Below are 44,377 nucleotides of genomic sequence, written 5' to 3'. Positions count from 1 at the left end.
CGAGCCGGAAGTATTCCGCCCGCTCAGCACGGAGCTTCCTGGGCCCCTGCGCCGTCCGGACCTTACGGACCTCGAAGTCCATCGCACCCCTTGAGCTGGGGTGTTGCGACGACCACTAGAACCCAAGAACACGGGGGAGGGGCTCCGGCCTTTCAGTCGTCCGGCGTTTGAGGACCGGGGTCTGGGGCGGAGCCCCAGGACGGGTCCGGGCAGCGCCCGCGCAGCGGCAAGGGCGCCGCGGGGACTTCGCCCCGCGCAGCGGCAAGGGCGCCGCGGGGACCTCGCCCCGCGCAGCGGCAGCCGGGCCGACGGCCTAGTTCAGCAGGGCCCGGGCCGCCATCGCCTCCGCGCGGATCCGCACCGCCGACGGCGGATCGATCACGTCCACGACCACCGCGTAGGACTCCATCTCCGCCGCCCCCGCCGCGAACTCCCCCCGCTCCACCAGCAGCTTCGCCCGCTCGTACCGCAACGCCGCGGGATGCGAGGGCAGCAGCAGCGCCAGGTCCAGCGCCCACAGCGCCACCCCCGAGTGCTCGGGCCGCGACGAGGCCCACGCCCGGATGTTGTTCAGGATCCGCAGCACGATGTCCATCGTGCGCGCTGCGGTCCGCGGCCCCGCCGCCAGCTCCGCCGGACCCGCGCCCAGCGAGGCGCCCCCCGCGAAGGGGTCGACGACCACGCCCTCCTCCGGATCCCCGAAGCCCACCACGAAGTGCCCCGGCAGGGCCAGCCCGTACACCGGAGCCCCGGCCCGCCGGGCCACCTCCAGCCAGACCACGGACAGCAGGATCGGCAGCCCCCGGCGCCGCCGCAGCACCTCGTGCAGCAGCGAGGACGAGAGCCGGTCGTAGTCGGCCGGGGTGCCGTGGAAGCCCAGCCGCCCGCCCAGCAGCTCGGTCACCGCCGAAGCCCACGCGCGAGCGCCCCGCAGCCCGTACGGCAGCATCCCCGCCAGCCGGTCCAGCTCGATCTGCGCCCAGTCCATGGCCCGTTCGTCGAGCTCCGGGTCCCCCTCCGCGGCCAGCAGCAGGCACAGCACGGCCAGGTCGGGCCGCTCCGCCCGCGCCTCGGCGGCGAACCGCTCCCGCCAGGGCGAGGTCACGCCGCCGCCCGGCGGTAGTGGTGGTAGGAGTGGTGCGTCCCGAAGCCCATCCCCTCGTACAGCGCCCGCGCCGCGGTGTTGTCGCTCTCCACCTGGAGCCAGGCCGCCGAAGCTCCCTCCTCCAGCGCGCGCCGCGCCAGCGCCGCCATCACGGCCGAGGCGAGGCCGCGGCGCCGGTGCTCCGGGTCGACCTCGACGGCCGCGAACCCGGCCCACCGGCCGTCCACCACGAGCCGCCCGATCGCCCGGCCGGGTACCGCCGCGAACCACACCGAGGGCCCCGACGCCAGCACCCGGCGGGCGGTCTCGGGGTCCTTCACCCGCCCGTAGCGGGCGAGCCAGTCCTCGTCCGGAGCACGGGTCAGCCGTACGCCCGCGACCACGGACTCGTCCACGGCCAGGTCCCCGACCGCCGCCAGCCCGCCGACCCGCACCTCCGCCGACACCTCGCGGACCCAGCCCCGGTCCTCCAGCTCCGCGCACAGCAGCTCCTGCGTGCCCGCGGCCCCCGTGGCGGTCTGGACGTAGGCCGGAAGCCCCCTCTGGGCGTACCAGGAGGTCACTCGCGCGAGTGCATCGTCCAGCGGCTCCCCGGGATCCCCGAGCGGCAGTACGGAATTGGCCCGGCGGGTGAACCCGCCGGCCGCGCGCAGCGTCCACTCGCCCAGCGGCTCGCTCTCCAGCGGCACCCAGGACCGTGCGCAGACCCGCGCGAGCTCCTCGAAGGAGGCCGCGGGCCCCCTGCGGCGGGCCGGAGCGGCCGGTACGACCTTGCCCGCGACCAGCGACGATTCCGCGATGCGGACGGACTCGCCGGTCTTTCGTGTGATCGTCATCACACCCGCGTTCCAGGATGTGAGAACCCCTACGGTGTCCGTGAAGGAAGGGGCTCCGGTCGAGCCATGCTCCACCCGTCGCACAGAGACACGTTTACCCACGTCAGCGGGTGTAATCCGGATCTCCAGCCGTCCACCGGCAGTGATTTCCACAGCTCTGTCCGCCCCTCCTGTTCGGATCGTGCCCGGGAACGGAGATACTAGAGGCGGGCATCGACGACGCCGCGCTCCCGCGCGATATGGAAAGCCCTTATGAGGAGGAACGAGAGCGTGACCTACGTCATCGCGGAGCCTTGTGTCGACGTCAAGGACAAGGCATGCATCGAAGAGTGCCCCGTCGACTGCATCTACGAGGGCCAGCGGTCCTTGTACATCCACCCGGACGAGTGCGTCGACTGTGGTGCGTGTGAGCCGGTCTGCCCGGTCGAGGCCATCTTCTACGAGGACGACACCCCGGAGGAGTGGAAGGACTACTACAAGGCGAACGTCGAGTTCTTCGACGAGCTCGGTTCGCCCGGTGGTGCCTCCAAGCTCGGCCTGATCGAGCGCGACCACCCCTTCATCGCCGCGCTCCCGGCGGACATCAACCCGAGCCACTGACGGTCGGGTACCGCCCCACGCGCGTCCCTCGGTCCCGTACGGCTCACAGCCGCACGGGACCGAGGTGTTTTGACCGGCACGTGTTCTGACCGGCAGGCCTTTCGACCCGCACGGTCACCGGCCGGTACGACGAAAATCCTGGAAAGCGAAAAGAGCGCAACGTGGCCGCAGTCTCTTCCCGTCTTCCCGTCTTCCCCTGGGACAAGCTGGAGCCGTACAAGGCGACGGCCGCGGCCCACCCGGACGGGATCGTCGACCTCTCCGTCGGCACGCCCGTCGACCCGGTGCCGGAGCTGATCCGGCGCGCCTTGATCGAGGCCGCGGACTCCCCGGGCTACCCCACGGTGTGGGGCACCCCCGCCCTGCGCGACGCGATCACCGGCTGGGTGCGCGGCCGCCTCGGCGCGAGCGCCGCCGCGCACCGCAACGTCCTGCCGGTCGTCGGCTCCAAGGAACTGGTGGCCTGGCTGCCCACCCAGCTCGGCCTGGGCGCCGGCGACCAGGTCGCCTACCCCCGGCTGGCCTACCCGACGTACGAGGTCGGCGCGCGGCTGTGCGGCGCCGAGCCGGTGGTCTACGACGACCCCACCACCGATCTCGACCCGGCCCGCGTGAAGCTGCTGTGGCTCAACTCCCCGTCCAACCCCACCGGAGCGGTCCTCCCCAAGGAGGAGCTCGTACGGATCGTGGCCTGGGCGCGCGAGCACGGGATCCTGATCTTCAGCGACGAGTGCTACCTGGAACTGGGCTGGGAGGCCGAGCCCGTCTCCGTCCTGCACGACGAGGTCTGCGGAGGCTCGTACGAGGGCATCGTCGCCGTCCACTCGCTCTCCAAGCGCTCCAACCTGGCCGGCTACCGGGCGGCCTTCATCGCCGGTGACGCCGACGTCCTGGGCGAACTGCTCCAGATCCGCAAGCACGGCGGCATGATGACCCCGGCCCCCGTGCAGGCGGCCACGGTGGCGGCCCTGGGCGACGACGTACACGTCGAGGAGCAGCGGGTGCGCTACGCGGCCCGCCGCGAGGCGCTGCGCGCCGCCCTGGAGGCGCACGGCTTCCGCGTCGAGCACAGCGAGGCCAGCCTGTACCTGTGGGTGACCCGGGACGAGCCCTGCTGGGACACGGTCGCCCACCTGGCCGGGCTCGGCGTCCTGGTCGCGCCGGGCGACTTCTACGGCGAGGCGGGCGCGCACTTCGTCCGCGTGGCCTTCACGGCCACGGACGAGCGCGTCGCGGCGGCCGTCAAGCGTTTGGCCGAAGCCGGCCCCGCCGGGGTCTGAGGCGCGGGACAGCCCGAGGGGCCCGGGAGTTCGTGCTCCCGGGCCCCTCGGCGTTTCTGCGGGCGGCGCCTAGCCGAGGCCGGGCAGCCCGCCCGGCAGGCCGCCACCCGGAAGCCCGCCGCCGGCGAGCGGCAGCCCGGCCAGCAGGCTGCCGGCGGCGCCGGTCACCTCGTCGGCGGGCGCGGGCGCCGGCAGGGTGGAGGCGTCCGGCACGGCTTCGGTGGCGGTGTCGCCCGCGGCGGCGACCGTCGCGTCCGGCGCGGTGAGCGCGCCCAGCTGCGGCACGGACTCCAGGCCCGCGGCGCTGGCCGCGCCGGCCGCACCGACCACGGGCGCTGCCCCGGCTGCGAGGAGCAGCGCGGCACGGGCGATCCGACGGGTCAGGGGGAGGGACATGTTGCTCCTAAGCGGTAGCGGCTGAGTACGCCGTGACAACCGCTCGGAGGGGGGCGCGAGTTGCGGAGCCGGTGGGTAAAGGATCGGTAACGGATCGTTTAATCGGCTTCCGGGCCGACCGCTCGGAACCCGCGCCGACCTGCGGTTGTGTGCCCGCCGGGACCGCTGTGTCCGCCGTACGGGTCACCCCCGTACGGGGGACGGATCGCACGTCCGTCCACGGGGGGGGCTCGGCCGCGGAGAGCCCGTCCACGGGGAGCTCGGCCGCGGGGAGCTCAGCCGCGCACGAAGATCCGTACCTGTCCCGGACCCGCGGCGCCGGGATCCCCGGCACTGTTCCCGGCACCCGCGGCGCCCCGCTCCCGCCACCGGTCGCCGTCCTCGCCCGCGACCCAGGACTTGGAGGTGTACGAGACCCGCGTGATCCCCAGCTCGCGGGAGCTGGCCACCGCCCACTGAGCGAGCACCTGGCCGGCCCGCGCCGCCGGGTCCCCGCCGCCGGCCTTCGCCACCAGGGTCACCTCGGACTCCGCGGCCGCCCCGGCTGCCTGCCCGGCCGCCGCGCCGCCCGCATCCGCGGGCAGCGTGTACAGCGGGTTCTTGCCGAGCAGCCGGGTCAGCTCCGCCCGGACCTTCGCCGGATCGCCGGGCCGGACGGGCGCGGGCCCGGTGCAGGTCAAGTGGCCGCCACCGGTGAAGGCCGAGGTCAGCACGGTGGCGTCCGGCTCGTGCTTCGCGTAGGCCTGCGGGAAACCGCTCAGCTGTACCTTCTGCGCCGCCACCGTCAGCGGGAGCCGCGAGTACCCCTTGATCTCGGCCAGCCGGTCGTAGAAGATCCCGGCCGAGTACACGGGGTCCATGATCTGCTCCGGCGTGCCCCAGCCCTGCGAGGGCCGCTGCTGGAACAGCCCCAGCGAATCGCGGTCGCCGTGGTCGAGGTTGCGCAGGGCCGACTCCTGCATGGCGGTCGCCAGCGCGATGGTCACGGCCCGGTCGGGCATCCCCTTGGAGACCCCGACGGCGGCTATCGTCGCCGCGTTCGCGGCCTGCTCGGGGGACATCTCGTCGTACTGGCCGGAGCCCTTCGCTGCGCTCTTCCCGTCGGCCGAAGCCGTGCAGTAGGGCACGCCGCCACCGCCGTTCGACGCCCGCTGCACGACGAAGTACCCGGCGACCGCAACCAGGACCAGGAAGCCCGCGGCCCAGCGGAGCGGGCGACGGCGGCGGCGAGGGCGGGGGTGATCGGTCTGCGGCACGCCGCCCACCGTACTTGAGCCATATGACGCGTCCATCGGCCGGACGGACAAGGCTTCGCCGCAGCCCGGGGCGTTAGGGTCAGCTCCATGTCCGAATCCGAGCTGGACCTCACCCTGGACGCCGCCGAGCTGACCGCCCGGCTCGTCGACATCCCCTCCGTGAGCGGCGACGAGAAGGTACTCGCCGACCTCGTGGAACACGCCTTGCGCGGCCTGCCGCACCTGACCGTGGACCGCTTCGGCAACAACGTGGTCGCGCGCACCCACCTGGGCCGCGCCGAACGCGTCGTACTCGCCGGTCACCTCGACACCGTGCCGATCGCCGACAACGTGCCCTCCCGCCTCGACGAGAACGACGTCCTGTGGGGATGCGGCACCACCGACATGAAGTCGGGCGTCGCGGTACAGCTGCGCATCGCGGCCACGGTCCCCGAGCCCAACCGGGACCTCACCTTCGTCTTCTACGACCAGGAAGAGGTCGCCGCCGACCTCAACGGCCTCGGCAAGGTCGCCGAAGCCCACCCCGACTGGCTGACCGGCGACTTCGCCGTTCTCCTCGAACCCTCCAACGCCGAGGTCGAGGGCGGCTGCCAGGGCACCCTGCGCGTCCTGCTCCGCACGACCGGCGAGCGCGCCCACTCCGCGCGCAGCTGGATGGGCTCCAACGCCATCCACGCGGCGAGCCCGATCCTGGCCAAGCTGGCGGCGTACGAACCCCGCAAGCCCGTGATCGACGGCCTGGAGTACCACGAGGGCCTCAACGCGGTCCGCATCGACGGCGGCGTCGCCAACAACGTCATCCCGCACGCCTGCACGGTCACGGTCAACTTCCGCTTCGCCCCCGACCGCACCACGGACGAGGCGATCGCCCACGTCCGCGAGGTCTTCGCGGACTGCGACATCGACGAGTTCGTGATCGACGACCTCTCTCCCGGCGCCCTCCCCGGCCTCTCCCACCCGGCCGCCGCGGCCTTCATGGAGGCTGTCGGAGGACATGCCATGCCGAAGTTCGGCTGGACGGACGTCTCCCGCTTCAGCGCACTGGGCGTCCCGGCGGTCAACTACGGCCCGGGCGACGCCCTGCTGGCCCACAAGGCCGACGAGCGGGTGGAAACGAAGGCGATCCTCCACTGCGAGGAACGACTCCGCGCCTGGCTCAGCACCCCGCCGCCTGGACGGTAGGGCTTGCGTTACGGTGCATCACTGGTTGTGATGTGACCGTCCGCGTCCGGCCGTCTCGCTGGTGCGGGACGGCTGGGGCCGTTGAGTCGGCCCCGCTTCGCCACAGCATCTGCGCGCGTGCGCGGATGTTGCGGGAGCCGTTGCGGTCTGCGTGATCAACGAATCCGCAGGACCGGCAGGCGAAGCGGGCCTGCGAGACCCGGTTCGCCTTGTCGACGTGGCCGCACTCGGAGCAGGTGCGGGAGGTGTACGCCGGGTCGACGTACACCACCGGCACACCGGCCCGGCGGGCCTTGTAGGTTCTCCAGACCGATTCCGCACCCGGTGCGTTCAGCCTCGGCCACGATGCGTTTGGCGATCTTGTGGTTGACGTCCCGTGTCCTCCGGGACTCCTTGCGGCGCCTGCGCTGGACGCGCCGCTTGGCGGATTTGGTTCCCTTGCGTTGAAGCTTGGCGCGCACGTCCCGATCACGCTTCCGTAGCCGGTTGAGTCGCCGTCCAGCCATGATCTCGCCATCGCTCGTCGTGGCGACGTTGACGATGCCGAGGTCCACACCGAGAAAGACCGTGGGTTGCCCGTTCGGAATGGCTTCCGGTACGTCGCAGGTGGCGGAGAGGTGCCACGAGCCGTCGCGGTGGATCAGGTCCGATTCACCGCGACGATGCGCGGCGACCATCTCCAGCTGGGTGGGACTGCCTGTGTACGCCATCCCCTTCAGGCGTCCGGCCGTGGTCCAGATCGAAACAGTGCACGAGTCGGTCTGCCACGAGAGCATGCGGTCGTCGTAGGGTTGGGCGGCTGTCGAACGGAAGGCGAGCGGTTTCTCCGTCGCGCGGCGGTGTCGGGCGGAGCCGGGCCGACCGAGGTTGCCCGCTCGCGAGTTCGCGATGAGCGCCATGTACGCGTCGGCAACCTTTTTGATCACGTGCTGGGCGGCCTGAGCGCCGAGCCCCCAACGTGCCTTTACCTCGCTGTAGGTGCGTGTCCGGAGTTCGAAATTCCGGAAGATCCTCTGCTCGAAGGCCGACTCGGCCACCCATGAAGCCGCTTGGCTGCAGGCGTGCAGGCGTGCAGGCGTGCAGGGTCGAGGTCAGTGCCAAGGCCTGTGAGGGCGTCGGCAGGAGCTTCACCTGAACCACCAGCTTCATGGGATGTGAAGCCATGGGCTCGGACATGAGTCTGCATGACGATCGCTCGTTCCTCACCGGTTTCAGCGAGCTCTCGAGAGCCTGTTCGTTCGATGAGTCTTTCCGGCCACGCCAGTAACCCGTCGAGTTCCGTTGGTCGTCACCCCGGTGCGCCTAACCTGATCCAACGATCAGCAGGAGGGAGCACATCATGGGCAACCCTGAAGGGTCCGCTCGTCGTCGGCCCGAGGAGCAGCAGCTCGGGCCGGTGCTGAGGAGGCGGGGCCAGGTGCAGGCCGGCAGTACGACGGACCAGCGGCTGCTGGATTCGGCCGGGCCCTCCGAGTGGGTGCACACCGATCCGTGGCGGGTCCTGCGCATCCAGTCGGAGTTCATCGAGGGCTTCGGCACCCTGGCGGAGCTGCCGCCGGCGATCAGCGTGTTCGGCTCGGCCAGGACGCCGGCGGGTTCGCCGGAGTACGAGGCGGGCGTGCGGATCGGCGGCGCGCTCGTGGAGGCCGGGTTCGCGGTGATCACGGGCGGCGGCCCGGGCGCGATGGAGGCGGCCAACAAGGGCGCGCGGGAGGCCAACGGCATCTCGGTGGGCCTGGGCATCGAGCTCCCCTTCGAGCAGGGGCTCAACCAGCACGTCGACCTCGGGCTGAACTTCCGCTACTTCTTCGTCCGCAAGACGATGTTCGTGAAGTACAGCCAGGGCTTCGTGGTCCTGCCGGGCGGGCTCGGCACCCTCGACGAGCTGTTCGAGGCCCTGACCCTGGTCCAGACGCAGAAGATCACCCGCTTCCCGATCGTGCTGTTCGGCACGGCGTACTGGAGCGGGCTCATCGACTGGCTGAAGGGCACGGTCATCGCCCAGGGCAAGGCCTCGGAGAAGGACCTCTACCTCTTCCACGTCACCGACGACGTGGACGAGGCGATCGCGCTCGTGACGAAGGAAGTCGGCAGGTAGCAGCCCCCGCCGGAGGCCGCACCGGCCTCCGGCCGTCGGGTGTGGGTCAGGCGAGCCCTCGGCGGGCGACCGCCGGGGGCCGGTGGCCCTGGATGGAGCGGACCATGTCCAGGATCTGCTTGGTTTCCGCGACTTCGTGGACGCGGTAGACCTGGGCGCCCAGCCAGGCCGAGACGGCCGTCGTGGCCAGGGTGCCCAGGAGGCGCTCCTTCACGGACTTGTCGAGGGTCTCGCCGACGAAGTCCTTGTTGGAGAGGGAGACCAGGACGGGCCAGCCCGTCTCCGCCATCTCCGACAGGCGGCGGGTGGCCTCCAGGGAGTGGCGGGTGTTCTTCCCGAAGTCGTGGCCCGGGTCGATCATGATCGACTCGCGGGGTACGCCCAGCGCCGCCGCCCGCTCGGCCAGGCCGACCGTGACGCGCAGGATGTCGGCCATCACGTCCTCGTACTCGGTCCGGTGCGGCCGGGTCCGCGGCTCGACCCCGCCCGCGTGGGTGCAGACGATGCCCGCGCCGTGGCGTGCGGCCACCTCCGCGAGCTTCGGGTCCACCCCGCCCCACGCGTCGTTCAGCAGATCGGCCCCGGCCTCGCAGACCGCCTCGCCGACCTCGTGCCGCCAGGTGTCGACGCTGATCACCACGTCGGGGTGGCGGCGGCGGACCTCGGCGACGAAGCCCACCGTGCGCCGGGCCTCCTCCGCCGCGTCCACGTGCTCGCCGGGACCGGCCTTCACCCCGCCGATGTCGATGATCGCCGCGCCCTCGGCCACCGCCTGCTCGACCCGGTCCAGGGCCGGCTCGTCGCGGAAGGTCGCTCCCTGGTCGTAGAAGGAGTCAGGGGTCCGGTTCACGATGGCCATGATCACCGGCTCGTGGTCGTCGAACTCGCGCCTGCCCAGTCGCAGCATCCTGCTCTTTCCTCCTTCGGCGGCCCTTGCGCCTCGCCTGCGACCTTAACCTGGTGGCCGGAGTCTCTCAGGGGAGTTGATCGTGTTCGCGTTCTTGCTCATCGCGCTGGTCGTGGTCGTCGCCGGAGTCACCCTCGCGGTGGCCGGCGGGGGGTCCGAGGCGGTGCTGCCGGAGGCCGAACCCGACCGGCTGTCCGACGCCCTGCCGGAGAACCGCCCCGTCGTACGGGCGGACATCGACGAGCTGCGCCTGCCCGTGGCCCCGCGCGGCTACCGGATGTCGGACGTGGACGACGTACTGGAGCGGCTGGCGGCGGAGCTGGCCGAGCGCGACGCCCGGATCGCCGAGCTCACCGCCGCGGCCGCGCCCCAGGCCGTACCCGCGGCCGCGCCCGTCGAGGGCCCCGTGGACCTGACCAAGGCCGCCGAGTAGTGAGCGGAGTGCTCGCCGGCCCCGACGGGGGCCTGCGGTGCCCCTGGGGGCTGGCCACCGAGGACTACATCGCGTACCACGACACGGAGTGGGGCCGCCCGGTCCACGGGGACGACGCGCTGTACGAGCGGCTGTGCCTGGAGGCCTTCCAGTCCGGGCTGTCCTGGCTGACGATCCTGCGCCGCCGCGAGGGGTTCCGGGCGGCCTTCGCCGGCTTCGAGATCGCAGAGGTGGCGGAGTTCGGGCCGGCGGACGTGGAACGGCTCCTCGCCGACGAGGGGATCATCCGCAACCGGGCCAAGGTCGAGGCGACCCTCGCCAACGCGAAGACCCTGGCCGGGTGGGGGAAGGGCGAGTTGGACTCCCTGATCTGGTCCCACGCCCCGGCGCCCGGGCGGGCCCCGAAGAGCACCACCGAGATCCCGGCGGTGACCCCGGAGTCCACGGCCCTGGCCAAGGCCCTGAAGAAGGCGGGCATCCGCTTCGTGGGCCCCACGACGGCCTACGCCCTGATGCAGGCCTGCGGCCTGGTCAACGACCACCTGGCCCGCTGCGTGGCCCGCGACCTGACCTGACCCGCGGGGCGAAGTCCCCTACCCGCCCTTCCACCGTTCCCCGGGCTCCGCCCGGACCCCGCTCCTCAAACGCCGGAGGGGCTGGATTTCGCCTGGTCGGGGCTGGATTGCCCGGAGGGCGGTTCCAGCCTCGCCGGCGTTTGAGGCGCGGGGTCCGGGGCGGAGCCCCAGGGGGTTCCGGGCGCAGCCCGGGGAACGGGCGAAGGGCGGGGAGGGGACTTCGCCCCGCGCAGCGGCACCCGCACCCGCGGAGCGGCACCCGCGGAGCGGTACCCGCACCAGCCGGCGGAGCCCCTAGCGGCCGAGGTACCGCGGAGCCTCCTTCGCGAGGAAGGCCGCGACGGCGATCCCGTGGTCTTCAGAGGCCCCTGCCCGGGCCTGGAGCACGTCCTCGTGGTCCAGGGCGTCGGAGAGCGACCGGGAGGCCCCGTACGCCAGGGACTCCTTCAGGGCCGCGTAGGCGACCGTCGGGCCCTGCGCCAGCCGCCGGGCCACGGCCAGCGCCTCGGCCGCCAGCTCGTCCGAGGGGACGACGCGGTTCGCGATGCCGAGTTCCAGGGCCTCCTGGGCCTTCACGGACCGGGGGAAGAGCAGCAGGTCGGAGGCGCGCGAGCCGCCGATCAGGCGGGGCAGCGTCCACGAGACGCCCGAGTCGGCCGTCAGGGCGACTCCCGCGAAGGAGGTGTTGAAGGAGGCGGTGTCCGCGACCACGCGGAAGTCCGCCGCCAGGGCGAAACCGAAGCCCGCACCCGCCGCGACGCCGTTCACGCCCGCGACCACCGGCTTCGGCATCTCCGTCAGCGCCCGGACGATCGGGTTGTAGTGCTCCGCGACCGTGTTCATGGTCAGCGAGGAGCCGTGCTCGCGGTCGGCCGCGAGGAACCCGACGTGCTCCTTGAGGTCCTGGCCCACGCAGAACGCCCGGTTGCCGGCCGCGGTGAGCAGGACCGCCCGTACCGCGGGGTCGGCGGCCGCCGCCCGGGCCGCGTCGCGCAGGGCGACCTTGGCCTCGGTGTTCATGGCGTTCATGGCCTCGGGACGGTTGATCGTGATGGTCGCGAGTCCGTCGGTCACTTCGTAGAGCACGCTGTCGGCCATGGCGGGGGTCCCCCTTCGTCGCGGGCTGGCTACCGGCCGGTACCGGCCGGTGCAAGGGCCAGCATGGCGGACCGGACCGGGGTCGCACATGTGATGTGCGTCAAATAAACGGAAGGGCAGACTCGTGCCGCAGCGGCGAAGTATCGCAGGCGTGTCCCCGAAATGAGTGGTTTTGGTCAAGCGCGTTGCACAAGCGTTCCCAGCCGATGTTGGTCATCGGGTCCTGACATGCGGGATAATGGCCTGGAAGCAATGTGTTCGATGCCGGGTACTAGGCGCCTGAATGGGGCCGTCGGCTGACGATGAACTGGTTTCAGGAAGGGGAACGAGCATGGCGGCCATGAAGCCGCGGACGGGCGACGGCCCGCTCGAGGTCACCAAGGAGGGGCGGGGCATCGTCATGCGCGTACCGCTCGAGGGCGGCGGTCGGCTCGTCGTCGAGCTGACTCCGGACGAGGCGGACGCCCTGGGTGACGCCCTGAAGAAGGTCGTCGGCTGATCCCCCAGGGGCGCTGACAGTACTTTCGCTGCATTCTCTGCACTGCCCCGGCCGCGCTACGCGGTCGGGGCAGTGTTGTGTCCCGGGGCAGCGACCGGGACCGACATTCACATCGAGATCGAGATCGAGACCGACAACGTGATCGCCGGAGCCGCGCCGTGACCTTCTCCCCGCCCGCTCCGCCCGCCTTCGCGGACTGCACGCCCCGCCAGAAGGCGGCCCGGGTCCTCACGGAGGTCCTGGCGCCGGCGAACCTGGTGGGGGCCCAGCTCCTGTTGATCGGCTGGCACAGCACCGGGTCGTGGACCGGTCTCGGCTGGGGTCTGCTCGGGGCCCTGTTCTGCGGAGTGGTACCGATCGGCATCATCCTGCTCGGAGTCCGGCGCGGGGCGCTGACCGACCAGCACATACGGGTGAGGCGCCAGCGGGTCGTACCGATGGGGCTGAGCCTGGTCTCGGTCGTCGCCGGGATCGCCCTGCTGCGCGTGCTCGGGGCCCCGGCGGACGTCCTCGCGCTCGTCGTCGCGATGCTCGTCGGGCTGGTCTCGTCGCTGCTGGTGACGGTCGGCTGGCAGATATCCATCCACATGTCGGTGGCGGGCGGCACCGTGATGGTCCTGCTGCTGGTCTTCGGCCCGGCGCTGCTCCCCGCGGTGCTGATCGCCGCCGGCGTGGGCTGGTCCAGGCTGGTCCTGAAGGCGCACACCACGGCGCAGCTCCTCGCCGGCACCGTGCTGGGCGGTACGGCCGCGCTGACCTTCGCGCTGCTGCACTGACCGATGGACCCGGAACCGGACCTGGACGCGGACCGGCCGGGCCGGTGCGGTTACGCGGTCACGCCGGGCTCAGCGCCGGACGGCGCACAGCAGGCCGTCGCCCACCGGGAGCAGGGCGGCCTCCAGGGCCGGGCTCTCGCGGACGCTGCGCAGCAGCTCGCGGACGCGGAGCACCTCCACCGGCTGGGCCGCGGAGTCGACCGTACGACCGTCGGAGAAGACCCCCTCGAAGCAGACCAGGCCGCCGGGGCGCAGCAGGCGCAACGATTCAGCGAGGTAGTCGAGGGACTCGGACGGGTCCCCGTCGCAGAAGACGAGGTCGTATCCGCCGTCGGCCAGCCGGGGCAGTACGTCCAGGGCGCGGCCCGGGATGAAGCGGGCGCGGTTGCCCGCGAAGCCGGCGGCGCGGAAGGCCTGGCGGGCGAAGGCCTGCCGGTCCTGCTCGGGATCCACCGTGGTCAGGACCCCGTCGGCGCGCATGCCGTGCAGGAGGTGGATGCCGGACACGCCGGTTCCGGTGCCGATCTCGGCGACCGCTTTCGCGTCCGCGGTGGCGGCGAGCAGGCGCAGCGCGGCCCCGGTGCCGGGTGAGACGGAACGGAGTCCCGCTTCCCTGGACCGGTCGCGGGCCCATCGCAGAGCGTCGTCTTCGGCGACAAACGCGTCGGCGAACGCCCAGCTCGTCTGCCGGTTGCCGGTAATGACCCTCTCCTGTCCCCATAGTTGGCGCAACGGTGACTGTATCCGCTGGAGTCGGGAACCCGCAGATGGGACCGGGCGTTGAGAGCAGTAGAGACGCAAGAGGGGCCTGGGGCCCGGAGCCCGTGCAAAGTTACTGCAAAAAAGCTTATCCAGAGCTGACGGGAGGGGTGGCTATGGTAGGGATTCCGCTGGACACCACCAGAGCCGACAGGGGAGGTGCGGCTGCGCCTGTGGATCGTGGGGGTGTCCTCCGACGCCTCTTCTGGTCGGCCGGTGAGCCGAAATCCGTGACCAACATTGCTGACCGTTTCCGCACCGTAGACACCGCAACCACCGCGACCTTCGCCGCCGATGCGGGCTCCCAGGCGTGGACCCCTCCCTCGTGGGAGGAGATCGTCAGCACGCACAGTGCGCGCGTCTACCGCCTCGCCTACAGGCTGACGGGCAACCAGCACGACGCCGAGGACCTGACGCAGGAAGTCTTCGTCCGCGTCTTCCGCTCGCTGTCCACGTACACGCCCGGCACCTTCGAGGGCTGGCTGCACCGGATCACCACGAACCTCTTCCTGGACATGGTCCGCCGCAAGCAGCGGATCCGCTTCGACGCCCTCGCCGACGACGCCGCCGAGCGGCTGCCGAGCCGTGAGCCGTCCCCGCAGCAGGTGCTGCACGACACCCACTTCGACGCGGACGTGCAGCAGGCGCTGGACACCCTCGCGCCCGAGTTCCGCGCGGCCGTGGTGCTCTGCGACATCGAGGGCCTGTCGTACGAGGAGATCGCCGCCACGCTCGGCGTGAAGCTCGGCACCGTGCGCAGCCGTATCCACCGGGGCCGTTCGCACCTGCGCAAGGCGCTCAAGCACCGGTCTCCCGAGGCCCGTGCGGAGCAGCGCGCGCTGGCCGGTGTGGCCGTGGGTGCCCCCGGCGCCGGGGGAGAGGGCGGAGCCGAGTGAGCGGGATCAGTCCGTCCCCGTCGCCCGCCGAAGAGGCTTCCTCCGCTGAACGGCATCTGGGCGACCGGCTCGCCGCCCTCGTGGACGGGGAGTTGGGCCACGACGCGCGCGAGCGGGTGCTGGCGCACCTGGCGACGTGTCCCAAGTGCAAGGCCGAGGCCGATGCGCAGCGGCGTCTGAAGACCATGTTCGTGGAGAGCGCGCCTCCTCCGCTGTCGGCGGGGCTGCTGGCGCGGCTGCAGGGGCTGCCGGGAGGCGGCTCCGAGGGCCCCTCAGGGCCTTCCGGCCCCTTCGGCCCGTCGGCGGGAGCCGACCCCTTCGCGTCCTTCGGCTACGCGCCGCCCGGGGCCGCCGCCGCGCCGCAGCAGCAGGGCTTCCGGATACACGACGTGGGCCGGCAGCGGCGCCGCTTCGCGTTCGTGGCCGCCGGGGCGGTGTCGCTCGCCGCGATCGCGCTGGGCGGCTCGCTGCCGATCGAAGCGGTCGAGCCCAATGCCCGGGGCGAGGCCCCGGCCGCGCGGACGGGACCCTTGGTTCCGGTGGCCGACGCGGTGGCCCGGGAGAACCGGCTGCCGAAGCCGGGTGCCGTCCCGACGCTCCGTCCGGTCACCCCCCTCGCGGCCTCCCCGTCGCCGTCCCGCCCGACCGCCTCCGCCCGCCCGGTGTCCCTGTACCGGTAGCCGTCGGGGCCGCGCCAGGCCGTCTCGGGCTGTACGCCCGTCCCGCCCGCCGGGGCGGGCGGGGTGGGCGACCTGGTTGAATCTCCGCCAGATGCGCCGCCCCGGGCGGCCGGCGGAGACCGACAGGTAGGCGGGGAGCGCCCATGTCCGACAGTCAGCAGACCGATCCGGCGCCGGATCAGGTCCCCGCCGTCCTGCCCCGGTGGTGGAGCCGCCCCGCGGATCCCGTCGGCGGGCACGAGGCATCCGTACCGCCCCCGCGGTCCGCGTCGCACGCGGACGGGGATCCGGTGACCGCGCCGGCCCCCGCCCTCACCCCCGTCCCGGTGCCCCAGTGGTGGAGCCGGCCCGCGGAGCCGGTTGCCGCGCAGGGGGCGCCCGTACCGCGGTCCGTGCCGGAGGCGGTCGCCGGCGAGGAGCCGCGGTACGACCCGTGGGGTGCGCGGCCGCTCCAGGCGGTGGACCACGGCCGGGCGGGGTCACGCCGGGTCCGGCTGCGCCAGGGCATCGTCCTCGGCGTAGGGATCGCCCTCCTGGCCGGCGGCATCGGCGGCTACGCCGGCGTCCTCGCCGAGCGGCAGGCCGGCACCCGTCTCGAACTCCCGCAGGCGGCCCGCGCCGACCGCGGCCGCGCTCCCGACAGCGTCGCCGGGATCGCCGCCGCCGCGCTGCCAGGTGTCGTCACCCTGCACGTCAATGGCGCGGAGAGCAGTTCGACCGGCACCGGCTTCGTCCTCGACGGGCAGGGCCACATCCTCACCAACCACCACGTGGTCAACGGGGCCCGGACCATAACGGTCACCTTCAGCACCGGCGAGAGCGTCCCCGCCGAGCTGGTCGGCGGCGACACCGGATACGACCTGGCCGTCGTCAAGGTCGACGGGGTACGGGGCCTGCGGCCGCTCGCGCTCGGCAACTCCGAGAACGTCGAGGTCGGCGACCCGGTCGTGGCCATCGGGGCCCCCTTCGACCTCTCCAACACCGTCACCGCCGGCATCATCAGCGCCACCGGCCGCCCCATCACTGCCGGCGGCGACAAGGGCGACGGCAGCGACGTCAGCTACGTCGACGCCCTCCAGACCGACGCCCCCATCAACCCGGGCAACTCCGGCGGGCCGCTCCTCGACGCCAAGGCCCAGGTCATCGGCATCAACAGCGCCATCCGCGGAGGCGACGGCGGAGACAGCTCCGGACAGCAGCGCGGCAGCATCGGCCTCGGCTTCGCCATCCCGGTGAACCAGGGCAAGCGCGTCGCCGAGGAGCTGATCCGCACCGGCCGCGCCACCCATCCCGTCATCGGCGTCACCCTGGACATGGACTACACCGGGGACGGAGCCCGGGTGGCGGAGAAGGGCGAGGACGGGAAGCCCGCCGTCCCCGCCGGGGGACCCGGAGCCCGCGCGGGGATCCGGCCGGGAGACGTGATCACCAAGGTCGACGCGGTACGGGTGCACGGCGGCGACGAGCTCGTGATCAAGATCCGGGCCCACCGTCCGGGCGACCGGCTCACCCTCACCGTGCTGCGCGAGGGCCGGGAGCGCACGCTGGAAGTGGTCCTCGGATCGGCGAACGGATCATGACGGCAGGGTGAAAGCAGAACCGGTCCGGTAATCAGCCGGGTCCTGGTGTATGGGCCTGCGGACCTGGCCGGGTACCGTGTGACAGGCCTGATGTGAAGAGAGCCGAGAGCGGGGCAAGATGTTCAACGACATAGGCGCACTCGAGCTGGCCACGATCGTGGTGCTCGCCATCCTCGTCTTCGGCCCGGACAAACTGCCCAAGGTCATCCAGGACGTCACGGGCGTCATCCGGAAGATCCGCGCGTTCTCCGACAGCGCGAAGCAGGACATCCGCTCCGAGCTCGGGTCGGAGTTCAAGGACTTCGAGTTCGAGGACCTGAACCCGAAGACCTTCATCCGCAAGCAGCTGACCGAGAACGAGGACCTCAAGGAGATCCGGAGCAGCTTCGATCTCCGCAAGGAACTGAACGACGTCACCGACGCGGTCAACGGCAAGGAATCCGACGCGGCCGCGGCCGCGGGCGGAGCCCTCCCCGCCGCCACGCCGGGCGCAGGGCCGGACATGGTCAAGAAGTCCGCGACCTCGGCGCAGGACCAGCGCACGCGCTACGACGCCGACGCGACCTGACGCCACCCGGGACCACGCGCGCGCCCGCCTGCCCGGTGAACGGCGGTCGGATGGCTATCCTCCTTTGAGTCCGGACCCAGGACGCCCGAGGGGGGTGGGCCGTTCCGGATCCCACGGAACGAGAGGCCGCATCGATGGAGACGACGAGCAGTAGCCGGGTAGGCACGCAGCCCGCCGAGGCGCAGTCGCCCGCACCCCAGGACCATCCGCTGCCCCCGGACGCGGCAGCCCCGCCCGTCCCTGCCGCCCGCCGGGCGGCCGAGGGGTACCTGCGGGCCGACTTCCCCTGGTACGGGCTGGACGGGGCCTTCACCGGCCCCCGGTGGCTGATGCAGGTCGCCGCCGGCGCCGACGGCAGCGTGGAGCACGGCTCGACCGGTCACGGGGACGAGCCCTCCGCCCGCGGCGAGATCGCCACCGGGGAGAAGGAGCGCTTCGCGGTGGTCGTCACCGTGGCCAGCAACCCGCTGCGGCGCAGCGGCGACGGCACCGGCGTCCTGGAGGCCACCTCGGTCTCCTCGGCGGCCTGGCTGGCCGGCTCGGGGCTGCTGGCGTACAGCTGGCCGGGGCAGATGGACCACAGCCTGCGCGACGACTGGCTTGACCAGCAGACCGAGGCCGCGTGGGAGCTCGCGGACGACCTCGCGGGGCCGGACTGGTCGACGCTGTCGCTGCCGGTGGACGGGGAGCCGACGGCGTTCCACTACCGCGAGTCGGAGTTCGGGTGGGTCCTCGCCGGATCGACCGGGAGCGGGGTGCACCTGGGCGCGTACGGCCGGGGGATGAGCGCGTACGGGCTCGGCTTCTCGGTGATCGAGGACCTGGCGGCGTACGAGTAGGACGCGCGAAAAAGGGGGGCCGGTGAGGGAACTCCCTCGCCGGCCCCCCTTTCCCGTCTCAGAACTTGTTGCGCGGGGTGATCCCCAGGGACATGCCCGCCAGGCCGCGGGCGCGGCCGCCGAGCTTGCCCGCGATGGCGCGCAGGGCCGCGCCGGCGGGGGAGTCGGGGTCGGACAGCACGACCGGGGTGCCGTCGTCGCCGCCCTCGCGCAGGCGGACGTCGATCGGGATCGAGCCCAGCACCGGCACCGCCGCGCCGACCGTCTTGGTCAGGCCGTCGGCGACCTTCTGGCCACCGCCCGAACCGAACACGTCGACCATCTCGTCGCAGTGCGGGCAGGGCAGCCCGGACATGTTCTCGACGACGCCGACGATCTTCTGGTGGGTCTGCACGGCGATCGAGCCGGCCCGCTCCGCGACCTCGGCGGCCGCCTGCTGCGGGGTGGTCACGACGAGGATCTCGGCGTTCGGCACGAGCTGGGCAACGGAGATCGCGATGTCGCCCGTGCCCGGCGGCAGGTCGAGCAGCAGGACGTCCAGGTCGCCCCAGTACACGTCGGCCAGGAACTGCTGGAGGGCCCGGTGCAGCATCGGACCGCGCCACACCACGGGCGCGTTGCCCGGGGTGAACATGCCGATGGAGATGACCTTCACGCCGTGCGCCGACGGCGGCATGATCATGTTCTCGACCTGGGTCGGGCGGCCCGCCACGCCCAGCATGCGCGGCACGCTGTGGCCGTAGATGTCGGCGTCGACGACGCCGACCTTGAGACCGTCGGCCGCCATCGCCGCCGCCAGGTTCACGGTGACCGAGGACTTGCCGACGCCGCCCTTGCCGGAGGCGACCGCGTAGACGCGGGTCAGCGAGCCGGGCTGGGCGAAGGGGACCTCGCGCTCGGCGGTGCCGCCGCGCAGGGTCGCCGCGAGGTCCTTGCGCTGCTCGTCGCTCATCACGTCCAGCGTGACGGCGACCGAGGTGACGCCGGGGACCCGCTGCACGGCCTCGGTGACCAGGTTGGTGATGGTCTCGCGCATGGGGCAGCCCGACACGGTCAGGAACACGGTGACGGCGACCTCGCCGCCGTCGCCGATCTCCACCGATTTGACCATGCCCAGCTCGGTGATCGGCCGGTGGATCTCGGGGTCGTTCACCGTCGCCAGCGCGTCCAGGATCGCGTCCTGTTCGGGCAAGGCAGCGGCGGAGGCGGAGCTTGTGTCGGTAGCCATGCCCCGATGGTACGGCGCGGTGGCGGGCCTCAGGAAAGCCCGCTAGCGGTCGCCTTCGTCACTCTCCGCGGGGAATAGCCGCCGCTCGTCCATCTCCTTGATCAGATCCTGGAACTCGGAGCGGATCCAGTCGCGCGTGGCGACCTCCCCCAGACCCATCCGCAGGGCCGCGATCTCCCGGGTCAGGTACTCGGTGTCGGCCAGCGAGCGCTCGTTCTGCTTGCGGTCCTGCTCCAGGTTGACCCGGTCCCGGTCGTCCTGCCGGTTCTGCGCCAGCAGGATCAGCGGGGCCGCGTATGAGGCCTGGAGCGACAGCATCAGGGTCAGGAAGATGAAGGGGTACTCGTCCCACCGCAGGTCGGCCGGCGCGAAGATGTTCCACAGCACCCAGATGATGATGACGACGGTCATCCAGACGATGAACCGGCCCGTGCCGAGGAACCGCGCGACCCGCTCCGAGAGCCGCCCGAAGGCCTCCGGGTCGTATTCGGGCAGCAGCCTCCGGCGGGCCGGGCGCGGCAGGTCGAGCCGCGCGCGCGAGCGCGTCAGCGCGCTCGCCCCGCTCGACTGACTGGCCTTCGCCCGCTCGCCGCGCTCGAAAGAGGAACGTTCCGCCCGCTCCGCGGCCGCTTCCGCGAGCCCGTACTCGCGCGCCTGGGCCCGCGCGTGCTCGCGCCGCTCCCGGCTCTGCTCCCGGCGCCGCTCGCGCCGCGGCTCCCGGTCCGGCTGCTCACCGCGCCCCCGCTCAGTTCCCACGTAGGGCCCCTTCCGCACGCTCGGAATCCTCGGGACCGCCGGAACCCTCCGAATGGAAGTCCGTCTCCCGCCAGTCGTCCGGCAGCAGGTGGTCCAGTACGTCATCGACGGTGACCGCGCCCAGCAGCGAGCCGCTCTCGTCGACGACCGGGACCGCGACCATGTTGTACGCGGCCAGGTAGCTGGTCACCACCGGCAGCGAGGCGTCCGGCCGCAGCGGCGCCAAACCGGTGTCCACGATCGAGCTGACCAGGGTGAACGGCGGATCGCGCAGCAGCCGCTGGAAGTGCACCGTGCCCAAGTACTTGCCCGTCGGCGTCTCGTCCGGCGGCCGGCACACGTACACCTGCGCCGCCAGCGCCGGCGACAGGTCCGACTGCCGTACGCGGGCCAGCGCGTCGGCGACCGTCGCGTCGGGCCGCAGCACGATCGGCTCCGTGGTCATCAGACCGCCCGCGGTGTTCTCCTCGTACGACAGCAGGCGCCGTACGTCGGCGGCGTCGTCGGGCCGCATCAGTGTCAGCAGCCGCTCCTTGTCGTCCTCCGGCAGCTCCGAGAGCAGGTCGGCCGCGTCGTCCGGGTCCATCGCCTCCAGGACGTCGGCCGCGCGCTCCTCCTTCAGCTTCCCGAGGATCTCCACCTGCTCGTCCTCGGGCAGCTCCTCCATGACGTCCGCGAGCCGGTCGTCGTCGAGGGCGCTCGCCACCTCGGCGCGCCGCTTCGGCGTGAGGTGGTGCAGCACGTTCGCCACGTCCGCGGGGCGCATCTGCTCGAAGGTCGCGACCAGGTTCTCGGCGCCCTGCCCGTGCTCCTCCAGCGAGAAGCCCGTCACCGCCGACCACTCCACGGTCAGGGTCTCGCCGCGCCGCCGCAGCGCGCCCGACTTGCCCTTCCGTACGAAGATCCGGTCGATCTCCCAGTCACGGCGGGCCGGGAGCTGCTGGATGGCCACGTCCAGGACGGTGACCTCCTCGTCGTCCGCGACCAGGCGCACCCGCCGGTCCAACAGCTCGCCGAGGATCAGCCGCTCGGTGGGGCGCTGCTCGAAGCGCCGCATGTTGACCACGCCGGTGGTGATCACCTGGCCGGACTCGACGCCCGTCACCCGGGTCATGGGCAGGAAGATCCGGCGCCGACTGACGACCTCGACCACCAGGCCGAGCAGCCGGGGCGGCCGGCCGCCCACGCGGAGCATCGCGACGAGGTCGCGCACCCGGCCCACCTGGTCGCCGTTGGGGTCGAAGACGGGCACACCCGACAGATGCGAGACGAAGATCCGTGGGGCGCCTGCCGCCATCCGAGCGCCTCCTACGAGCTGCGTCATCCGTCGATCACCGGTACTGCCGTCCCTCAGGTTAGCCCGTACCGCACACAACCTCCTGGTGGGGCCGTCCGCCCGGGCATCCCCCCGGCATCCCCCCGGCATCGGCGCGGTGCCCCCGCGGCCCCCGCACGCGCGTCCCCACGAGCTGCGCGCGGGCGCCGCGCGGAGCCCCGGTGACGGGCGGGTACGCTGCCAGCTGCTCGCCGACGCAACGAGAGGGGCACCTGCCCGTGACCGCCTATTTCCCCGCCCTGCGGCTGCGCCGGGCCGCCTTCGTCAGTGCCCTGTGCGCGGGCCTGGCCGTCGTCGGCACGGGGTGCGGGGCGGATCCCGACGAGGGGACGAACGGGGTCGGCAAGCTGTCCGCCGACCAGATCGAGGACAAGGCGAAGACGGCCGTCACCGGGGCACGGTCGGTCCACCTCTCCGGCACGCTCGTCAGCGGCGGCAAATCCTTCACCCTGGACATGCGGCTGGGGGCGGACGGCGGCTCCGGCGAGGTGAAGTCCCAGGACGACAACACCTTCCAGCTGCTGCGGGTCGGCGAGCAGCTCTACCTCAAGGCGAGCGCCGCGTTCTGGGGCCAGTCCGAGGCGGCCGGCAAGCTCGGCGACAAGTTCGTCAAGGTGCCCGAGGCGGACCCCTCCTACAAGCAGTTCCGCGGGTTCACCGACATGCAGGTCATGCTCGACGGGCTACTCGGGCTGGAGGGGAAGCTCACCAAGGGCGAGGACTACACCAAGGTCGGGCCCACCCGGGCCGTCCAGGTATCGGCGGACCAGGGCAAGGGCGGCAAACTCTCCGTCTCCCTGGAGGGCACCCCCTACCCGCTCCTCATGGAACGCGCGGGCGGCGCCGGCCGGGTGACCCTCGCGGAATGGGGCAAGCCGGTCGAGCTGACCGCGCCCGCGCCGGACCAGACCGTGGACTACGGTTCCGAGCTGCCCACGGCCAAGGAGCAGGCGGGCGGCACCGGCCAGGGCGCCAACCCGCAGGGCTAGGCCGTATCTTTCGGATCTTGCCTGGCCGGCAAGATCCGAAAGAGACGGCCTAGCCCTGCGCATCCACCTAGCGGGCCGCCTTCTTCCGCTTCAGCAGCAGCTTCGGCAGCCCGGCCGGGATGGGCCGGCGGGTCGTCGCCGGGGAGCCCAGCGGAGCCGCCGCGAGGGAACCCCCGGGGAGGGCGGCCCGGACCGACTCCGGCTCCAGGCGCAGCAGTCGGCACTCGCGCGCCCAGCGCTCGGTCATCTCGGCGGAGTCGGGCGCGTTGAGCCGCTTGCCCTTGAGCTCGGCCACCGCGGCCTCCCACGGCTCGCTGCCGGGCACGAGCTCGCGTACGGTCGCCGTCCACGCGACGAGCCGGCCGCCCTTGTCCTTGCTGCGCACGGTCACCTCGGCCGCCGCCCCGTCCTCGAGCCCCGGGAACGGCTGCTCCCCGGGCCCGTCGCCGAGCACGTGCGCCGCGCCGTCCACCCAGGCGTGCCACAGGCCGCGGTCGGCCCCGGAGCCGCGGACCCAGATGAGGCCGGACTTCTTGGTGGCCTCCTCGACGAGGGCCAGATCGAGCGCGCTGAGAGTCATGCGCACAGGGTAGCCAGCGCCCCCCGCGCCCTCACAGCCAGTGGGCTCACAGCCAGCCGTGGCGGCGCAGGGCCCGGTGGATGGTGAAGCAGGTCCCGGCGATGGCGGCCATGACCATCGGATAGCCGTAGCGCCACTGGAGCTCCGGCATGTGCTCGAAGTTCATCCCGTACACGCCGCAGATCATCGTGGGCACGGCGATGATCGCCGCCCAGGAGGTGATCTTGCGCATGTCCTCGTTCTGCGCGACGGTCGCCTGCGCCAGGTTGGCCTGGAGGATGGAGTTCAGGAGCTCGTCGAAGCCGACGACCTGCTCGTGCACGCGGGCCAGGTGGTCGGCGACGTCCCGGAAGTACTTCTGGATGTCGGGGTCCACCAGCCGCATCGGACGCTCGCTGAGCAGCTCCATGGGGCGCAGCAGCGGGGAGACGGCCCGCTTGAACTCCAGCACCTCGCGCTTGAGCTGGTAGATGCGGCCCGCGTCGCCGCCGCGCGCACTGCCCTTGGCGGGGGCGGCGAAGACCTCGCTCTCCACCTCGTCGATGTCGTCCTGGACGGCCGCCGCGACGGCGATGTACCCGTCGACCACGTGGTCGGCGAGGGAGTGCAGGACGGCGGACGGGCCTTTGGCGAGGAGCGCCGGGTCGTCCTGGAGGCGGTGGCGCAGGCCTTTGAGCGAACCGTGGCCGCCGTGCCGGACGGTGATGACGAAGTCGGGGCCGGTGAAGCACATCACCTCGCCGGTCTCCACCACCTCGCTGGTGGCGGTGAGTTCGGTGTGCTCGACGTAGTGGATCGTCTTGAAGACGGTGAAGAGGGTGTCGTCGTAGCGCTCCAGCTTCGGCCGCTGGTGCGCGTGCACCGCGTCCTCCACCGCGAGCGGGTGCAGCCCGAACACGGCGGCGATCCCGGCGAACTCGGCCTCGGTCGGCTCGTGCAGGCCGATCCACGCGAAACCGCCGTCCTCGCGGACCTCGCGCAGCGCCTCACGGGGCGTCAGGCAGGAGGCCCCCTGCGCGCGCACGTCGCGCCGCCCGTCGCGGTAGACGGCGCAGTCGACCACCGCGCTGTTCGCGGACGGGTCGCGGGTGGTGTCGTAGCCGGGCTGAGCCGGGGTGGACCTGCGCAGCGCGGGGCGGACGGCGGCACGGAGGTAGGGCAGCATCGACATGGCAGGCTCCTTCGCGCGCACGGCTGCGGACCGTACGGGTGGGAGGTCCTTCCGGATGGCACGCTCGCCCGGTCGGCAGTCCGGGCGGGCAGGCGGAAGGATCAGGACGGGAGGACACAGTTCTTCCGTCGCTCTTCGACTGATCCGACGTGTTGATTCAAAGACGCGCGGATCAAAGGGGGCGCGGCGCGCCCGTCGGCGAAGGGGAAGAGCGATGGGTACCGCACGTACTGTGCGATCGACTTCGATGCACCGCAGCCCCACCTCCTCCGGCCGGTCCCCCGTAAGGGACGTCCTGTCGCCGGGGCACTGAAACTTCTCTTCTGAGAGCGTCCCCGACCAGCGGTCAACGATATCAGCCGACGGATGGTCAAGAGCCGCTCTTTACCCGGCTGATACGAGTTCTATGCTCGCTCCATGGCAGAAATTCTGGCCCTTGTGGAAGCCCGGCTGCGCGCCGCCCTCGGCGAACCCGACGCACGCGCCGCCGTCACCTTCCTCGGCACCGACCGCTTCGAGGTCCTCCGCTTCACCGAGGGCGACCTCGTGCGGTACGCGACCCTCGGCATGTCCGCCCAGCCGATGACCGACCCGACGGCGGTGGTCTCCGATCCGGTCCGCGGCCCGCGCGCGGAGCTCGTCCTGACCGTGCGGGGCGGGCTCGCCCCCACCGACAGGCTGCTGCGGCCGCTGGCCGTGCTGGCGGCGTCGCCTCAGGTGGAAGGACTCGTCGTGGCGCCCGGCGCCTCACTGGACGTGGGCGAACCCCTGTGGGACGGGGCGCCGTTCACCTCCGTGCTCGTGGCGGAGCCCGGCGGCCTGGTGGAGGACCTCGAACTGGACGACCCCATGGACCCCGTCTCCTTCTTCCCCCTCCTGCCGATGACGGCGAACGAGGCGGCGTGGAAGCGGGTCCACGGAGCGGCCGCCCTGCAGGAACGCTGGCTCGCGCGCGGGACGGATCTGCGGGACCCTCTGCGTACGGCAGTCGCACTGGACTGAGCATCCGGCCGCCGGACCGGGGGGCGGCTCTGGAGGGGAAGGGGTGGCCGGTGGCGCGTGGGGAAGGGCTTCGGAAGGCACTGCGCACTCTGGCTGCTCCCTTCACGGTGTCGGTGCCTGCGGGTGCACGTATCCGGGATCGGCTGCGCCTCTCCGCCGCGGATGCCGAGGTCGTGCGGTTGGCTGGCGAACACCTGGGTTCGGAACTTCCGTGCGGATCCGGCTGAGCGGGTGCGTATCGGCAGGGTGTCGGTGAAAGAGAACCGGCGTGCGGATCGCAAGCGTGTGCTGACGAGGGTGTCGTCGTCGCGGTGGGCGGGGGGCGATGACTCGTGTGGCGGAGGATCAGTACCAGCTGTCCCTGCGGTGTCTGTTCGATGACCGGACCTCGCTGCGCCGGGCCATCGTGAAGATCCGCAAGCGCTTGGCGGTGCCCTGTGGCCAGCGGGTGGGTGGTGTTCGGGGGTATCCGAGCCGGGCTGAGCGGGCGCAGATGCAGCGACGGTTGCAGGTCTTGACCGCGCGGCTGGCCGAGGTGGAGCGGCGTATCGAGGCCGGTCGTCCGGCGATCGTCATCGGCGGCCGACAGTTCGCCAAGACCCGGCACAACCTCGTCGACGCCGATCTCACCGCCGCCCAGTGGCGGGAACGCCGGGACGCGCGGCGCATGTTCCTGACCGCCGACGGTGAGTCCGGGGCGCCGCACGGGAACTACACGATCAGCATCGATCCCTCTGAAGGCACGGTCACCCTCGTCCTGCCCGAACCGCTCAGGCACCTCGCCAATGCCCCGCGTGGCCGCTACCGGCTTGCCTGCGCTGTCACCTTCAACCATCGCCGAGAGGAGTGGTTGGACCGGATCACCGCCAAAACCGTTCCGTCCGCTACGACATCGTCTGCGACCCGGAACGCGGCCGCTGGTACCTCGACGCCTCCTGGTCCACCCGACAACACCCCTCCCCACGCCCGCCGAACTGACCGCAGCCGGTGCCCGGCTCCTGGCCGTGGACCTCAACGCCGACCACCCGCCGCCTGCGTCATCGACGCCCACGGCAACCCCGTCGGCCGGCCGCGAGACGATGGGCCGGGACTTGTCGTCGTCGCGGTTGATCCGGCCCACACCTCCCGCACCGGCCAGGCCGTTCCCGTACCGAGGGCGCGAGGGACCGCGAGCCCGCCCAGGACCACAGGCACACCCCACCCGGGTGACAGGACCTGCCGGGGCCGAAGCGACCAGCTCGCGCTGTTCCCCGTCCCCCAAGACCGTTCGGGGAGACAACCGGCACGTCCGGTTCACGGCGGTTCGGCCAACAGGGGCGAACACGCCAAGGAACGGTGATCGCATCTTGACGGGGCGCGCGGCGGGGAGGAGCGTGGCTTCTTATGAGGGGCGAACCGAGTTGCCCGAAGTGTGGTGGCCGGGTCAGGGCGCCCGGTCTTTTCGCCGACTCCTGGCAGTGCGCGGTGCACGGTACCGTCCATCCCCTGCAGCCCGTGATCCCGCCGAGCGTCGAAGGCCTGGGCGTGGTGGTGAACCGGGCGCAGGTACCGGTCTGGATGCCCTGGCCGCTGCCCGTCGGGTGGCTGTTCACCGGGATCGCCTCCGCCGGTGACGACCGCAGTGGCGGCCGGGCCACGGCCGTGGCCTGCTCGGGTCCCGGCCCGCTGGGCGGCATCGGCGAGCTGCTGCTGATCGCCGAGGAGCTGGGCGTCGGCCTGGGCGCGCGGTTCGCCGGCCTCGACGCCCCCGACCCGGGCCGCTACATGAACGTCTCCGCCCCGCCGCACGCCAAAGTGGTCGCCGCCGGGCGCCCGACGCCGCTCTGGCACGTCACCGGCGTCCCCGAGGACCGGGCCGTCTTCGCCGGCGAGGCGCGCGGGCTGTGGCTGTGGGCGATCGTCTGGCCGGAGCAGTCGGGCCTGCTGATGTACGACGAGCTGGTCCTGACCGACCTGCGCGACGCGGGAGCCGAGGTGGAGCTGCTGCCCTGCGGAGCCCTGAGCCCCCGCATTATTTCCTAGCCCCGGCGGTCCCCGGCGCGGCCGGTCCGGTGGGCCCGTAGCGGGAAAAGCGGGCGGTATCCTGGAGTGTCCCCCGTCCGCGTGTGAACCCTGGAGTTCGGCTGTGCGCATCGATCTGCACGCCCACTCCACGGCCTCGGACGGTACGGACACCCCCGCCGAGCTGGTGCGCAACGCCGCCGGTGCGGGGCTCGACGTGGTGGCGCTGACCGACCACGACACCGTCGCCGGCTACCGCGAGGCCATCGCCGCGCTGCCCCAGGGGCTGACCCTGGTCACCGGCGCCGAGCTGAGCTGCCGTCTCGACGGCATCGGCATGCACATGCTGGCGTACCTCTTCGACCCCGAGGAGCCCGAGCTCTCCCGTGAGCGGGAGCTCGTGCGCGACGACCGCACCCCGCGCGCGCAGGCCATGGTCGGCAAGCTGCGGGACCTCGGGGTGGACATCACCTGGGAGCGCGTGGACCGGATCGCCGGTGAGGGCTCCGTGGGGCGCCCGCACATCGCCGCCGCGCTCGTCGAGCTGGGCGTCGTGCGCACCGTGTCGGACGCGTTCACCGCGGACTGGCTCGCCGACGGCGGCCGCGCGTACGCCGAGAAGCACGAGCTCGACCCCTTCGACGCGATCCGCCTGGTCAAGGCGGCCGGCGGAGTCACCGTCTTCGCCCACCCCGCCGCCGTCAAGCGCGGCACCTGCGTGCCCGAGAGCGCGATAGCCGCGCTCGCGTCGGCCGGCCTCGACGGCATCGAGGTCGACCACATGGACCACGACGACGCCACCCGCGCGCGCCTGCGCGGCCTGGCCGCCGACCTCGGTCTGCTGACCACCGGGTCCAGCGATTACCACGGCAGCCGCAAGACCTGCCGCCTCGGGGAGTACACGACCGACCCCGAGATCTACGGCGAGATCACCCGCCGTGCCACCGGGGCGTTCCCGGTCCCCGGCGCGGGTGGACGCGTACGCGGCTGACCACTGCCGCCGCCCCTCCCGCTCTGCCGCCCCTTTTTCGTGACACCCCTCTCCTGCAAGGCATCACTGTGCTCGATTTCGCCGTCTTCGGATCCCTCTTTCTCACGCTTTTTGTGATTATGGACCCTCCGGGGATCACGCCCATCTTCCTCGCGCTGACCTCCGGCCGCCCCGCCAAGGTGCAGCGCCGCATGGCCTGGCAGGCCGTCTGCGTCGCCTTCGGCGTCATCGCCGTCTTCGGTCTCTGCGGCCAGCAGATCCTCGACTACCTGCACGTCTCCGTGCCGGCCCTGATGATCGCGGGCGGGCTGCTGCTCCTGCTCATCGCGCTCGACCTGCTCACCGGCAAGACCGACGAGCCGAAGCAGACCAAGGACGTGAACGTCGCGCTCGTCCCGCTCGGGATGCCACTGCTGGCCGGGCCCGGCGCGATCGTCTCGGTGATCCTGGCCGTGCAGAAGGCCGACGGGGTCACCGGTCAGTTCTCGGTATGGGCCGCGATCGTCGCGATGCACGTCGTGCTGTGGGTGGTGATGCGCTACTCGCTCGTCATCATCCGCGTGATCAAGGACGGCGGCGTGGTCCTCGTGACGCGCCTGGCGGGCATGATGCTCTCCGCGATCGCGGTCCAGCAGATCATCAACGGTGTGCTCCAGGTGATCCAGACCGCGTAGCGCCACCCGCCGCGCATGCGAACGCCCCCGCACCGGGATAGGTGCGGGGGCGTTCGGCGAATAGGTGGACGCGGTCAGTTGGACACGGTCTCAGCCGGTCGGATCAGGATGCGCTGGCCGATGGCCGCGGCCTGCTGCACGATCCGGTTGACGGAGGCCGCGTCCACGACGGTGCTGTCCACGGCAGATCCGTCGACGTCGTCCAGGCGCAGAATCTCGAAGCGCATGGGGCTTCTCCCTTCGTCAGTGTTTCTCCTTGTACAGGGTTAACGAAGTGTAAGCCGCAAACATTCCCTACGCTAAGGAAATTTTTTCCTTGTCTAACTACTAACGGGTGTCGGAGGCGTCAGAGACCCCTCGACGGCCCTCCAGAACGCCGCCAGCGCCGCCGCCACGGCCGCCGGATCCTCGGCGTTCGGAGAGTGTTCCGTCCCCGGGACCACCACCCGCGCCGCGCCCAGCCGGTGCGCCATCGCGTCCATCTCCGACACCGGCCACACCGGGTCCGACTCCCCGGACAGCACCAGTGTCGCCAGCCCGGGCGCCGCGGCGGCGAGCTCCTCGATCCGGTCCGGCTCCTCGATCAGCGTCCGGCCGGTGACCATGAGCTGCTCGGGGACGGTACCCAGCCAGCGTGCGCGCAGGAAGGCCGCGAGGGCGGGGTCCTCGGGAGGTGCGTCGCGCGGATCCATGGCGCGCATGGCCGCCCAGATGCCCGGCATGTCGTCGCCCATCGCCTCCAGCGCCGAGATCAGCAGCTTCGTACGGCCCTGCTGGTCCGCGCAGACCGCGCCCGGGCCGCTGCTCAGCAGGGTGAGGCTGGCGTACGGGGCCGGATCGCGGACCACGGCCGCCCGGACGATCAGCCCGCCCAGCGAATGCCCGAGCAGGTGCACCGGACCGGCCGCGCCCAGGGCGGCGGTCTGCGCGAGGACGTCCCGTGCCAGTTCCGCCAGGGTGTACGGAGCCTGCGTGCGCGGGCCGCCGCTCTCGTGCTGACCCCTGCCGTCGACGGCGACCACCCGGTATCCGGCGGCGGCCAGCGGCCCGAGGAGGCCGATGAAGTCCTCCTTGCTGCCGGTGTACCCGGGCACCAGCAGGGCGGTGGCGCGGGCCGGCCCGGCGGGCACGGCCTCGTGCACGGCGAACTCGCCGCGGTCCGTGGCCAGGCGGTACGCGCGGGCTGCGGGCGGGAGCGTGAGGGTCGACGGCTTGCTCATGGCCCGAGGTTACCGGCCCGTACGCCCGTACGGGAGCTCCGCCCGGCCCCGGGTACGCCGATGGCCCCGGCCCCCTCGAAAGGGGACCGGGGCCATCGGCAGGGCGTTACGCCTCCGGGGTCTCCACCGCGGCGACGGCCTTGCGGGTCCGCGTGCGCTTCGGCTTGGCCGGAGCCTCATCGGCCGGAGCGGCCTCGGCGGCCGGAGCCTCCGGGGCGGCGGCGGCGACCTTGCGGGTGCGGGTGCGCTTCGGCTTGACCGGAGCCTCCTCCGCCACCGGAGCGGCGGCTTCGGCGACGACCTCGGCGGCCGGGGCGGCAGCGGCGACCTTGCGGGTCCGCGTGCGCTTCGGCTTGACCGGAGCCTCCTCGGCGACCGCGACCGGGGCGACGACGGCCGGAGCGACCGGAGCCTCGACCACGGCGGCCTGCGCGACGACCTCGGCCACCGGGGCGGCGGCCGGAGCGGCCGCGGCCTTGCGGGGCGCGCGGGCACGCGGGGCACTGCTGCGCGGGGCACTGCTCCGCGGGGCGCGGACCGGCTCCACCATGGGGGCCATCTGGAAGTCGGGCTCGGGCTCCACGACGAACGGGGCCAGGGGTTCCAGCGCCGTCGCGGGGGCGACGAACGTGGCGGCCGGAGCGGCCGACCGGGTCCGGCGACGACGCGGCTTGCGCGCCTCGTCGGCGGCCGGAGCCTCCGGAGCCTGGACCGCCTGGACCGCCTGGACCGCCTGGACCGCCTGGACCGCCGGGGCGGCCGCGGTGACCGGAGCCGCCTCGGTGGTCACCGGGGTCAGGAGCTCGGCGCCCTGGTCCGAACCGCCACGGGTGCGGCGGCGCTGGCGCGGGGTACGGGCGGCACGCTCCTCGGTGACCGGGGCGGCGGCACCGCGGCCACCGTCACGTCCACCGTCACGAGCGGCATCGCGGCCGGCGTCACGTCCACGGTCGCGGCCACCGTCACGACCGCTGTCGCGGCCACCGTCACGACCGCTGTCGCGGCCGCCACGGCCACCGCGGCCGCCGGTCTCGCCCAGGTCTTCCAGGTTCTCGGCCTTCAGGCCGGCCCGCGTGCGCTCGGCGCGCGGCAGGACGCCCTTGGTGCCGGCCGGGATGTTCATCTGCTCGTACAGGTGCGGGGACGTGGAGTACGTCTCCACCGGGTCGTGGAAGTCCAGCTCCAGCGCCTTGTTGATCAGCTGCCAGCGCGGGATGTCGTCCCAGTCGACCAGGGTGACGGCGATGCCCTTCTTGCCCGCGCGGCCGGTGCGGCCCACGCGGTGCAGGAAGGTCTTCTCGTCCTCGGGCGTCTGGTAGTTGATGACGTGGGTGACACCCTCGACATCGATACCGCGCGCGGCGACGTCAGTGCAGACCAGCACGTCGACCTTGCCGTTGCGGAAGGCACGCAGCGCCTGCTCGCGGGCGCCCTGGCCCAGGTCGCCGTGGACGGCGCCGGAGGCGAAGCCGCGCTTCTCGAGCTGCTCGGCGATGTCGGCCGCCGTGCGCTTGGTGCGGCAGAAGATCATGGCGAGCCCGCGGCCTTCGGCCTGCAGGATGCGGGAGACGAGCTCCGGCTTGTCCATGTTGTGCGCACGGAAGACGTGCTGCGTGGTGTTGGCGACGGTCGCGCCCTCGCCGTCCTCCGAGACGGCGCGGATGTGCGTCGGCTGCGTCATGTACCGGCGGGCCAGTCCGATGACCGCACCCGGCATGGTCGCCGAGAACAGCATCGTCTGCCGCTTGGCCGGCAGGTAGCTCATGATCCTCTCGACGTCGGGCAGGAAGCCCAGGTCGAGCATTTCGTCGGCCTCGTCGAGGACGAGGGCCTTGACCTTGGAGAGGTCGAGCTTCTTCTGCCCGGCCAGGTCGAGCAGGCGGCCCGGGGTGCCGACGATGACGTCGACGCCCTTCTTGAGCGCCTCGACCTGCGGCTCGTACGCGCGGCCGCCGTATATGGCGAGGACGCGGACGTTGCGGACCTTGCCCGCGGTGAGGAGGTCGTTGGTGACCTGGGTGCAGAGCTCGCGGGTCGGAACCACCACGAGGGCCTGCGGGGCGTCGGTGAGCTGATCCGGCGTGGAACGGCCGGCCTCGACGTCCGCGGGGACGACGACGCGCTCCAGCAGGGGGAGGCCGAAACCGAGCGTCTTGCCGGTACCGGTCTTGGCCTGGCCGATGACGTCCGTGCCGGACATGGCGACGGGGAGGGTCATCTCCTGGATCGGGAAGGGGGACACAATGCCGACGGCCTCAAGGGCTTCGGCCGTCTCGGGAAAGATCCCGAGGTCTCGGAACGTAGTCAGGGTGCTGCCTCTTCTGTGAGACGCGGCGCGAGGCGGCGAAGGGGGTCGTACCGTGCCGGGCTTGCAGTACTACTACGTACGTACGAAGCTGCGCGGGACCACGAGCCATCGCTCAGGCGCTTTATGCCGCTGAGGGGGCCCCTCGTGGGACGCGGTACGTATGAACGTACGCATCACGCCGAGGGCGGTCGGGTGGAGCCGATCGGGCCACCGACCGGGCATCCTCATTCGGATGGCCCGCCGAGTGTTCGGCAGGCGCATTACCACTGTACCCCGGAATCTCGCAGCTGTGTCGGGTGAATTCACCAGGTAGGCGCGTTTACGTGGACTGAGCAGGTGGTTCATGGTGCCTTTCGGCGAGCTATTGTGCGGAGCATGTCGACCGTTGAAAACGCATCGCCCGCCGACGAAAGCGCCCCCGCCGAGGCAGCCGGCATCGCCGCCCAGGACTGGGTCACGGCCTCCGCCTCGCCGCAGTACAGGGCCGCCGTGGTGGATCTCCTCGGGGCGCTCGCGTACGGCGAACTCGCGGCCTTCGAACGCCTCGCGGAGGACGCGAAGCTCGCGCCCACCCTCGATGACAAGGCCGAGCTCGCGAAGATGGCCTCCGCCGAGTTCCACCACTTCGAGCGCCTGCGCGACCGGCTCACCGCGATCGACGAGGACGCCACCGCCGCGATGGAGCCCTTCGCGAAGGGCGTCGACGACTTCCACCGCCAGACCGCGCCGTCGGACTGGCTGGAGGGCCTGGTCAAGGCGTACGTCGGCGACTCCATCGCCAGCGACTTCTACCGCGAGGTGGCCACCCACCTCGACACCGACACCCGCGGGCTCGTCGTGAGCGTGCTCGACGACACCGGCCACGGCGGTTTCGCCGTGGAGAAGGTGCGCGCCGCCATCGAGGCCGACCCGCGCTGCGGCGGCCGGCTCGCGCTGTGGGCCCGCCGGCTGATGGGCGAGGCCCTGTCGCAGGCGCAGCGCGTGGTCGCCGAGCGCGACGCGCTCTCCACCATGCTGGTCGGCGGGGTGGACGGGATGGCGGCCGGATTCGACCTGGCGGCCGTCGGCGAGATGTTCACCCGGATCACGAAGGCGCACACCAAGCGCATGGCGGCCCTGGGCCTGGCGGCATAGCCCGCACCCCTGGCGTACGTACAGCGGCCCCCGCACGGAAGTTCCGTGCGGGGGCCGCTGTCATGGATCAGTGGGGTCGTCTAGCCCCGCGTCGGAACCGAAAACGGAGTCCGGGGGGACGGCCTCCCGGTCCGGCCGGCGGGCCGCAGCAGCAGGGACAGGACCACCGCCGAGACCAGCGCGCCGCCGATGAAGGTCGCGAACAGGGTGCTGTGCCCGGGGCCCAGCGCGGTGTGCGTCAGATAGGCGCCGAAGAGCGCACCGGCCACTCCGCTCACCAGGACCGTCCGCGGGGAGGGCAGCCGCGGGCCGAGCGTACGGACGGCCGCTCCGGCCAGGGCGAGGCCCAGGAGAGCGGAGCCGAGCGCCTCGATCAGCAGCATGGGGGTTCCTCTCGAACGGCGGACGTACCGGGGCGAACCGGGGGAGCGTGTCTTACAGCGGTCCTACCCGAAGCGGAGGAAACGGAAACGGCCCGGCGGATTCGTCCGCCGGGCCGTTCTCGGTACTCCTGGGTGCTTCGTGAGCGTCGGAGCGTTCGGCTCAGAGCGCGCCGAAGCCGACCTTGCGCACGCTGGGCTCGCCCAGGTCGACGTACGACAGGCGGTCGGACGGCACGAGGACCTTGCGGCCCTTGATGTCCGTGAGGCTCAGCAGCGCCACCGAGCCGGACAGGGCGGCGGTGACGATGCTCTCCAGCTCCTCGGCACTCAGGTCGCTCTCGAGCACGATCTCCCGGGGTGCGTGCTGCACGCCGATCTTGACCTCCACGGCCTTGTCCCTCCGACGGTCCGGTTCGCGCGATCAGCCGCGCCGTTACCCGGTCCACATTAGCCCGGAGAGGGGACGTGTCCGGCGCGCGGCGAAAACGCTCGCAGCGAACAGCCGCCGGTCAGACCGGCGGGGACCGCCGGGGCCGGTCCGGAACGCCGGGCCGACGCCGGTCGGCCGCCGCTCAGACGTCCGTCGGGTGCAGCGGGAAGCCGGCGATTCCGCGCCAGGCGAGGGAGGTCAGCAGCCCCACCGCGGTGTCCCGGGCGACCGGGCTCTCGCTCGACAGCCAGTACCGGGCCACTACCTGCGAGACCCCGCCCAGGCCGACGGCCAGCAGCATCGACTCGTCCTTCGACAGGCCGGTGTCCTCGGCGATGACATCCGAGATGGCCTCGGCGCACTGCAGCGAGACGCGGTCGACGCGCTCGCGCACCGCCGGCTCGTTCGTCAGGTCCGACTCGAAGACGAGCCGGAAGGCGCCGCCCTCGTCCTCGACGTACGCGAAGTAGGCGTCCATGGTCGCGGCGACGCGCATCTTGTTGTCGTTCGTCGACGCGAGCGCGGTGCGCACGGCGAGCAGGAGGGCCTCGCAGTGCTGGTCCAGGAGCGCCAGGTAGAGGTCGAGCTTGCCGGGGAAGTGCTGGTAGAGCACCGGCTTGCTGACTCCGGCACGCTCCGCGATGTCGTCCATGGCCGCCGCGTGGTAACCCTGCGCGACGAAGACCTCCTGGGCGGCGCCCAGGAGCTGGTTGCGCCGGGCCCGGCGCGGAAGTCGCGTGCCCCGCGGACGCGCTGCCTCGGTCTGCTCGATGGCTGTCACGCCGCCTCCCACTTTCTCTAGAACACAGTGCGCCTTGCGCCGCGCGGCCATCGTACTTTTCGGTAACCGAATCTGGAGGGTTCAAGCCGAGTTTTCTCGCGGTACGGACCGCCGGTTACCCGCCGGAGATGCTGGTCAGCGCTGGATCAGCGGTAGTCGTCCTCGTCCAGGGCCACCACCCGGGTCTGCTCGGCGGCGTCCCCGTCGGACGCTTCGCGCTGGCCCACGGGGGTGAGCGGATCGTCCTCGATCGGATTCAACTCCGTGTGCTGCTCCGCCGCGTCCGCCTCGGGGGCTTCCACATCGAGGGATTCCCGCAGCTCTGACTGGAAGGTGTCCGGTTCCGCAGGGTCGACAGTCATGGAGCACCCCTTTCCACCTACGAGCCTAGGAGGATCGCGCATACCCCGCTAGGCGGTTCCGCAAGCATCTGTGACGGCGAACACAAGAGGACCCGCGTGATCGTCTCGTAACATTGCCCCATGTCTTCGACCGAGCTGCCGGGTGTACGGTCCACCGACCCCTCGTCTTCCAGCGAGTCTTCCCAGGTGGGAGCCGTGCGGGTGGCCGAAGGGGAGCAGCTGCGCACCGACCGGCTGCCCGGGCTGGAAATGACCGTACGGGTACGCCCGGCGGTCCGGGCCGGCCTGCCGCCCGCGCTGTTCGTCCACGGGCTCGGCGGTTCCTCGCAGAACTGGTCCGCGCTCATGGCGCGGCTGGCCGATTCCGTCGACGGCGAGGCCCTGGACCTGCCCGGCTTCGGCTGGTCCCCGCCGCCCGCCGACCGGGACTACTCGGTGACCGGGCTCGCCCGCGCCGTCATCCGCCACCTCGACGCCGCCGGGCGCGGACCGGTGCACCTGTTCGGAAACTCCCTCGGCGGGGCCGTCTCCACCCGGATCGCGGCCGTCCGGCCCGACCTGGTGCGCACGCTGACGCTGGTCTCCCCGGCGCTGCCCGAACTGCGCGTGCAGAAGTCGGCCGTGCCGACGGCGCTGCTCGCCGTACCCGGCATGGCCGGGGTGCTCGACCGGCTCACCCGCGGCCTGAGCGCCGAGCGGCGCACCCGGGGGCTGACGGACCTCCTGTACGGAGACCCCTCCCGGGTGAAGCCCGAGGTGTTCGAGGCGGCCGTCGAGGAAATGGAACGGCGGCTCGCGCTGCCGTACTTCTGGGACGCGCTGACCCGTTCCTCGCGCGGCATCGTCGACGCGTACACCCTCGGTGGTCAGCACGGACTGTGGCGCCAGGCACAGCGGGTGCTCGCCCCGACCCTGCTGGTCTACGGTGGCCGGGACCAGCTCGTCTCGTACCGTATGGCGCGCAAGGCCGCCGCGGCCTACCGGGGTTCGCGGCTACTCACCCTGCCCGAGGCGGGGCACGTGGCGATGATGGAGTACCCCGAGGTGGTCGCGGCCGCCTTCCGGGAGCTGCTGGACGCCACCGGCGACGGGCGCGGCGCCGAGCCGGACCCGGGCGTGCCGGATCCGGCCGTGCCGGGGCACATCGTGCACACCATGAATACCGACGAGGACGGCAAGGGCTGAGACGTGGGACGACATAGTCGCAAGGAGTCCGTCCAGGCTCCCGGCCCAGGCTCAGGCCATCCGCAGCCGGCCGAACGGGCCGGAGTCCGGGCCACAGCCCCGGCCCCGGCCGGGTGGGCCGAACAGGCCGCCGCCCCTCGAGGGTACGCGGCACCGCCGCGCCACGAGCCGGTGTCCGGCACGCGCGGCGGCCATCCCGAACAGCACGAGCCCGGCGGAGCCTGGGGCGCGGCCGCCGGTACCGGCGCGGTCTACGGGGACTGGCGCGGGGCCCCGGTCCACGACACCCCGGTCCACGACACCCCGGTCCACGACACCCCGGTCCACGACACCCCGGTCTACGAAACGCCGGCCTTCGGCACCCCCGCGGTCGGCTTCCCGCAGGTCACCCTCGACTCGCCGATGACCTCGACGGGATCGCACCGCCGGATCCCGGCCCCCGAGGACGCCTTCACCTCGACGGGCTCCCACCGCGGGGTCCCGGTGGCCGAGAACGCCTTCACCGCGACCGGCTCCCACCGCCGGATCCCGTTCCCCGAGGACGCCTTCACCGCGAGCGGCTCCTACCGCGCGGTCCAGGTCGCCGAGGAGGTCTTCGCCGAGGACGTCTTCACCGAGGACGTCTTCACCGCGACGGGTTCGCACCGCCGGATCCCCGCGCCGCGTACGCCGGTCGCCCCCGTCGAGGAGGAGCCGCCCGCGGCCGGGCGCGGCGTCAAGGGCCGTACGTACGCCGGGATGGCCGCCGCGGCCGTCACGGTCGTGCTCGCCGTCGTCGTCGCGGGCCAGGCGGCCTCCGAGGGCGACAGCGGCAAGAACACCGCGCGCGCCGCCGACGAGGGCAACAGCCACACCGCCCAGGGCAACTCCGCCGCCTCCCGCTCCGACGACCGGCCCACCCCGGACGCCTCCGCGGCGATCAAGGCCGCGCCGGAGCTCTCGTACGACCAGAAGATGGCGCAGCGGTTCCCGATCGACGAGAAGCTGAAGGGCTCCGGCGCCTTCGACACCGTGCCCGGGGTGGCACAGGGACCCGGCAAGGGGCAGGTGGTCCGCTACCGCGTCGACGTGGAGCAGGGACTGGGCCTGGATCCGCAGCTGTTCGCCGAGGCCGTGCACCGCACGCTGAACGACGACCGGAGCTGGGGCCACGGCGGTACGAAGACCTTCGAGCGGGTGCCGGGCGGCGAGGCCGATTTCGTGATCACGCTCGCCAGCCCCGGGACCACCGGTGTCTGGTGCAAGAAGTCCGGGCTCGACACCACCATCGACAACGTCTCCTGCGACTCCGCGTCGACCGACCGCGTGATGATCAACGCCTACCGCTGGTCGCAGGGTTCGGCGACGTACGGGGCGGACCAGATGTTCGCCTACCGCCAGATGCTGATCAACCACGAGGTCGGCCACCGGCTCGGCCACGGTCACGTGAGCTGCCGGACGCCGGGCGCGCTCGCCCCGATCATGCAGCAGCAGACGAAGTCCCTGGACATCAACGGAGTCCAGTGCAAGCCCAACCCCTGGGTGTATCCGGGAAGTTGATCTACCTCTGATCTGGGCCGGTGCTCCGCCTTTCAGGGCGGGGGTGAAGGTCATCCCTGGGTCGGATGTGCGGCGCGCTGGAGTGCTCTGCGCTTTCCGTGGTGACGGTCAGCGGGGCGCTGCTGGTTCTCGATGTACTACTTGACAATGGGCAGGGGTGCCCTGCCGCACGATCCGGCGAAGTTGGAGCCGGACCAGAAGTGTCCGCCCCGCAGGTGCCGGCGGACATGACTGTCGTATTCCTGGCGGATCCGTCGGGAGCTGACGCCCTTGAGGGAGTTGACCAGTTTGGAGAGCTGGACTTTCGGCGCGTAGTGCACGAGCGGGTGCAGGTGGTCCTGTTCTCCGTTGAACTGCTTCAGTTCGGCCTCGAAATCGGCGCAGACCTCCCGCATGATCTCTTCGGTGCGGGTCAGTATGGCGTCGGTGAACGCTTTCTGCCTGCACTTGGTGGCGAAAACCAAATGAACATGCAGGTTGTGAACAACATGACGTCCGGTGCGTACATCGGGATGAGGATTCCGACGCGGCGACATAATCGATGCTAGGTTCCCGTTCGTGAGTCAAGACACCCTGATCAAGCGGCAGTTAGGGCATCGTGCCCGGCTCGCGCTGTCGCCTGCCGGGGTGTTGAAGGCCGATGGCCAGGCGCACGCGGCCCGCGCGATGTGGAACTGTCTGCATGCGTGGTGGCAGATGATGCCGAAGGATAAGCGGACTCTGGCAAATGCGGATGCCGCGATCCGGCAGGCCCGCGAGGACATCGACTTTCTTGGTGTTCTTCCGGCCCAGGCCGCACAAGCGGTGTTGAAGACGTATTTCCAGGCGTGGAAGAACTGCTGGGACGGCCGCGCCGATGCGCCGAATTTCAAGGGGCGGTTCCGGTCGGTGATGTCCGTGGACATTCCGCAGGGGCGGGACCTGAACATCGTTCGGGTGCACCGCCGCTGGGGCATGGCCAATGTCCCCAAGGTGGGTCGGGTCCGTTTCCGGTGGACCAAGGGTCTCCCCGTCGGCAAGCACGCCGACGGGGAGAACCGGATCACCGGGGCGCGGCTGGTCAAGGATGCGCTGGGCTGGCACATCGCCTTCCGCGTCCAGGCCCTGGAGGTCAAGCCCGAGCCCCACCAGGGGCCGGACGTCGGCATCGACGTCGGCGTCGCTGTCCCCATCGCCCTCTCTGACGGCGAAACGTACGGGCATGGCGAGTGGCTGACCGATCGAGAGAAGGCCAAGCTGCTGCGCTTGGAGCAGCGCGCCGCGCGGCGTAAGCGCCACCGTAAGCCCGGCGAACGCACCAGTCGCCGACTGCACCACACTTACGACCAGATCGCAGGACTCCGCGCGAAAGCCAAGCGCAGGGCCCTGGACTGGCAGCACCAGACGACCACCACCATCGCCCGCACCTACGGCACGATCGTGGTCGAAGCACTCACCATCACGAACATGGTCAAGTCGGCCAATGGAACCATCGAAGAGCCGGGGAAGAACGTCGCCCAGAAAACCGGGCTGAACCGCTCCATCAGCGGGGAGGCATGGGGCCGCACGGTCGCCATGCTGACGTACAAGACCGCCCGACACGGCGGTGACCTGTTCAAGGTGCCCGCCCCCGGCACCTCCCGGCGCTGCTCCGTGTGCGGCTTCACCACGCCCGGGAGCCGGGTGTCCCAGGCCGTGTTCGTGTGCAAGAACTCGGACTGCGGCTGGTCGGGCAACGCCGACCACAACGCAGCCCGGAATGTCTTGCATCTGTACCGGATGGGCCTCGCGCTCGTCCCGGCTGCCGGGAGGGCAGTCGTCAGGCGCGCGAAGCGCGTCAAGCCCGCTGCCGCAAGGTAAGCAGGAATCTCCCGGCTCGAGTCAGGAGAGCACTTCAAAAGCGGCTCGTCGGCAAGAACGTCGTCATCAGCGACTGGACCGGCGTCCTCGACATCTCGCAGGTCGCGGTCAGGTGACGCTCCTCGCCGACCGACCGGCGTCCGGGCCCGGGGCCACCGCCCCGGGCCCTGGCCTCGGGCGGCAGATCCTGCGGCGGCTGCGCGCCCGGCCCTCGGCCGTGGCGGCGGCCGCCGTCCTCGCGCTCCTCGTCCTCCTCGCCCTCGCCGCACCGCTGTTCGCCCAGCTCACCGGCCAGGACCCGAACGCCTACCACGACGAGCTCGTCGACTCCGCGCGCGGCGGCGTCCCCATCGGCTCCTTCGGCGGGATCTCCGGCGAGCACTGGCTCGGCGTCGAACCGGGCACCGGCCGCGACCTGTTCACCCGGCTGCTCTACGGGGCCCGGATCTCGCTGCTCGTCGCCCTCGGCGCCACCCTCGTCCAGGTCCTCGTCGGGGTGGGCGTCGGGCTCGCCGCCGCGCTCGGCGGCCGGTTCGCGGGCCAGGTCATCAGCCGGTTCACCGACGTGATGATCGCCCTGCCCCTGCTGGTGATCGCCATCGCCCTCACCGCCGTCGTCCCGCCCGGCTTCCCGCGGCCGCTGCTGCTGATCCTGGTCATCGGACTGCTCGACTGGGGCGGCCTCGCCCGGATGGTGCGTGCCCAGACCCTCTCCCTGAGAGAACTGGACTTCGTGGACGCCGCCCGGCTCTCGGGCAACGGCACCCTGCGGATCGCCCGCCGGGAGCTGCTGCCCTCGCTGGCCGCGCCCGTCATCACCCTCGCCGCGATCAAGGTGCCCACCGCCATGGTGGTCGAGGCCTCCCTGTCCTTCCTCGGGGTCGGCGTGAAACCGCCCACCCCCTCGTGGGGGCAGATGCTGTCCAGCGCCCAGACCTGGTTCCGCGCCGACCCCGCCTACGTCCTGCTCCCCGCCGGGCTGCTCTTCGTCACCGTGCTCGCCTTCACGGTGCTCGGCGACGCCGTCCGCACGGCCCTCGACCCGCGCGAGGACTCGCGGCTGCGGGTCGGCACCAGAAAGGAGCGCACCGGGTGACCCCTTTCGTGCTCAAACGGACCGGCGGCGCACTGCTCGTGCTGCTCACGCTGTCCGTCGTGATCTACGCCCTCTTCTACCTGGTCCCCGGCGACCCCGCCCGGCTCGCCTGCGGGGAGCGCTGCAACCCGGCGCAGATCGCCCAGGTGCGCGAACAGCTCGGCCTGAACGAGTCGACCGTCGCGCAGTACCTGCACTTCCTCCAGGGGCTGCTGCTCGGCCGGGACTACTCCGGCGGCGCCGGGCTCGTCCTGCACTGTGACGCGCCCTGCCTCGGATTCTCGTACCAGAACGACCAGCAGGTCACCGAGCTGCTGCTGGAGCGGCTCCCCGCCACGCTGTCGCTGGCGCTGGGCGCGCTGGTGATCTGGCTCGTGATCGGCGTCGGCAACGGGCTGCTGTCCGCGCTGCGCCGCGGCGGGTTCACGGAGCGGGCACTGACCGTGCTCACCCTCGCCGCCACCGGGACGCCCGTCTTCATCCTCGGGTTGCTGCTGCTCATGGCCGTCTGCGCCTACCTCCAGTGGCTGCCCTTCCCGACGTACGTTCCGCTCGGCGACGACCCCGAGCAGTGGGCGTGGAACATGCTGCTGCCCTGGGTGACCCTCGGCTTCTTCGAAAGCGCCAAGTACGCCCGGCTGAGCCGCAGTTCCACGCTGGAGACGCTCGCCGAGGACCACATCCGCACCTTCCGCGCCTACGGGGTGGGGGAGCGGGCCATCGTGACCCGGCACGCCGTGCGGGGCGCGGTGGCACCGGTGATCGCGCTCAGCGCCGTGGACTTCGGCACGATGATCGGCGGCGCCGTGCTGACCGAGTCGCTGTTCGGGATCCCCGGGCTCGGCAAGACCCTCATCGACGGCGTACGGGTGGTGGACCTGCCCGTGGTGGTGGGCGTGGTCCTCGCCATCGGCGCGGCCGTCGTGCTCGCGGGTGTCGTCGCCGACGTGCTGTACGCCGTCGCGGACCGAAGGGTGGTTCTGGCATGACGAACGCATCGCTGGTGGACGTCGCCGGCCTCACCGTCGACTTCCCGGTCGGCCGGCCGGGGGAGTACGTACGGGCCGTGGACGGGGTGTCCTTCACCCTGGAGCCCGGCCGCGCGCTGGGAGTCGTGGGGGAGTCGGGAAGCGGCAAGTCGACCGTTGCGGCAGCCCTGTTGGGGCTGCACCACGGGACCGGAGCACGGCTCGGCGGCACCGTCCGGGTCGGCGGCACCGACGTGGGCGCGGCCTCCCCGGCGGAGCTCCGGGAGCTGCGCGGGGCCGTCGCCGCGATGGTCTTCCAGGACCCGCTGAGCTCCCTGGACCCGTACTACGCCATCGGCGACCAGATCGCCGAGGTGTACCGGGTGCACGCTGCCGTGACGCGGCGGGCGGCCCGGGCGCGGGCCGTGGAAGTGCTCGACCGGGTGGGCATACCCGACGCGGTACGCCGCTCCCGGGCGCGGCCGCACGAGTTCAGCGGGGGCATGCGGCAGCGGGCCCTGATCGCGATGGCGCTGGCGTGCGAGCCGAAGCTGCTGATCGCGGACGAGCCGACCACGGCGCTGGACGTCACCGTCCAGGCGCAGATCCTCGACCTGCTGCACGGGCTGCGGGAGGAGCGGGGGCTCGGGCTGCTGCTGGTCACGCACGATGTGGGGGTGGCGGCGGAGAACGTGGACGCGGTGCTGGTCATGAGGGACGGGGGTGTCGTGGAGCGGGGCCCGGTGGAGTCGGTGCTCTCCGCTCCGGCCGATCCGTACACCGCGGCGCTGTTGGCGGCGGTGCCGCGGCTCGATGCGGTGCGGGTGGCCCGGCCGGCGGCCGTACGGGCGCTGCCCGTGCCCGCGCCTCAAACTCCCCCAGCTACCGCTGGGAGGGGCCCCCGGGCGGGGCTGGAATCGGGCCCGGTGGGGCTGCCGCGACAGGGCCGGGTGCGGCTCAAAGGTCGGGGCTCCGCCCCGGACCCCGCGCCTCAAACGCCGGCGAGGCTGGATTTGGCGGAGCTGGGATCGGACCCGGCGGATTTGGCCGCGGCAGAAGTGGCGGCGCAGCAGGCGGAGTTGCCCGTTGTTGAGGCGTTTTCTCTGCGGAAGGAGTTCGGGCGGGGGAAGGGGCGGGTGGAGGCCGTCGGCGGCGTGTCGGTGTGTGTGCGGGGTGGGGAGACGCTGGGGATCGTCGGGGAGAGCGGCAGCGGCAAGAGCACGCTCGGGCGGATGCTCGTCGGGCTGCTGGAGCCGAGCTCCGGGCAGGTCCGGCGGGACGGCGTGGAGAGCGTCGGCGTCGTGCCCGGGGTGCAGATGGTGTTCCAGGACCCGGTGTCCTCGCTCAACCCGCGCCGTTCGATCGGCGAGTCCATCGCGGACCCGCTGCGCGCGGCGGGCGAGAAGGACCAGCGCGCGATCCGGGCCCGGGTCGGTGAACTGCTGGTCCGGGTGGGGCTGGAAGAGGCGCACTACGACCGGTACCCGCACGAGTTCAGCGGCGGCCAGCGCCAGCGCGTCGGCATCGCCCGGGCCCTCGCGCCCCGGCCCCGGCTGATCGTCTGCGACGAGCCCGTCTCGGCCCTCGACGTGACCACGCAGGGGCAGGTCACCGCCCTGCTGGCCGAGCTCCAGCGGGAGCTTGGCATCGCGCTGGTCTTCATCGCGCACGACCTCGCCGTGGTGCGGCAGGTCAGCGACCGGGTCGCCGTCATGCGGGGCGGGGTCATCGTGGAGGAGGGCCCCGTCGACGAGGTCTACGACCGGCCGGCGCACGCCTACACCCGGGAGCTGCTGGCCGCCGTCCCGTCCCTCGACCCGGCCCTGGCCGCCGCCCGGCGGCTCGGCCGGCGCCGTTCCGGGGGAGTGCTCGCGGGGGCCTCGTAGACCGGTCCTCGTAGCTCTTGGCGTTCTTAGAACGTCCGCCAGTAGGTGCCCGACTGGGCGGCAGTAGTAGGGCAGGCACGGTTCGCCCGATCATGGAGTTCTCTACGCTTCATGATCACCGGGGGATCCGTGCCTGCCGTCCCATCATGCATTCT

The 44,377-nt window shown here is 72.0% G+C and carries 45 protein-coding genes and 1 pseudogene; 25 read left to right on the top strand and 21 right to left on the bottom strand.

Annotated elements, in window-relative coordinates; translation table 11 throughout:
* Nucleotides 1–313 precede the first annotated feature (313 nt).
* Both AC061S_RS35795 and AC061S_RS35790 read right to left on the bottom strand, forming a co-directional pair.
* On the bottom strand, nucleotides 314–1,105 hold the full coding sequence (locus AC061S_RS35795) for a transglutaminase family protein (RefSeq protein WP_478690053.1): 792 nt from the start codon (nucleotides 1,103–1,105) through the stop codon (nucleotides 314–316).
* On the bottom strand, nucleotides 1,102–2,094 hold the full coding sequence (locus AC061S_RS35790; protein ID WP_478690052.1) for a GNAT family N-acetyltransferase: 993 nt from the start codon (nucleotides 2,092–2,094) through the stop codon (nucleotides 1,102–1,104). Before AC061S_RS35790 ends, AC061S_RS35795 begins: the two co-directional genes overlap by 4 nt.
* 117 nt (nucleotides 2,095–2,211) lie before the next feature.
* On the opposite strand from AC061S_RS35790, the gene fdxA reads away from it, so the two are divergent.
* Together fdxA and dapC are read left to right on the top strand one after the other, a co-directional pair.
* Entirely contained in the window at nucleotides 2,212–2,541 is a 330-nt protein-coding gene (gene fdxA / locus AC061S_RS35785; protein WP_030868357.1) for a ferredoxin, read from the top strand.
* Between the two features lie 161 nt (nucleotides 2,542–2,702).
* Nucleotides 2,703–3,821, top strand: coding sequence for a succinyldiaminopimelate transaminase (gene dapC, locus AC061S_RS35780; protein WP_478690051.1), 1,119 nt, complete (start codon nucleotides 2,703–2,705; stop codon nucleotides 3,819–3,821).
* 69 nt (nucleotides 3,822–3,890) lie between these two features.
* On the opposite strand, the gene AC061S_RS35775 is transcribed toward dapC, so the two are convergent.
* Together AC061S_RS35775 and AC061S_RS35770 are read right to left on the bottom strand one after the other, a co-directional pair.
* Entirely contained in the window at nucleotides 3,891–4,217 is a 327-nt protein-coding gene (locus AC061S_RS35775) for an ATP-binding protein (protein WP_478690050.1), read from the bottom strand.
* Between the two features lie 275 nt (nucleotides 4,218–4,492).
* A complete protein-coding gene (locus tag AC061S_RS35770) occupies nucleotides 4,493–5,509 on the bottom strand; it encodes a hypothetical protein (protein ID WP_478690049.1) in 1,017 nt (338 codons plus the stop codon).
* Between the two features lie 51 nt (nucleotides 5,510–5,560).
* Here AC061S_RS35770 and dapE point away from each other — a divergent pair, with 51 nt between their 5' ends.
* Nucleotides 5,561–6,655, top strand: coding sequence for a succinyl-diaminopimelate desuccinylase (dapE, locus tag AC061S_RS35765; RefSeq protein WP_478690048.1), 1,095 nt, complete (start codon nucleotides 5,561–5,563; stop codon nucleotides 6,653–6,655).
* Here the strand turns inward: dapE and AC061S_RS35760 are convergent.
* Nucleotides 6,630–7,804: pseudogene (locus AC061S_RS35760) on the bottom strand (RNA-guided endonuclease InsQ/TnpB family protein). The gene dapE and the pseudogene AC061S_RS35760 overlap by 26 nt on opposite strands.
* Before the next feature lie 190 nt (nucleotides 7,805–7,994).
* Here AC061S_RS35760 and AC061S_RS35755 point away from each other — a divergent pair.
* Entirely contained in the window at nucleotides 7,995–8,753 is a 759-nt protein-coding gene (locus AC061S_RS35755; protein WP_478690047.1) for an LOG family protein, read from the top strand.
* Between the two features lie 46 nt (nucleotides 8,754–8,799).
* On the opposite strand, the gene folP is transcribed toward AC061S_RS35755, so the two are convergent.
* Nucleotides 8,800–9,660 carry a dihydropteroate synthase gene (folP, locus tag AC061S_RS35750; protein WP_478690046.1) on the bottom strand — a complete coding sequence of 287 codons (861 nt, stop codon included), beginning with the start codon at nucleotides 9,658–9,660 and terminating at the stop codon, nucleotides 8,800–8,802.
* A gap of 76 nt (nucleotides 9,661–9,736) precedes the next feature.
* Between folP and AC061S_RS35745 the strand changes: the two genes are divergently transcribed.
* Together AC061S_RS35745 and AC061S_RS35740 are read left to right on the top strand one after the other, a co-directional pair.
* On the top strand, nucleotides 9,737–10,093 hold the full coding sequence (locus AC061S_RS35745) for a DivIVA domain-containing protein (RefSeq protein WP_478690045.1): 357 nt from the start codon (nucleotides 9,737–9,739) through the stop codon (nucleotides 10,091–10,093).
* On the top strand, nucleotides 10,093–10,668 hold the full coding sequence (locus AC061S_RS35740) for a DNA-3-methyladenine glycosylase I (RefSeq protein ID WP_478690044.1): 576 nt from the start codon (nucleotides 10,093–10,095) through the stop codon (nucleotides 10,666–10,668). Before AC061S_RS35745 ends, AC061S_RS35740 begins: the two co-directional genes overlap by 1 nt.
* Before the next feature lie 294 nt (nucleotides 10,669–10,962).
* Here AC061S_RS35740 and chcB read toward each other — a convergent pair whose 3' ends face one another.
* Nucleotides 10,963–11,766: a 2-cyclohexenylcarbonyl CoA isomerase gene (gene chcB, locus AC061S_RS35735; RefSeq protein WP_478690043.1), complete on the bottom strand. Its 804-nt coding sequence runs from the start codon at nucleotides 11,764–11,766 to the stop codon at nucleotides 10,963–10,965.
* Nucleotides 11,767–12,097: 331 nt separating this feature from the next.
* Here chcB and AC061S_RS35730 point away from each other — a divergent pair, with 331 nt between their 5' ends.
* Both AC061S_RS35730 and AC061S_RS35725 read left to right on the top strand, forming a co-directional pair.
* The gene (locus AC061S_RS35730) at nucleotides 12,098–12,265 is read left to right on the top strand and encodes a DUF3117 domain-containing protein (RefSeq protein WP_003966491.1); all 168 of its coding nucleotides are present in this window, start codon (nucleotides 12,098–12,100) and stop codon (nucleotides 12,263–12,265) included.
* Between the two features lie 158 nt (nucleotides 12,266–12,423).
* Nucleotides 12,424–13,041 (top strand): hypothetical protein, encoded by a 618-nt coding sequence (locus AC061S_RS35725; protein WP_478690042.1) that lies wholly within the window; start codon nucleotides 12,424–12,426, stop codon nucleotides 13,039–13,041.
* Between the two features lie 69 nt (nucleotides 13,042–13,110).
* Here AC061S_RS35725 and AC061S_RS35720 read toward each other — a convergent pair whose 3' ends face one another.
* Nucleotides 13,111–13,773: an O-methyltransferase gene (locus AC061S_RS35720; RefSeq protein ID WP_478690041.1), complete on the bottom strand. Its 663-nt coding sequence runs from the start codon at nucleotides 13,771–13,773 to the stop codon at nucleotides 13,111–13,113.
* A gap of 143 nt (nucleotides 13,774–13,916) precedes the next feature.
* Here AC061S_RS35720 and sigE point away from each other — a divergent pair, with 143 nt between their 5' ends.
* From sigE to AC061S_RS35695, 5 genes are all read left to right on the top strand, one after another.
* Nucleotides 13,917–14,696, top strand: a complete 780-nt coding sequence (gene sigE / locus AC061S_RS35715; protein ID WP_243335949.1) for an RNA polymerase sigma factor SigE — start codon at nucleotides 13,917–13,919, stop codon at nucleotides 14,694–14,696.
* Nucleotides 14,693–15,376 (top strand): anti-sigma factor family protein, encoded by a 684-nt coding sequence (locus AC061S_RS35710; RefSeq protein WP_478690040.1) that lies wholly within the window; start codon nucleotides 14,693–14,695, stop codon nucleotides 15,374–15,376. Before sigE ends, AC061S_RS35710 begins: the two co-directional genes overlap by 4 nt.
* A gap of 143 nt (nucleotides 15,377–15,519) precedes the next feature.
* Nucleotides 15,520–16,956, top strand: coding sequence for a S1C family serine protease (locus tag AC061S_RS35705; protein ID WP_478690039.1), 1,437 nt, complete (start codon nucleotides 15,520–15,522; stop codon nucleotides 16,954–16,956).
* A 118-nt stretch (nucleotides 16,957–17,074) separates the two neighbouring features.
* Entirely contained in the window at nucleotides 17,075–17,524 is a 450-nt protein-coding gene (locus AC061S_RS35700) for a sec-independent translocase (protein ID WP_478690038.1), read from the top strand.
* Between the two features lie 134 nt (nucleotides 17,525–17,658).
* Complete coding sequence (locus AC061S_RS35695) at nucleotides 17,659–18,363, top strand: hypothetical protein (RefSeq protein WP_478690037.1); 705 nt, start codon at nucleotides 17,659–17,661, stop codon at nucleotides 18,361–18,363.
* A 58-nt stretch (nucleotides 18,364–18,421) separates the two neighbouring features.
* Here AC061S_RS35695 and AC061S_RS35690 read toward each other — a convergent pair whose 3' ends face one another.
* The 3 genes from AC061S_RS35690 to AC061S_RS35680 form a co-directional block, all read right to left on the bottom strand.
* Nucleotides 18,422–19,591, bottom strand: a complete 1,170-nt coding sequence (locus tag AC061S_RS35690) for an Mrp/NBP35 family ATP-binding protein (RefSeq protein ID WP_478690036.1) — start codon at nucleotides 19,589–19,591, stop codon at nucleotides 18,422–18,424.
* A 42-nt stretch (nucleotides 19,592–19,633) separates the two neighbouring features.
* Nucleotides 19,634–20,140: a DUF1003 domain-containing protein gene (locus AC061S_RS35685; protein ID WP_422525235.1), complete on the bottom strand. Its 507-nt coding sequence runs from the start codon at nucleotides 20,138–20,140 to the stop codon at nucleotides 19,634–19,636.
* Between the two features lie 196 nt (nucleotides 20,141–20,336).
* The gene (locus tag AC061S_RS35680) at nucleotides 20,337–21,644 is read right to left on the bottom strand and encodes a magnesium transporter MgtE N-terminal domain-containing protein (protein WP_478690035.1); all 1,308 of its coding nucleotides are present in this window, start codon (nucleotides 21,642–21,644) and stop codon (nucleotides 20,337–20,339) included.
* 257 nt (nucleotides 21,645–21,901) lie between these two features.
* Here AC061S_RS35680 and AC061S_RS35675 point away from each other — a divergent pair, with 257 nt between their 5' ends.
* A complete protein-coding gene (locus tag AC061S_RS35675) occupies nucleotides 21,902–22,672 on the top strand; it encodes a hypothetical protein (protein WP_478690034.1) in 771 nt (256 codons plus the stop codon).
* Nucleotides 22,673–22,739: 67 nt separating this feature from the next.
* On the opposite strand, the gene AC061S_RS35670 is transcribed toward AC061S_RS35675, so the two are convergent.
* The gene (locus tag AC061S_RS35670; protein ID WP_478690033.1) at nucleotides 22,740–23,252 is read right to left on the bottom strand and encodes a hypothetical protein; all 513 of its coding nucleotides are present in this window, start codon (nucleotides 23,250–23,252) and stop codon (nucleotides 22,740–22,742) included.
* A 46-nt stretch (nucleotides 23,253–23,298) separates the two neighbouring features.
* On the bottom strand, nucleotides 23,299–24,423 hold the full coding sequence (locus tag AC061S_RS35665) for a magnesium and cobalt transport protein CorA (protein WP_478690032.1): 1,125 nt from the start codon (nucleotides 24,421–24,423) through the stop codon (nucleotides 23,299–23,301).
* 417 nt (nucleotides 24,424–24,840) lie between these two features.
* On the opposite strand from AC061S_RS35665, the gene AC061S_RS35660 reads away from it, so the two are divergent.
* The 4 genes from AC061S_RS35660 (at nucleotide 24,841) to AC061S_RS35645 (ending at nucleotide 29,091) form a co-directional block, all read left to right on the top strand.
* The gene (locus AC061S_RS35660; RefSeq protein WP_478690031.1) at nucleotides 24,841–25,425 is read left to right on the top strand and encodes a suppressor of fused domain protein; all 585 of its coding nucleotides are present in this window, start codon (nucleotides 24,841–24,843) and stop codon (nucleotides 25,423–25,425) included.
* Nucleotides 25,426–26,808: 1,383 nt separating this feature from the next.
* Nucleotides 26,809–27,447 carry a DUF6758 family protein gene (locus AC061S_RS35655; RefSeq protein ID WP_478690030.1) on the top strand — a complete coding sequence of 213 codons (639 nt, stop codon included), beginning with the start codon at nucleotides 26,809–26,811 and terminating at the stop codon, nucleotides 27,445–27,447.
* A gap of 103 nt (nucleotides 27,448–27,550) precedes the next feature.
* Nucleotides 27,551–28,417, top strand: coding sequence for a PHP domain-containing protein (locus AC061S_RS35650; protein WP_478690029.1), 867 nt, complete (start codon nucleotides 27,551–27,553; stop codon nucleotides 28,415–28,417).
* 68 nt (nucleotides 28,418–28,485) lie between these two features.
* A complete protein-coding gene (locus AC061S_RS35645) occupies nucleotides 28,486–29,091 on the top strand; it encodes a MarC family protein (RefSeq protein ID WP_478690028.1) in 606 nt (201 codons plus the stop codon).
* A gap of 74 nt (nucleotides 29,092–29,165) precedes the next feature.
* On the opposite strand, the gene AC061S_RS35640 is transcribed toward AC061S_RS35645, so the two are convergent.
* The 3 genes from AC061S_RS35640 to AC061S_RS35630 form a co-directional block, all read right to left on the bottom strand.
* The gene (locus AC061S_RS35640) at nucleotides 29,166–29,318 is read right to left on the bottom strand and encodes a hypothetical protein (RefSeq protein WP_328300661.1); all 153 of its coding nucleotides are present in this window, start codon (nucleotides 29,316–29,318) and stop codon (nucleotides 29,166–29,168) included.
* A 93-nt stretch (nucleotides 29,319–29,411) separates the two neighbouring features.
* Nucleotides 29,412–30,311, bottom strand: coding sequence for an alpha/beta fold hydrolase (locus AC061S_RS35635; protein WP_478690027.1), 900 nt, complete (start codon nucleotides 30,309–30,311; stop codon nucleotides 29,412–29,414).
* 106 nt (nucleotides 30,312–30,417) lie between these two features.
* The gene (locus AC061S_RS35630; protein ID WP_478690026.1) at nucleotides 30,418–32,529 is read right to left on the bottom strand and encodes a DEAD/DEAH box helicase; all 2,112 of its coding nucleotides are present in this window, start codon (nucleotides 32,527–32,529) and stop codon (nucleotides 30,418–30,420) included.
* A gap of 465 nt (nucleotides 32,530–32,994) precedes the next feature.
* On the opposite strand from AC061S_RS35630, the gene AC061S_RS35625 reads away from it, so the two are divergent.
* Nucleotides 32,995–33,753, top strand: a complete 759-nt coding sequence (locus tag AC061S_RS35625; RefSeq protein WP_478690025.1) for a ferritin-like fold-containing protein — start codon at nucleotides 32,995–32,997, stop codon at nucleotides 33,751–33,753.
* Nucleotides 33,754–33,833: 80 nt separating this feature from the next.
* Here the strand turns inward: AC061S_RS35625 and AC061S_RS35620 are convergent, their stop codons facing one another.
* The 4 genes from AC061S_RS35620 to AC061S_RS35605 form a co-directional block, all read right to left on the bottom strand.
* Nucleotides 33,834–34,136 carry a hypothetical protein gene (locus AC061S_RS35620; RefSeq protein WP_478690024.1) on the bottom strand — a complete coding sequence of 101 codons (303 nt, stop codon included), beginning with the start codon at nucleotides 34,134–34,136 and terminating at the stop codon, nucleotides 33,834–33,836.
* Nucleotides 34,137–34,296: 160 nt separating this feature from the next.
* Entirely contained in the window at nucleotides 34,297–34,524 is a 228-nt protein-coding gene (locus AC061S_RS35615) for a DUF3107 domain-containing protein (protein WP_478690023.1), read from the bottom strand.
* Between the two features lie 184 nt (nucleotides 34,525–34,708).
* Nucleotides 34,709–35,347: a TetR/AcrR family transcriptional regulator gene (locus AC061S_RS35610; RefSeq protein WP_214949215.1), complete on the bottom strand. Its 639-nt coding sequence runs from the start codon at nucleotides 35,345–35,347 to the stop codon at nucleotides 34,709–34,711.
* A 146-nt stretch (nucleotides 35,348–35,493) separates the two neighbouring features.
* Nucleotides 35,494–35,709, bottom strand: coding sequence for a hypothetical protein (locus tag AC061S_RS35605; RefSeq protein ID WP_478690022.1), 216 nt, complete (start codon nucleotides 35,707–35,709; stop codon nucleotides 35,494–35,496).
* Nucleotides 35,710–35,829: 120 nt separating this feature from the next.
* On the opposite strand from AC061S_RS35605, the gene AC061S_RS35600 reads away from it, so the two are divergent.
* Nucleotides 35,830–36,894: an alpha/beta fold hydrolase gene (locus AC061S_RS35600; protein ID WP_478690021.1), complete on the top strand. Its 1,065-nt coding sequence runs from the start codon at nucleotides 35,830–35,832 to the stop codon at nucleotides 36,892–36,894.
* Nucleotides 36,895–37,065: 171 nt separating this feature from the next.
* Entirely contained in the window at nucleotides 37,066–38,433 is a 1,368-nt protein-coding gene (locus AC061S_RS35595; RefSeq protein ID WP_478690020.1) for a DUF3152 domain-containing protein, read from the top strand.
* Between the two features lie 137 nt (nucleotides 38,434–38,570).
* Here AC061S_RS35595 and tnpA read toward each other — a convergent pair whose 3' ends face one another.
* Nucleotides 38,571–38,969 (bottom strand): IS200/IS605 family transposase, encoded by a 399-nt coding sequence (gene tnpA / locus AC061S_RS35590; RefSeq protein ID WP_478690019.1) that lies wholly within the window; start codon nucleotides 38,967–38,969, stop codon nucleotides 38,571–38,573.
* 22 nt (nucleotides 38,970–38,991) lie between these two features.
* Here tnpA and AC061S_RS35585 point away from each other — a divergent pair, with 22 nt between their 5' ends.
* From AC061S_RS35585 to AC061S_RS35570, 4 genes are all read left to right on the top strand, one after another.
* A complete protein-coding gene (locus AC061S_RS35585; RefSeq protein ID WP_478690018.1) occupies nucleotides 38,992–40,272 on the top strand; it encodes an RNA-guided endonuclease InsQ/TnpB family protein in 1,281 nt (426 codons plus the stop codon).
* A 112-nt stretch (nucleotides 40,273–40,384) separates the two neighbouring features.
* The gene (locus tag AC061S_RS35580) at nucleotides 40,385–41,368 is read left to right on the top strand and encodes an ABC transporter permease (protein ID WP_478690017.1); all 984 of its coding nucleotides are present in this window, start codon (nucleotides 40,385–40,387) and stop codon (nucleotides 41,366–41,368) included.
* Nucleotides 41,365–42,357, top strand: coding sequence for an ABC transporter permease (locus AC061S_RS35575; RefSeq protein WP_478690016.1), 993 nt, complete (start codon nucleotides 41,365–41,367; stop codon nucleotides 42,355–42,357). The genes AC061S_RS35580 and AC061S_RS35575 overlap by 4 nt, the downstream gene beginning before the upstream one ends.
* Nucleotides 42,354–44,222, top strand: a complete 1,869-nt coding sequence (locus AC061S_RS35570; protein WP_478690015.1) for a dipeptide ABC transporter ATP-binding protein — start codon at nucleotides 42,354–42,356, stop codon at nucleotides 44,220–44,222. The genes AC061S_RS35575 and AC061S_RS35570 overlap by 4 nt, the downstream gene beginning before the upstream one ends.
* Nucleotides 44,223–44,377: the final 155 nt, after the last annotated feature.

The sequence above is a fragment of the Streptomyces sp. CA189 genome (genome assembly GCF_056428985.1).
This window is presented reverse-complemented; position numbering and strand designations above follow the sequence as displayed.

Coding starts and splice junctions, on each gene's coding strand:
- AC061S_RS35635 (WP_478690027.1), bottom strand. CDS start 30,311: ATGAGCAAGCCGTCGACCCTCACGCTCCCGCCCGCAGCCCGCGCGTAC.
- AC061S_RS35655 (WP_478690030.1), top strand. CDS start 26,809: ATGAGGGGCGAACCGAGTTGCCCGAAGTGTGGTGGCCGGGTCAGGGCG.
- AC061S_RS35600 (WP_478690021.1), top strand. CDS start 35,830: ATGTCTTCGACCGAGCTGCCGGGTGTACGGTCCACCGACCCCTCGTCT.
- AC061S_RS35670 (WP_478690033.1), bottom strand. CDS start 23,252: ATGACTCTCAGCGCGCTCGATCTGGCCCTCGTCGAGGAGGCCACCAAG.
- AC061S_RS35690 (WP_478690036.1), bottom strand. CDS start 19,591: ATGGCTACCGACACAAGCTCCGCCTCCGCCGCTGCCTTGCCCGAACAG.
- AC061S_RS35755 (WP_478690047.1), top strand. CDS start 7,995: ATGGGCAACCCTGAAGGGTCCGCTCGTCGTCGGCCCGAGGAGCAGCAG.
- AC061S_RS35630 (WP_478690026.1), bottom strand. CDS start 32,529: ATGACCCTCCCCGTCGCCATGTCCGGCACGGACGTCATCGGCCAGGCC.
- AC061S_RS35660 (WP_478690031.1), top strand. CDS start 24,841: ATGGCAGAAATTCTGGCCCTTGTGGAAGCCCGGCTGCGCGCCGCCCTC.
- AC061S_RS35730 (WP_003966491.1), top strand. CDS start 12,098: ATGGCGGCCATGAAGCCGCGGACGGGCGACGGCCCGCTCGAGGTCACC.
- AC061S_RS35695 (WP_478690037.1), top strand. CDS start 17,659: ATGGAGACGACGAGCAGTAGCCGGGTAGGCACGCAGCCCGCCGAGGCG.
- AC061S_RS35625 (WP_478690025.1), top strand. CDS start 32,995: ATGTCGACCGTTGAAAACGCATCGCCCGCCGACGAAAGCGCCCCCGCC.
- AC061S_RS35665 (WP_478690032.1), bottom strand. CDS start 24,423: ATGTCGATGCTGCCCTACCTCCGTGCCGCCGTCCGCCCCGCGCTGCGC.
- AC061S_RS35680 (WP_478690035.1), bottom strand. CDS start 21,644: ATGGCGGCAGGCGCCCCACGGATCTTCGTCTCGCATCTGTCGGGTGTG.
- AC061S_RS35775 (WP_478690050.1), bottom strand. CDS start 4,217: ATGTCCCTCCCCCTGACCCGTCGGATCGCCCGTGCCGCGCTGCTCCTC.
- tnpA (WP_478690019.1), bottom strand. CDS start 38,969: ATGTCGCCGCGTCGGAATCCTCATCCCGATGTACGCACCGGACGTCAT.
- AC061S_RS35770 (WP_478690049.1), bottom strand. CDS start 5,509: ATGGACGCGTCATATGGCTCAAGTACGGTGGGCGGCGTGCCGCAGACC.
- AC061S_RS35605 (WP_478690022.1), bottom strand. CDS start 35,709: ATGACTGTCGACCCTGCGGAACCGGACACCTTCCAGTCAGAGCTGCGG.
- folP (WP_478690046.1), bottom strand. CDS start 9,660: ATGCTGCGACTGGGCAGGCGCGAGTTCGACGACCACGAGCCGGTGATC.
- AC061S_RS35700 (WP_478690038.1), top strand. CDS start 17,075: ATGTTCAACGACATAGGCGCACTCGAGCTGGCCACGATCGTGGTGCTC.
- sigE (WP_243335949.1), top strand. CDS start 13,917: ATGGTAGGGATTCCGCTGGACACCACCAGAGCCGACAGGGGAGGTGCG.
- AC061S_RS35640 (WP_328300661.1), bottom strand. CDS start 29,318: ATGCGCTTCGAGATTCTGCGCCTGGACGACGTCGACGGATCTGCCGTG.
- AC061S_RS35620 (WP_478690024.1), bottom strand. CDS start 34,136: ATGCTGCTGATCGAGGCGCTCGGCTCCGCTCTCCTGGGCCTCGCCCTG.
- AC061S_RS35570 (WP_478690015.1), top strand. CDS start 42,354: ATGACGAACGCATCGCTGGTGGACGTCGCCGGCCTCACCGTCGACTTC.
- chcB (WP_478690043.1), bottom strand. CDS start 11,766: ATGGCCGACAGCGTGCTCTACGAAGTGACCGACGGACTCGCGACCATC.
- AC061S_RS35705 (WP_478690039.1), top strand. CDS start 15,520: ATGTCCGACAGTCAGCAGACCGATCCGGCGCCGGATCAGGTCCCCGCC.
- dapE (WP_478690048.1), top strand. CDS start 5,561: ATGTCCGAATCCGAGCTGGACCTCACCCTGGACGCCGCCGAGCTGACC.